The sequence below is a fragment of the Thermoflexibacter ruber genome (assembly GCF_900113045.1).
Classification (GTDB): Bacteria; Bacteroidota; Bacteroidia; order Cytophagales; family Thermoflexibacteraceae; genus Thermoflexibacter; species Thermoflexibacter ruber.
In genome coordinates, this window is sequence record NZ_FONY01000028.1 from 1 (window position 1) to 57,671 (window position 57,671).

A 57,671-nucleotide genomic window follows, 5' to 3' on the forward strand; every position below is an offset into this window, starting at 1 on the left:
GATTTTCTGCGTTTGCCAATGATTTTTTCCATATATTGCCATCGCAGCGGCGAACCGTTGAGAATCGCTTAGGGGAGTAAATTTTGCTCTCATTTGCTTACTGTTGTTGAGTGGTGCTTTCAAATGTATGATAATTTTATGTGTAAAAAAATCCGTTTTCATCGGTACAATCTGTGTCATCAGTGTTCCCAAATAGAACACCGATAATACGGATTTGGCTGATAAACACAGATTTTTATTCAACAAACACTTTTCTCATCAAATTGATAACAGGTAGATAAAATACCATCATACAATTGGAATCATCGCCAAATTGCCCTACATGCTTTGCGCCATCAAGATAAATTACGTCTTTGGCAGCCTGCTTCTCATACTATTATCGCCTTAGAGCAACTTTATGCACTTAGAGATAGATTACTTAAAAGCAAACAAACCTTAGAAGTTCCTCTGCAAGAGCAGAAAAATTTCATGGCTACTACTCACTATGCCCTCATGGAGAAATATGCCCTACCTGCTATACAAAGCATTGAAAAGCAAGTAGCTGAGGTAGAAGCACAAATCAAGCAAATTATCGAGGAGGATAATGATTTCAAAACCCTTATCCAATTATTGGATTCTATCCCTGGCATAGGAGAGAATATTGCTACACCAATCATTGTTAAAACGCAAGCTTTTACCCGCTTTACAGACCCTAAAAAGTTTGCCTGTCATGCAGGTACTGCCCCATTTAGTTATACTTCTGGTACAAGTGTCAGGGCTAAAACCAAAGTATCTGTGTATGCTGATAAAGAACTTAAAAAGTTATTGCACTTGGCTGCTATCTGTATTGTTAGAGGTAAAACCCTCTTAGCAAAATACTACCAACGTAAAATAGCTAAAAAAAGACAAAATGCTTGTTATTAATAATTTACGAAATAAACTTGTCCATATTATTTTTGCTATTGTTAAAAAAACATGAATTTTATCAAGATAATTATACCCCTAAACTTGTTTAAAGCACGAAAATTGGGGTTATTTTTATCTCAAAAATCTATTTCCTACCAATATTTCACTCCTATAGAGTTAATTCAAACAACTTCTAAGATATATTGTTAAATTGATACACCTTCCATACAAGCCCAACAGTATTCCAAAAAGTTTTTCACCACTATTTGACAGTTTTTTTCTGCTTCTATCATGCCCATGTGTCCTACCTCTGCCATAATGCTAACCAAACTATTTTTAGGTAAATAACACTGAGCCATGCTCGCTTCCAAAGGAACAGGTACGTCATCTTTGCCAACAATAAATAAAACAGGAAGATTGATATTTTTCAATATGTCTATGCGGTCTTTTCGGTCGCGCATAGCTTGCAAAGTAGTAATGATATTGGCAGGGGGAATCTGTTTTGCGTTGTTTATCAGTATATCTATATTTTTCTTGATATTTTCTTTTTGCTTCTGCACAGGAGAAAAAAGCGAAGGAATCAAAGTTCTAACGAAAGGCTCTACTCCATTTTCTTTGATGCTTGCGATGGCTTTGTTCCTATTTTCTTTGCGTTCTGGCGTATCCTCAAAGGCAGTAGAGTGGAAAAGTCCTAAGCCAGCTAATTGTTCAGGATAGAGTTCTGCCATAGCCAAAGCTACATAGCCCCCTAAAGAATGTCCTATGACTACGCATTTCTCGATTTGTAAGTGCTTGATAGTATCTATCACTGAATCCGCCATTTGTTCTATACTGATTTCCTGCATGGTAGGACTTTCTCCAAAATTAGGCAAATCCACACAAACAAGTCTGTTAGAGGCACTTAATGGACTAACAAACTTTACCCATAGGCTTTTATCCTCACAAAAACCGTGAATCAGTACGACAGGATTCCCTTGTCCTTTTTCTAAGTAGCTTAAAATAGGCATTTTACAATGGTTTTAGAAATAAAAATAGAACTTATGTTTATTTTGCCTTCTTTTCCTCTAACAGCAACTGCTGCCATTTCCACGCTGAAGCCATCATGTCCTCAATATTCAGTTTGGTTCTCCAGCCTAATTTCTGTTCACTTAAAGTAGTATCCGAATAAATCGCTACCACATCTCCCGGTCTGCGTTCTGCCAACTTATAGTTTAGCTTTACCCCGCTTACTTTTTCAAATGCTTTAATTGCTTCCAAAACTGTAATCCCGTTTCCTGTACCTAAGTTATATACTTCATAGCTTGCTTCGTTTTTGCCTTCTATCAGGTAGTTCATGGCTTTGATATGTGCCTTTGCAATATCTGTTACGTGTATGTAATCGCGAATACACGAGCCATCTCTTGTATCGTAATCATAACCGTACACGCTCATCTCTGGAATAATACCAATCGCAGTTTGCGTAATTACAGGCACAAGATTCGAAGGGCGGTTGATAGGATTTTCCCCATTTAAGCCACTAATGTGCGCCCCCACAGGATTAAAATAACGCAAAGCTACGGCTTTGACTTCGTTATTTTTAACAAAATCCTTAATCATCACTTCACCAATTTGCTTAGTATAAGCATAAGGAGATTCGGCAATACTCAATGGAGTTTGCTCATTAACAGGAAGTTTGCTTACATTTCCATAAACAGAGCAAGAAGAGGAAAAAATAAAATTATTTACTTGGTATTTCTCTACCAATTTTAACAGATTGAGCAAGGAGTTCAAGTTGTTGTGATAGTATAACAAAGGTTTAAAAACAGACTCAGGCACAGATTTCAATGCCGCAAAGTGAATAATGCCTACTAAATCGGTGTTTTCCTTGAAAATTTCTTCTGTTTTTGCCAAATCGCAAAGGTCTATTGCATAGTTTTTTACTCTTTTCCCTGTGATTTTCTCTATTCTATCTAAGGTATCCGCAGAGGAATTCATTAAGTTATCTACTGAAATTACCTCAAAATCAGTTTGTTCTAAAATTTCTATGATTGTATGCGAGCCTATGTAGCCGCAACCTCCCGTAACCAATATTTTGTTTTTGTTCATGATTCAATTTTTTGTTGCTAAATTTGTATGCTTGCAAGTTAGTCAAAAATTTTATCGAATAGAAAATGAATAGCCGAGAGAAAATTTTAAGTGCTATCAAAAAAAATAAGCCTGAGCCTACGCCCTTACCTGAGGTTAAAATCTTTGAGAAAAATGAAATAAATCTCATAGAAGGGTTTAAGACGGTCTTACAAAGTATAGGAGGAGCGGTGGTGGAAACTACCCAAGATGCCTTAGCAGAAGAAATTAGCAACCAGTATGCAGATTGTAAAGTAGTATGTTCCCTTGTTTCAGAAGTCAAGGGGAATTTAGATATTTCCCAAGTTGCTGACCCACACGAGTTAGCCAATGTGGACTTAGCCATAGTCAAAGGAAAATTTGGGGTAGCAGAAAATGGTGCTATCTGGCTCACTGAAAATGATTTAGGGCATAGAGCCATTGCTTTTATTACACAACATTTGGCTATTATTTTGGACAAAAACGAGATAGTAGGGAATATGCACCATGCCTACCAGAGAGTAAGCATAGACGGCATAGGATACGGAGTTTTCTTGGCGGGACCCTCTAAGACCGCAGATATTGAACAATCTTTGGTCATTGGGGCGCATGGGGCGAGGAGTTTGACAGTATATTTGGTATAGTAGCCTTAAAAACTTTCCAGCGCATTATTTATGAAACTGTTAAAATTTTTGCTTTTCCCCTTTGCCTTTATCTATCAAGTCATTACTCAGGTTAGAAATTTATTGTATGATTATCAAATATTTAAAACCACAATAACAAAACCTCTTGTTATTAGTATTGGGAACTTGACAGTGGGAGGAACAGGCAAAACACCTCACGTAGAATATTTGATAGCGTTACTTTTAGAAAAATTTGGTAATCAAAGCCTTGCTACGCTAAGTCGTGGTTATGGCAGAAAAACCAAAGGAATCATTATTGCCAATCAAAAAAAGATAAATCAAGAAATTTCTGCCCAAACTATCGGGGACGAGCCTATGCAGCTATTCAGTAAGTTTGGAAAGGGAATAACCGTTTGTGTGGGAGAGGATAGAGTCAAGGCAGTAGAAGCTATGTTAGCCTACAAGCCAACTATACAAGTGGTTATTTTAGACGATGCCTACCAGCACCGAGCTATCCACAGAAACATAAATATTTTATTAACAGATTATTACCAGCCTTTTTATAGTGATTGCTTGTTGCCTGTGGGAAGGCTAAGGGAAAGCAGGCAAGGCGCAGAAAGGGCTGACGCAGTAATTGTGAGCAAATGCCCTAATAATTTAACGACAGCTGACAAATCAAATATTGCTTTGCAAATAGAGCGATATACTCGCCCACAAACCCCTATTTTTTTCTCTACTTTGGTTTACCAATCTCCCATTCCTTTGTTTGAAAATTATGAAATATCAAACCTTAAAGAAGGAAGCAATATTATTTTATTAACAGGCATAGCTAAAACTTTTGCTTTACTTAATTATCTTAAAACTAAGTACCAGATTGTCAAACATTTTGAATTTGCAGACCATTTTAGCTATCAAGAAACTCACCTCAAAGAAATTATAAGCTACTATCTTGTTGAAAATCAAAAAAATACTTGCTATATACTAACTACGGAAAAAGACAGTGTCAAACTTTTACCTTTTCAAAAGATTTTACAAGCGTACCCGATTTTTTACTTACCTATCGAAGTACAGTTTTTACAAGAGGAAGAAACTTTTAATAACTTTGTGCTATCAAAGTTTTAAAGACCTTATCTTGCAGAATTTCCCCTGCCCACAGAACAAGCCTATCACATTTGATTTTGCTGTAAGCCAGCCAGCGACTTGCCGTAGCACAATAATCTTGGGTTTACTTTTTGTTTTTTTTTGTTATTATCCGAGATTTTAAATCACTATCTTTGTCTTACTACCAAATTACATTCTCAAACGAAACGGATATAAAAAAGAAATTTACTCAAGTTGGGAATGTCTGATGCAGAAGTAAAAGAAAATGCCTACTTGGAAACATATTCAATCTTATCTTATCTGGAAAGGGTTACTTTTGATAGAGCGGATAATACAACAAATAAGGCATCAAAACGGCTGTATTAGAGAATCAAGTCTAACTAAAACAAGATAAAAAATGAAACTTTTAGATGACATTAAACCCAGACCCAATCATCATATTTACTTACAAACATTACGCAATATGACACCTGCTCAAAGACTACAAAAAGCTTTTGAACTATCAGCTATGAGCAAAGAATTATTTTTATTTGGACTTAAAAAACGTTTCCCTCAGTACACTGAAAGTGAAATCAAAGCTCTGTATCTCAAAAGAATTGCTTTATGTTACAACCGAAACTACTAAAGAAGGTCATAGAGGTTTTAGAGGAATGTCAGATTCCTTATTCTGTTACAGGTTCTATAGCATCAAGTTTGCAAGGTGAGCCAAGAGCAACTCATGACATTGATTTGATTGTCATGCTTAAAAAAACAGACGTAGAAAACCTGATGGCTCATTTTAAGGAACAGCGATATTATCTCAACGAGCAGAGCATCAAAGAAGCTATTACTCATCAATCCATGTTCAACCTGATTGATACTGAAGAAGGCGACAAAGTTGATTTCTGGCTCCTAACCAATGAGCCTTTTGATGTATCGAGATTTAAACGCCGTTACCAAGAAGACTTCTTCGGAATCAAAATGTTTGTAACAAGCCCTGAAGATACTATTTTAGCTAAATTGCGTTGGGCAAAAATGTCAGGTGGAAGCCAAAAACAAATGATTGATGTATTAAGGATCTATGAATTGCAGTTTGGACAACTCAATATGGAGTACATAGAGTTTTGGGTAGAAAAACTTGATTTAGAGCCTCTTTGGGCTGAGATTAAAGACAAAGCAAATCCTTTATAGCAGAAATTACCTTTACAGGCATAAGCCAAATGCTTGCCTTGCTTACTTACCTATCGAAGTACAGTTTTTACAAGAGGAAGAAACTTTTAATAACTTTGTGCTATCAAAGTTTTAAAGACCTCACTGTCAATTTCATGCTTGCCTTTGAAGCGAATAATTTGAGGGTTTAGCTTCGCTGAGTTTATTCTTTCAAAAATGGTTTCTTTCATTTCTGGCGTAATCAATTCGTCTTCTGTCCCAAAAATCAAGGTGAGAGGAGTAGTTTTAAAAACCTCATCTTCGACTACGTCTTGCGGAATTTCCCCTGCCCACAGGACAAGCCTATCACATTTGATTTTGCTGTAAGCCAGCCAGCGACTTGCCGTAGCACAACCTTGCGAAAATGCCAAAATGTTGATTTTAAGATGTTGCAAATCAATGCTTTGTAATTCTTTTTGATAAACCTGAGTCAGATAAGTTACATAATTGGCAATTTCATTGAGGCGGTCTTCTTTGGTCATCCAATTTGCCCCTACCCTGCCTCCAAAACCTTCCAAATAAAACTTGTTCAGTCCTTGTGGAGCAATCAAATAGTGAGTTTCTCTATCTACAACATCAAATTTCTTGATAAAAAACTCCGCCAGCTGCCCATAGCCATGCAACAAAAACCAAACTTGCAAGGTCTTGTCTGTGAGTTCGTTGATTGTATGATACTTTGTATTGATAGGTATGGTGATAGATTTTTCCATGAAAAAAATTAGAGATAAGGTATTTTATTCTATTTCTATTGCCTCAAGAATCTCTGCCAACTCATCAAAATCTTTCAATCCTGCACTAATTTCAGGGCTACCGTTCAGGGCAATGCCCGCAGGGGAGATGTAATCTAATACCTCGTGTACATTGGCGGCTGTGATACCAAAACCAATGAGCAAAGGGTATTCGGCACTGAGTTGTTTTAGTAAATCTGCTACTTGTTGGTCTATTTTGAGAAAATAACTCTCTATGAGAAAGTAATTTACACTAAGACGGTAACTTTCTAAGGCTTCTTTGGCAAAAGCAAGAGTTTCTACATTGTCCACCGCAAAGCGGTACAAAAGCGGTGCCCCGCTCCCTACCCATTCATGAAACAAATGAGGAGAATTTATTTCCAACATATCTAAGGGATAGTCCGCAAGGGCAATTTCTGGGCTATGCGTAAGTTCGCCTACGATACTTACTCCCGATAGCCAGCCTGCAATTTCTTGGGCTTTCTTAGCTTCTACAAAGTTGGGGTGATGCTTGTTCAAATCAAAGCCTATCATCTCTACACCCATGCCTGCACAATAGCGAGCATCGCTAAGGTTAGTTACATGGTTAATCTTGACGGTGGTTTTTAAAGCCATAGTGTTGAGTTTTTTTTATCTATAAAACCACTGTTAGGGACTACTATTCCTAACAAAAAATACTTAATTTTCAGGAAGATAGACCAATTTGCTTAATCTATCTTCTGCAAACATTTCATTGGCAATATCCATGAGTTGCGAAGCGGAAAGTGCCTCTATTTCTTCAAAAATAGTATTTAAAGCATCTATTTTTCCCAAATCTAACATACTTTTTCCCAGCATAAGCATCAGGCTGAGGTTGCTTTCCTCTGACATGGCTAACTGCCCCATGATTTGTTGCTTGGCACGATGCAGTTGCAAAGTCCCCAAAGGCTCATTTTTGAGCTTTGATAACTCTTTCATTACAAGCATATTGCATTTTTCTAAATTGCTTTTATCCGTAGCAAAATAAATAGAAAAAATGCCTGAATCGGTAAAAGTATGATAGTTGGCTTCTATGCCATAGACCAAGCCATATTTCTCTCGCAAGGTCATGTTGAGGCGAGAGTTCATACCCGAACCACCTAAGAGATTGACCAATACCCCAAAAGGCAGGCGTTTGTCATCACTAAGCGGATAGGACTCTGTGCCTATGATGCAGTGGGCTTGGGTGATGGGTTTATAAAGCGTAAGTTCTTGTTTTTTAAAGCCTTCAAATTTTTGCCTGTTGTATTGAGCAGATTTTTTGGGCAAGTCCATGAGATATTTTTCTGCCAAGTGTATGACCTTTGCCAAAGGCAAGGCACTGACCGAGGAGAAAATGATGCGTTCATTATTTTGATGCTCCTGAACAAACTCTAAGAAGTTTTGGCGGTTAAATCCGCTGACGCTCACATTTGTTCCTAAAATATTCATTCCCAAGGGGTGATTGGGATAAATAATTTCGTCAAAATGGTCAGCTATCGCATCTGCGGGGTCGTCTAAGTACATAGACATCTCCTCCAAAATTACTCCTTTTTCTTTCTGAATTTCTTTTTCAGGAAAAATGGAGTGAAAGGTTATATCTGTAAGTAAATCAAGGGCTTTCTCAAAATGTTCTTGCAAGACAGAGGCATGAAAGCAAATCTTTTCCTTAGTCGTGTAAGCATTCAAGTCCCCGCCTACAGCGTCTAAGCGAGTCAAGATGTGGTACGCTTTGCGTTTTTCAGTACCTTTGAAAGCCAGATGCTCCCAAAAGTGCGCCATGCCTAACTGATGTGGCTGCTCATCGCGACTTCCTATGTCCAAAATAAAGCCACAATGACTAATTTTTGTGTTTGTTACTTGTTTATGTATGACCCTAATTCCGTTAGGAAGGGTGTGAATGTCATAGTCGTTCATTGTCATTTAAAAAAACTACTTTTAAATCCTAAGCCTCTTCGCTTGCCTCAAAATATACAGTTGGTGGTTCTTCGGCAAAAAATAGTTTAGGTTGCCTTTCAATTAGTTTTACTCTGGGTTTCTTACCTTTATTATTTGTTTACCAATTATACATCTTCTGGTCAATTCATTTTAGTTTCCAATAACCGTTTACAAGTTCAAAAATACCTTTCTTTTTACCATTTTGCAAAGTAGTTCTAACAGCGTGCTTCCACTTTTTTCCATAATGAACTCCATTAATTACCCTATCAACTTCATTATCACACAAATCAGGATGAATTTCTGCAATCAACAAGTTAATATATATCTACGGTGGGCAATTCAATATTTCTTTGAAGTAGATAAACGATTGTTTTTTCAAATACTGTATGTAAAGCACCAGAGTTTATTTTAGACTTTACCAATTCTATCTCTGCTTTTTCAATAACTTTTTGAAATTTTACTTCAATTTCTTTTTTGTAAGCATCTTCCCTTTGCTTATTAAGTTTTTTAATCTCCTCAGAGATGAAGCAGTCTGCTGAAATAGAGAATTAATATTCTTTACTAGGAATTCAGCCCCAACATCAGAAATGTAAGGACTTGAAATAACAAGTTCTTTATCTGCGTATTGAAATAGCTCACTAAGATTCTGCTCCCAACCTCTTTGTAAAGTTTTCATATTTAATTTCAACTATTAGGAATCTTACTCCCTCTGGCTTTGTGAGTTAAATAAATTTTATGTATTCGCTTGTTTTAAGTGAAATCTATTTCCAGTAAAGTGGTTGAGTTTTCTATGTTTTTACTTTTCCATGCAAAATTAGCACAAAAAGGGAAAAACATGACTAAAATCATCTTGGGAGTTGGGAAAAGTCATTAAAAAATTATTTATTTCCTGCTATTTTTGCTTACTTACAAGTGTTAAAACAAATCCAAAAAGGTATTTTTTGTTCAAACACCTAAAAATCAAACCATTAAACTAAATAAACACTATGGGAAAAATACTTGTGCCAATCGATTTCTCTGAATATTCTAAAAATGCCTTAGAGTATGCCATTGTACTTGCTAAAAAACTCAATTCCTCTATTACGGTATTTCATAGCTTTTATTTTTCTACTCCTCCAGAATATGGTACGCTTGCTAACTATATGGCTATGGCAATAGCAGAGGAACAGAAAAGACACGAGGAGCAGATGCAGACTTTGCTGATGCAGTACGAACAGCAAGAATATGATGATAAAAGTGGGAAAGTAGCAATAGATAGCATCGTAAAGTTAGGCTTGCCCAAAGAAGATATTGCCGAACTTGTCAAAGAACGTAAGTTTGATATGGTAGTCATGGGGACAAGAGGGGCAACAGGATTGGACAGGCTTTTATTTGGCTCTGTTACAGCCAGTGTTGTCGAGGACAGCGACATAAAATGTACGGTATTAGCCGTACCCAAAGATGCCAAGTGCAGAGGCATCAAGCATATCTTGTACGGCATGGATTATGAGGAAGACGATGTACCCGTAATAGACGAACTTTTAGAGTTTGCAGGCTACTTCGAAGCCAAAGTAACTTGCTTGCACGTCAATACTGACGAGGAGATGATTGCCTCTGATAAGTTAGAAAAAGAAATCTTGCAAGATACTTATTGGTTTACCCCGTACAACAAGATTCAGTTTGAGTTAGTCAGGAGTGAAAGTATCAAGTCTGGTTTAGAAAACTACATCAAGACTCATCAAGTAGATTTGGTAGCCGTGATACCTCGCAAACGCAGTTTCTTAGAGAGCTTGTTCCACAAAAGCGTAAGCCAAAACTTAGCTACATATTCGGGAGTGCCTGTGTTAGTGATAAAAAGGTAGTTATCAATATATACCTAACGAATGATTCTTTTCTAAGGAATCATTCGTTATTTTATGGTAAAAATATCATTTGCCAGCACATCTTAGCTAAGTGTAGATAAATAATCCTAAAATATTTGATTTCACAAGATTATACGTGTATCTTTATACCTCTACACATCAATTTAAAAATCTAAAAAAATGGAAAGTCTAATTGTATTTTTATTGGTTGGCTTAGTGGCTGGCTGGTTAGCAGGTCAAGTAGTCAAAGGTTATGGTTTCGGGCTGATAGGCAATATCTTAGTAGGGGTAGGTGGGGCATTTTTAGGTGGTTTTCTGCTCCCTAAGATAGGTTTGGCTATAGGAGGAATCATTGGCTCTATTGTTACTGCTTTTATCGGCGCGTTGATTTTATTGGCAATTATTCGTTTTATCAAGAAAGTCTAAGACATCATAATAAGCAAAATACCTGCATTATCTTCCATGTAATAAGATAGTTTTACATGGGTAGGTAGTTTATAATGATTCCATAAGATGTATGTACCTCATAGTTCATTAGCACCTATTGCTTTGTTTGTTTATAACCGTCCTTGGCACGTCAAGCAGACCTTAGAAAGTTTAGAAAAGAATTACTTATCCGACCAATCTATCTTATATATTTTTGCTGACGGGGCAAAATCTACTGCCGACCAAGATAGCTTAACCCGCATTGCAGAAGTAAGAAAAATTATTAGGGAAAAGCAATGGTGCAAGGAAGTTCATATCATTGAAAGTGAGAAAAATAAAGGCTTGGCAAACTCAATCATTAGCGGAGTATCTCAGCTTATCTCTGAGTTTGGGAAAGTGATTGTGTTAGAAGACGATATGCTCACTTCTCCTTTTTTCCTCCAATTCATGAACGAGGCTTTGGACTTTTATGCAAATGAGGAAAAAGTAGCCAGTGTTCATGCTTATATCTTTGACATGGAAGATTTGCCAAGCACTTTTTTCTTAAAAGACCCCGGATGCTGGGGTTGGGCAACTTGGGCAAGAGGGTGGAAACTTTTTGAACATGATGGAGAAAAGTTGATGAAGGAAATCCAAGAGAAGAAGCTAATAGAGCGGTTTAACTACGAAGATAGCTACCCTTATTTTTTGATGTTAGAAAAACAAGTCAAGGGAAAAAACGACTCTTGGGCAATTCGCTGGTACGCTTCTTTGTTTTTGAAAAATAAACTAACCTTGTATCCATACCAGTCTTTGGTCTATAATATTGGTAATGATGCAAGCGGTACTCATGCTACGGGTGAGGAGAATTATTTTGAGGTGAAAGTTGCTCAAAAAGCCATTCCTATAAAGGAAATACCCATAGAAGCCGAGGGAATGGTCTATCAAAAAATGGTCAAATTTTTTCAGACACATTTTCCTAAACCTTCGTTGAGAAGAAGACTAAAAAACAAGATTTTAAGTTGGGTAAAGTAGTTAAAATCAGCCTCATAAGTATTTTGAAGTCTTATAAGGCTGATGATGTGCATATTTTCTAATTAATATCCTTATTTTCAGAAAGTTTCTGAATCATGCTTTGAATATTTTGCTTATTTTGCTCATCTGGATTCAAAGTAAGAGCCTGTTTAGCATACTTTAGCGCAGTTTTGTAATCGCCTACTGCCGAGTAACCTCTTACCAAACCTACCATAGTAGTAACTTGATTAGGGAACTTTTGAGCGTTCATCTTAAAAACTTCTAATGCTTCTGCACTTCTTTTTTGATTGACTAATTGGCGAGCGTAGTTGTGCAAGTCATTCATTTTTCCGTAAGGTAGTGCTTTTTTCATGGTAGCATCTGCTTCCGCACTTCTTCCTAATCTATTCAAAATCATAGCTTTGGTAGAAAGCGTAGTAAAATTTTCTTCTCCGATGAAAGGCATAGAGATAGCACCTTCTGCCCAAGTAAGTGCCTCTTCTAAGTTGGTGTTATTTTGTAGGCAGTAATTTGCCGCTTGATTCCAAGCCTGCCAAGAAAAGCCTCTGTCCGACTTTAACTCTTCGCGAATAGAGGCGATGACTCCATTGACTACATCTACTTCTATCTTAAAAGGGATTCTCCACTTTTCCCAAGCCAAGACTACTGTAGCAGAGTTATCAGTTTGGTCGACAAACTCATATTGTAAAAACTCCTTACTGCTTTCCGTCTTAATTGGTTTGGTAGTGATTCTCAAAGCATCTCGCGAAGGGTCATAAAAGTAGCTTCCCCAAGCCATATAATCTTTAGAAAATATTACGATTACTTCATTCTCAGACATAATTGCCATGAAAAGTCCATATTTCCCTGCGGGAAGATTTTTCCCACCTACTTTTACATCGGTAGAAAAAGTAATCACTGTATTTTCATTTGCTCCAGCTCGCCAAGGTGCCGCTTTACTTGTCCCGAATCCTTGGTCTATAAAGCCAAAGTGAGCAATGTTTGTCCCCCAGATTTTCCCTTCTCTGCCTTTGACTGCGGGGCGGTCATAGTCTATGGTAATTTTAGTTAGCCCAATGTATTCACTTACAGAGGCTTTTTTGCTTCCGCCGCCATGGGGCAGCGTAAGTTGAGCAAAAGCTATCTCCACTTGCCCACAAAGCAAGTAAATAGCAAGAATATAAGCAACTTTTGAAAAATAGGTAACAAAGAAGTTCTTTTTCATTGATTTTTAGAAATTTAAGTTTTTTGGTAACTATTTAGGTACTTACAAAGTTAGGAAAAAGGTTGTAATATTAAGCTATGAAATTACCGAATGGCTTAGAAAGTTTACAAATTCTGCGGCGAGAAGTGCCTTTCACTAAAAAATAAGCTGAAAATGAAAACCGAAGATTTGAATTTACAAAACAAAAACAAAGGGCTGTTCTTTTCAAACAGCCCCTTGTTTTTATTTACAATAGACACTTTCCTAATCCTTTTTTTCTTTAGCTGCTTTTTCTTTTGCTCCTTTGAAATCTCCTGCCTTGACGATGCTGATTTTCTCGGGTTTGATAAATCTTTGCATTGCCGCTTTGATTTGCTCAGGAGTTAGGGCTTGTACTTTCTTTTCTAACTCCTCGTCCCAAGTAATTTCGCGGTTTAGGTAGAGGTTATTATTCAATGTATTTGCCAAAGAAGCGTCTTGAGAGCGACCTACTTGCCTACTTTGTAACCAACCAGACTTTGCAGCAGCTACTTCTTCTGGGGTAAAGCCTTCCTTGATGGCTTTATCTATTTCTTCCTTAAATGCTTTTTCTAAACGTTCTACATTTTCAGGAGCATAAATCGCATAGCTCAAAAAGCTACCTGTTTTATCTAAGGGGCTGGCAGAGAAGTTAGAACCTACCCCGTAGCTGATGCCTTCTTTTTGGCGAATACGCACTGCCAAGCGAGAGTTCAGAAAACCTCCCCCTAACATGAAGTTCCCTAACAACATCGCAGGATAGTCGGGGTCATCATCTCTGACTTCTAAGTTCATCATCGCAACAAAAAATGCGTTTGCCTTATCAGGAGTTTCTATATTTTCGTTGATAGCGGGTGCATCTTTGTAAATACTCACCAATCTCTCGAACTTCTTAGGGCTTTTCCAACTGCCAAAATGTTGCTCTAATACATTGCGTACCTCGTTTTCATCAAAATCTCCTACTACGGTCATAGTAGCATTAGAAGCTCCGTAAAAATCTTTATAAAACTGTTTTACTTGGTCTATGGTAACGGCTTTCATACTTGCCAAACTTTCATCTATGTCCTCAGCATATCTTGGGTCGTCTTTGCCATAAGGGGAAAGATGTTTGCTAATTTTATTGAATGCGATGCTTTGAGGCTCACTCCTTTGCTGTTCTATGCCTGAGATGTCTTCTTCTCGCATCTTGTCCAACTCATCAGCAGGGAAAGAAGGCTCTTTCAATACCTCGGCAAGCAAGTTGATAGCAGGAATCAAATTTTCGCGCGTGGTTTCTATATTGACGCTGGCTTGGGTAGCTCCTCCCAAAATACTTACTCTTACTTTGAGTTTGTCAAACTCATCTTTGATTTGTTGGCGTGTTTTATTTCTTGTTCCCTTGTCCAACATTCTTGCGGTATATGAGGCGGCTGTAGATTTATTTTTAAGGCTTTGCAAATCTCCGAAACGCAAAGTTATGCGGAAAGAAACTACTTCACCTCTTGTTTTTTTAGAAAGCAAAGCTACTTTTGCGCCATTGGCTAAGGTACTTTTCTTGGTACGAGCATTGATATTGGCGGGAGAAGGGTCAAACTCTTCGCCTTGCTTCACTGTTTCTGTTCCTTTGTAGTCTTTGACCAATGCCTCTACGTCAGGCATATCGGGAATTTCTACCCTATCAGGCTTTTCAGTGGGAATAAATATACCTACGGTGCGGTTATCAGGTTTGAGATAGTAAGCTGCCACACGCTTTACATCATCTATGGTTACTTTCTTGAGTCTATCTCTACCTATAAAAAGTAGTCGCCAATCCCCAGCCCCAATCGCCTCGCTTAATCTTAATGCTACTGTTTGAGAAGAGTTAAAAGAAAGCTCTAAGTTTTTGAGAATATCGTTTTTAGCACGTTCTACCTCTTCTGCTGTCGGTGGATTGGTAGTAGCTAACTCATCAAAACTTTTGAGTAAAATATTTCTGGCTTCGTCTAAGGGCTTATCCTTAGCTACCTCCGCAAAACCCATGAGTTGCCCTCCTTCGCGAAAAGCCATAGTAAAAGCATACACACTATTGGCTTTTTTGTTGTCTATAAGGTTTTTATATAACCTTCCATAAGGCTGTCCTCCTAAGATATTGCCTAAGACTTGCACTGCGGGTGCGTCAGCATGAGAACTTGGCGGCGTATGATAGAATACACCTGCCAACTGCACATCGCCAACTCTACGAAGTGTAACAAAACGCTCGCCGTCTTGGGTAGGGTCTTTGGTGTAATAAACAGGAAGTTCACGAGTAGGTTTAGGGATTACACCAAAATACTGGTTTATCATCTCTAATGTTTTGGCTTCGTCAAACTTTCCTGCTACTGTAAGCACTGCATTATCAGGTTGATAATATTTCTTATAAAAAGCCTGCAAGCGTTCTATGGGTACATTCTCAATATCACTTCTTGCGCCTATGGTAGATTTGCCGTAGTTGTGCCAGAGGTAAGCTGTAGAAGTGATGCGCTCCATGAGTACACCAAAAGGGTCGTTTTCTCCAGATTCAAATTCATTCCTTACCACACTCATTTCACTGTCCAAGTCTTTTTTGGCGATGAATGAATTGACCATGCGGTCAGCTTCCAAGTCCAATGCCCATTTTAGGTTCTCTTCAGTGGCGGCAAAAGTTTCAAAATAGTTGGTGCGGTCAAGCCAAGTAGTTCCGTTAGGACTTGCTCCATGTTCGGTTAGTTCTTGGGGGATATTAGGGTGTCTGGGTGTTCCTTTGAAAACCAAATGTTCTAAGAGGTGAGCCATGCCTGTTTCTCCATAGTTTTCGTGCTTTGAGCCAACTAAGTAAGTGATATTCACCGTAATAGTAGGCTTTGAAGGGTCAGGGAAAAGCAACACCCTCAATCCGTTGTCTAAGCGATATTCTGTAATTCCTTCTACCGTAGTTACCTTGACGGGAGGTTTGGGTTTTACAACTAAGTTTGGCTGTTCCGTTGTTGCATTGTTGTTTTTAGGTTTGTTGTCCTTTTTTTGAGAAAAGGTCTGAGTGCTAAATAGGAAGCATACCAGCAGACCTGTAAGCATAATTTGTTTCATGAGTATAAGATTTGTTAGTGTAATACAAATTTATCACTGAATAGTGAAAATACATGCTTTTTAACTTTCTTAACATTTTCACTTTTATTGACGTTTATGAAAAAATTTTTCTTTGACCGTAGCATCGTTCTTCCAAACGGCAGTGAAACTTAAAAAATAATCTATTGAAAATCAAATAGTACAAACTCTAATAATCAAATGTACGCTCTATAAATAAAAAGTACCTTTGCCTAAAAAAGCAAAGGTACTTTTTGAAAAATATGCCGTTTTATTAGTTCAGCGAATTAAGTGTTTGTTTGATTGCCTCGAAATTAGGTAGGTTTCCTGCTGAGTCTAATACTTCTGCATAGCGGATAATGCCTTCTTTGTCCACTACAAAGGCAGAGCGCTTGGCTACTCCTTTCATACCCATAACAAACTCGTCATAGTAAGCATCATAGCTTTTTGAGGTTCCTTTGTTAAAATCTGATAATAAAGGAAAGTTTAGGCGTTGGTCTTCTTTGAACTTCGCCAAAGTAAAAGGAGAATCTACAGAAATAGCCAATACTTCTGCATTAAGACCGCTGTAATATGCGATGTCATCTCTCATCGTGCAAAGTTCGGTAGTACATACGCTTGTAAACGCCATAGGAAAGAAAAGCACCACTACATTTTTGCCTTTGTAATCACTTAGGCTTACTTCCTTTTTCTCTGAGTTAAAAAGTTTAAAATCAGGGGCTTTATCACCAATTTTTAACATAATGTTTTGAGTTTTTGCTTAAAAAAATATAATAACAATAGGATAAACAGTAATTGCTAAGATTTGTTTATCTTTGTTTACTTTTTCAAGGCATTGACCATAGTTTCTCCGATAAGAGCAGGAGATTCTACTACGTGCAGACCACATTCTCTCATAATTTTCATTTTTGCGGCGGCAGTATCTGCGGCGCCCCCAATGATAGCTCCTGCGTGTCCCATTCTTCTACCGGGAGGGGCTGTTTGCCCTGCGATAAATCCAACTACGGGCTTTGTGCCATTTTCTTTAATCCAATAAGCGGCTTCTGCCTCCATGCTTCCGCCGATTTCTCCTATCATAATGATTCCTTCTGTCTCAGGATCAGCCATGAGTAGTTTTACGGCTTCCAAAGTAGTCGTTCCGATAATAGGGTCACCCCCTATGCCTATACAAGTAGATTGCCCTAAACCTGCCTTAGTAATTTGGTCGACAGCTTCGTAAGTGAGCGTTCCAGAACGAGATACAATACCAATAGTCCCTTTTTTGTGGATAAAGCCGGGCATAATACCTACTTTGGCTTCTTCTGGGGTAATCACACCGGGACAGTTAGGTCCTATCAGCGTAACCTCTTTTTTATTTTTGAGGTAAGTTTTTACCATCATCATGTCTTTGACGGGAATACCCTCTGTAATACAGATAATTACTTTGATACCTGCATCTGCCGCTTCCATGATAGCATCTGCGGCAAAGGCTGGAGGCACAAAAATAATAGATACGTCTGCTCCTGTTGCTTTGACTGCATCGAGTACTGTATTAAACACAGGACGCTCTAAGTGCATCTGTCCTCCTTTGCTTGGAGTAACCCCTCCGACTACATTAGTGCCGTATTCTATCATCTGTTGGGCATGAAAAGTTCCCTCAGAACCCGTAAAACCTTGTACGATGACTTTGGAATTTTTATTTACTAAAACGCTCATTGTCTTGTATTTATAATTTTATAGTAAGAAAAGTTAAAATTGCGCCTCTCTATAAGGTTTACAAAAATAGATTTTTCAAATACAATTCCTTAAAACAAGATTGAAAATATTTTCTGTAAGAATTAAATTTTATATGAACTTTTGGAATTGTCGAGGCATGTACCTACAAGCAGTTATTTTTCTATTGCCAAGGCAATTTGTCCAAGTCGACATTGCCTCCTGTCAAAATTATTCCTATCTGCTTGCCTTGGAAAAAGCCCGAGGTATCGTCCATGATGGCTGCTAAGGGAACAGCACAAGAGGGTTCTATGATAATTTTAAGTCTTTCCCAAATCAGTCGCATCGCTTTGACAATACTCTCCTCTTTAGCAAGTATTACGCTGCTCACATATTTTTGCATGATGTCGAGTGTTTTCTCGCCCAGCGAAGTTCGCAAGCCGTCAGCTATGGTAACCGTACTCAATACAGGTTCTACTTTCCCTGATTGGAAGGAGCGAAAGGCATCATCTGCTAAGGCTGGTTCGGCGGCGATTACTTGGCTATGAGGAAGCAAATAATGCGTACTAAGGGCTGTCCCACTGAGCAAGCCACCTCCGCCCACAGGACAAACTATGACATCAAGCAATTTGACTTCTTCTATTAACTCTTTGGCACAACTTGCCTGGCCTGCAATAATCCGATAGTCATTGAAGGGGTGGATAAAAGTAGCTCCTGTTTTGCCAATTACTTCCTCTGCCGTTCTCTCTCTTGCCTCTAAGGTAGGCTCACAAAAGAAAATTTGCCCACCGTATTCTTTTACTCCCTCTATTTTGATTTTTGGGGCATTGGTAGGCATGACGATATAGGCAGGAATACTGTGCTTGCGGGCTGCATAGGCGACTGCTTGGGCATGATTCCCAGAGGAGTGCGTAGCTACTCCTTTTTGAGCAGATTCCTCGTCAAGAGAAAATATAGCATTGCTTGCCCCTCGCAACTTAAATGACCCTGTATGTTGGAAATTTTCGCATTTGAAAAATAAGTGAGTATGAAACATTTTATTGAGCGCATCGGAATGTAAAACAGGGGTGCGGACTATAAATGGGCTGATGCGTTGATGAGCCTCTTGGATATGGGCAAGTGACGGGACAGTATTTAAGTGATTCATTTCAAATGTATTATGTTTTAGAGTAAATGAAAATTTTTAGTAGATTTCTTGCGAAAGTGTTTCTTTATCGCCTCACCTCTGCCCCTTCTCCTTTAGAGAGGGCAAATAGGTACTTTCGCAAGCACTATAGTAAAGATACTGAAAAACTTATTTGAATATTTTTCTATAGATGCCTTTCCGATACCAAAACTGAAAGTAGAGGATAGGATATATCAGCCACCCCAAAAAACTTTTAAACTCTATCTCATCGATAATGATGCTTTGCGTGCCTCTTATCTTGTCTATGTGTTTAATAATGCGATGCTTATGTTTCCAATATTGGAGAAAGAAGGGAAGTTTTGTTCCCTCATCAATAAAATAAATTTGGTCATCAGTTTTTACATTTTCTGTGATGCGACTTATCCAAGTTTGCTTGAAAAGTAAGAAGTTGAGTCTGAGGTGAACCTCGTCCCCTTTTTCGGAGCCATCAAATCGCAACAGCTTGACAGGTGGGAATGGAGGGGCTAACTTTAAAAAAAGAGCCTCATTAAAGCCTTGCCATACAGCCAGAAAAGTCTGATTTACATAAGTTTTGATAACTATCTCCATAGTAGAGAGTTGTTTGTCTTATAGATAGAATAATTTGGATAGAATATGGGGTATAATAATATTGAGCAGCATCAACTTTATGTGTTGTAGATGCTGCTCGGATTTATAATACAGGAAAAAAGCTGTCTAAGCGTTCTACTGTGTTTTTTAACTTTTCAATATTAATTGCTCTCTCTATGGCAGCTATGCCTTTTTGTTTTTCATTTCTTAGGCGATTGATTTGCTCTGTAACCTTGCTTGAACTATCACTTAGCTTTTCTGTAATCGCCAAATTTAGGATTTCTTGCATGGTATCATTATTTTTATCAATCATCGTAATATATTGGCGATAAATAGACTCAAACTCTTTGTAGATGTCTATGACCTCTTGAGTTCGCTTGTTCATATTTATCAAATGTACGTTGCCTTTGATGATAGCCTCATACCGAATACCGCGGCTATCTCTAAAGGTATTCTCCAAGTTGGTAAAATACTTCTCTACCGCTTCTCGGTTGTAAATTTGAAAAAGCCCACTCAAATAATCACCTACGGTGGCATTGGCAGGCTGTTTGGCTACAGTAGTAGAATAACCTCCCTCTTGCAAATTTTTCACCGTAAAATCTCTTACCTTGTTGTGTAAATTGCCAACGCTGATACGATAGCTGGCTAAGTTTCGCTGAAATGTAGCATTGGCTTCGTTGAGCTTGCCGTAGTAAAGTGTATATTTGTCTAATTCATTTTTTACTGTTTGCAAAGCAGAGGAGCTAATCCTGTCATCTTGGACGGCAAAAGAAGAAACTACACTGAAAATAGAGTTACCTACGCTCAAAATCGGGGTAAGTGAAGTTACTCCTTTGAGAATAGGATTATCCAAAACCATTTGAGTTATTTCAAGTAAGCGACTTTTCTTTTTAGTTTGAATATTATTGTTTATCAGGTCAATCACTTTCTTGTTATAGGAAAAGCCCAAGCTTTCATTGGCAGGATTGTTCAAATCTACTAAGATTTGCTGGTAAGTTTCTAACTGATTGAGGGCATCTAAGGTATTCAGGCGTTCATTTAGCATTTCAAAAAGTTCCACTGAATAGACTAAGTTGCTCTTAATCACTCTGTATCGGTTCTCATCGGTTACTTCTAAACGCTTGCCGAATTGTTTTAGCCCTGCATCAGCTTTCTGAAGGTCTAATTCATGGTTTTCTATGCGTTTTTGCATCGTACTGATGATTTGCCCTTTTTGCTTCAAAGAATCCATGAGAGCAACAATGCGAAGACTATCCATGCGTCTTCCTTCCATAAGCATTTTCATCTGTTGAGCAATCTGCTGTGGCGTGGGGTCTTGCGCCTGTAAAGAGGATAAAATTGCTACAAAACAAAAAACAAGCACACTGATTTTTTTCATTTCCTATCAAAATGGTTTAAAAGTTCAAATTCAAAACTTTTGCAATAAACTATTATTTCTATTGCAGGTTTAAAATTACGTCAATCCAAAGCATTGCACAAATTTTTGTTAAAAATCTTACGAAATTATCATTTTTTACAATTCCACATTGTGCAGATTTCCAAATTTTAATCTTTTTTGCCAAATTTGTAAAAATAATCAACGCACATCAGCCGAAGTTTTATTCACCAAATTTCATTTAGTAAAATTCTACCCTATTGAAAAAGCGATTTTTTATTAATAAAGTAGTTTTCTTTGTTAGTTTGCTATGCTATCTAAGTATATTTGTCCCTCCTGATGCTTTTTGGATAGCAGGTTTTTTGGCTTTGATTATTCCTGTCTTATTACTTACGCATCTTTTTTTTATTATCTATTGGTTTTTATTGAAAAAATATAGTTATGCCATTTATTCTTTTATTGCCCTCTTTATAGGCTACTCCTTTATTTTTAAGACCTTTACTTGGAACGAGAATGCAGATATAAAGCCTAATTTTTCGGTATTGAGCTACAATGCAAAAATTTTTAAAGCCTACGACAAAGATGCAGAAGGTCAAGCTTCTCAAAATATTATTCGCTGGCTTACCCAAGAAGAGGCTGAGATTAAATGTTTCCAAGAATTTTATCATTGGCAAGACTCTAAGGTGCTAAATACTATAGAGCAAATAAGCCAAAACAATAGATATTATACTCATTTTCAACGCACCTATACCAATGATGTAGGTGGATTGGTGGGAATGGCTACTTTTTCTAAGTTTCCTATCATCAACAAAGGCTATCTTCACTTAGGGGGGAAGTACAAGTACGGGGTGATTTTTACGGATATTGTTGTAAAAAAGGATACTATTCGCATTTATAATGCGCACTTAAAATCCATGAGTATAGACACCAAATCACTTACTACCACAGAAAACTGGCAAGAAAATTACCTCAAATTATTTAAAAGACTTAAAAATGGCTTCATTGAAAGAGCCAAGCAAGTGAAAAAAATCAATGAGCATATTGCTACTTGCCCTTATCCTGTCATTCTTTGCGGCGATTTGAACGATATTCCCTATAGCTATACCTACACACAGCTTAAAACTCACCTCAACAATGCTTTCGAGGAAGGAGGCAAAGGGTTTGGCTTTACTTTTAACAGTTGGTTATTTTTCTTGAGGATAGACAATCAGTTTTTTTCTAATAGGTTTAAAATCAAAGATTTTCATACTTTTAGAGAAATCACGTACTCTGACCACTTCCCTATCAAGGCAAGCTATTGCATAGAATAATCCAATAGTTTTTTAGTGTGTAGTTCTTTCATCACTTAGCACTGCCCCACCTTTTAAGCGGATAAGTCTTTGTGTTTTTTTGGCAAGTTCTAAATCATGTGTAACCAAAACTAAGGTAGTTCCTGCCTCTTTGTTAAGTTCAAAAAGTAAGTTTTGTATTTTTTCGCTCGTTTCATTGTCCAAGTTGCCCGTAGGCTCGTCGGCAAAAAGAATCTGAGGGCTATTAGAAAATGCACGTGCAATGCAAACTCTTTGTTGCTCTCCCCCAGAGAGCTGGGTAGGATAGTGGTCATGCCTCTCTGCCAAGCCTACCTTCTCCAAGAGTTCCATAGCTATTTTGTGTGTATTTTTCTCGCCTCTGAGTTCCAAAGGCACCATGACATTTTCTAAGGCAGTTAAAGTGGGGAGCAGTTGGAAATTTTGAAAGATGAAGCCCACATACTGATTGCGAATCGCCGCTCTATCGTCTTCACTGAGCGTATCTAAAGCTATGCCGTTGAGTTTAACTGAGCCTGTACTTGCCCTATCCAGACCTGCGCACAAGCCAAGCAAGGTGGTTTTTCCGCTTCCTGATGAGCCTACAATCGCCAAGGTGCTACCTTGCTCTACTGAAAAACTTACGTCATTTAATACTGTAAGTGTGTGATTACCTGTTTGATAGGTCTTGCCTAAGTTAGTTACTTCTAAGATTTTACTCATTTTTAAATATAATGTGCATACTCTAATACAAAGGTGCTAATTTTGCTTTACTATATTAACTTTTTTGAGAATAAAAGTAAAAAACCATACAGTCTATGCCTATACCCGCCTCAGAGTTAGTCTTAAATCCTGATGGAAGTGTGTATCACCTTCATCTCTTACCAGAGCAAGTCGCCCAAGACATCATCGTAGTTGGCGACCCAGAGCGAGTTCCGCAGGTAAGCCGATTTTTTGATAAGGTCGTTTATAAAGTCAAAAAACGTGAATTTATTACACATACAGGTACTTACAAAGGAAAGCCTATTTCTGTTATCTCCTCTGGCATAGGTACAGACAACGTAGAAATTTTGATGACAGAACTGGACGCTTTGGCGAATATTGACCTGAAAAAAAGAGAGTTGAAAGAAAAGCACACCACTCTAAACATCATTCGCATAGGAACATCAGGAAGCCTTCAAGCTGAGATTCCTTTAGGTAGCCATTTGGCTTCAAGCTATGGACTTGGCTTAGATACCCTGATGTGCTTTTACGATTTACTACAAAAACCATTAGAAAAACAGGTGGGGGAACGCTTACAAAACCAACTTTCTCTTCCTTTCCAACCCTATTGCGTTAGTGGTTCTGAAAAGTTGTTAGAAAAATTTGCACCTCATATCTTGCAAGGCGTAACCGTTACTTGTTGCGGCTTTTACGCTCCACAAGGGCGAAGTATCAGAACAGCACTCAAAATTCCTCAACTTATAACAACACTCAATCAATTTCGCTTGGCAGAAAACCCAACTTTCCGACTTACTAACTTTGAAATGGAAACCGCAGGTTACTATGCTATGGGTAGGCTGCTGGGACATGAGGTACTTTCTCTTAATGCCATTTTAGCCAATCGTATTACCCATGAATTTCATCAACAGCCTGAGAAAGTAGTTGGTGAACTTATAGAGCAAACGCTTAGCTTAATGAACAAGTAAAGAATTTCAGACGGTTTGCAAAGCTACTTCCTGCTCCACCTCAAAAGTAGGCAAACTAATATCTGCTAACAACTGTTCTTCTAATAGGTTTGCCCATTCTCGCATATACATTACTACGTGGTCGCGTTTGTTGTGCTGTAAGTACCTAAATTCGGCGGGTAAACGTACTAATATTTCCCTATCCGATAGTTTTTCCAAGTTTTTCAAATCTGTAGTTGTTAAACCTATTTCTGTCATTTGGGTAATGAGCAAGTCCATGGGCTGGTTGCTCACCGGACAGTAAGCATCAGTTTGCTCTGACCAGTCCCCTTGCCTATTCCTCATGGCGTATTCGTGAATCTCAGCCTTAGTAAGTTTGCTAATTTCTTGGGCTAAGTTCCCACAATTGCAGCTACCCATGTGTCCCCACTGATAGGGTGCGCCCTCTTCTAATTTTTTTGCAGTTTTTCTAAGTGCAGCAATAAGTTCTAAGTTAGGAGTTGCCATATACTTCAAAATTAAATGATTGTCATTCTTACCTGGTAGCATAACAATCTGATAAGAAAGGAGGTTTAGAAAAATTAGAAAAAACTTTGAGCTACTCAAAAATGACCGTTTTATTGTCTTTGACGAAAACTCTATCCTCAAAAACTAACTTTAAGGCTTTGGCAAGCACTATTTTTTCTACATCTCTGCCCAGTCGAGCCATGTCCGTAGCATTTTCTGTATGGTCAACTGGTATTACGCTCTGAGCAATGATGGGTCCTTCGTCTAAGTTTTCATTCACAAAGTGTGCCGTTGCCCCTATAATTTTTACCCCACGCTGATAGGCTTGGCGATACGGATTTGCTCCTATAAAAGCAGGTAAAAAAGAATGATGAATATTGACTATTTTATTGGGGAAATAAGAAGCAAAATCCGCTGTCAGCACTCTCATATACTTAGCAAGTACCAAAAAATCAGGGCGATAGGCATTGACAATGTGCAGTACTTCCGATTCATGTTCTTCTCTGCTTTTATTTTCATGGGGAACGAAATGAAAAGGAATATTGAATTTTTCTGTAAGAGAATGTAGCACCTCATGGTTACTTACTACGGCTAAAATATTTGCATTCAATTCGTTAAAATGGTAACGAATCAGTAAATCCCCTAAGCAGTGATGCTCTTTGGTGGCTAAGATGATGATATTTTTTTTGTGGGCTTTGTTCAGAGAGATATTGGAGTTTGACGGCAGTATGCCTATCAATCCAGAGATGATTTTATTTTCGTCTGTGTTCCCTGCAAACTCTATTCGCATGAAAAAATAAGCACTTTCTTTATCTACAAATTCGTCAGTTCTAATGATATTGAGGTCGTTGTGATAAAGTACACCCGTAATTTTATGCACTAAGCCTTTTTCGTCTGGGCAGTCTATTCTCAAAATATATTGGTCTTGCATCGAGACTGTTTTTGATTGTAAAGATGCAAAATTGAGGATTTTATAGTAAAAATCATGGAATAGAGCAATAAAAAAGCAATAAAAGAAAAAAAAATTGGGAAAATAAAACCCCTAAGGAATCTTGAAATCCTTAGAGGTTCTGAGCAGAGGCTTAGTCAAAAAGTTGTTGATGCTTTTCAGTAAAGAGTCGGGTGGTTTTTCTTCTTTTCATCTAAAGTAATCAGAGCGAAAATTACTGTAAAAGCACACAAAATCAGACCAAAACCATAAGTAAAAAACTCAAACAAGGAAGCTACTTGCTCGAAGCTTGTAGTGCTAACTAATTCATTTTCCATGATGTTGAATGTTTTAATTTGTAAAAAACTTGCTTTCCAACAAGGAAAGCATCGGTAAAGTCATGGTAAAGAATAAGTTTATATAAATTTGACTCTTAATATAAGTAAAAAAATATGAAAAAGCAAAAAAATGTGAAAAATTATTCTGTGCGATTAATCATTAACCATAAACTCCTACTGCGGAATAATTTGCAACTCATCAAAAGCTACTTTCTGCTCATCACAAGCCCGAATACCTACTTTTGAAATGAGAAAGTCATTTCTAAGAGAAAAAGCCTCTACGAAAGTTTCATTAATGTAATAGCTTACTTTTCCACTTCTAATTTCCACTTTCATAGTTACCACAGGAAGTTGCTCACTACTCTCAATCTTTGTATTTTTGTAAGCTCCGGTAATAGTATATTTATCCCCTTCGTAGAGCGTATATCTGGCTTTGCCGTTGTTTTGATAGTCCAAACTATAAAAATTTACTTCGTCTTGGATAAGTGTAAGCCCAAAATCACTTGTGATACCTTGCAAGGACTTCATTTTAAGGATAATATCTACATCTTGGCTTGGGGTTATAGTATAATATTGAGCCGCATAAAAGCATTTATCCACCTCATTGGTTTCTAAAATATACTGTCCGTCTTTGATTTCAGAAATCGCCTTGATTTCTTTTTTTAGCGTCCATCTATCGTTGCGTGTTGTTTCAAAATCATCACTAAAAATAGTACTATTTGTATTTAAGTCAATCACTTTGAGGCTTTTGAAGGCAACTCTTTGCACACCACAAGAGCGAAATCCTACTTTGTTCAAAGCAATAGGCAAGAACGTTCCCTCTTTGGCTAAGTGGCTGTTCACAAAATACTTAAATTGATTAGTACTGCGTCTTATTTCTACACGTTGTAGGTTCTCTTTGCCTTCGCTGTTTGCTATCCTACCTGTCCAGTCATTGTCTATGACCCAATTATCGTTTTGATACTGAGCAAAACTTACTTCTCCATCAGGGAAAAGAGAAAAACAAATAGTATTGGCATCATCTTGATACAATCCTATGCCATATTCTGATTTTTTTTCTCCCCTCTCCCATACAGAGGTAAGTTCTACGGCAAAATAATCAGGAAAATTGACATTATTTGCGTCCCAATAGCACCAGCCATCATTTCCAGTCTGAAAAACATAGCTTCCATTCTCTATTTTTCGCTCATACTTTACATCATCATACAAACTCCAATTTTTACTATTGTCATCAAAAGTTTCTATGAATGTATTATTTTGCTTATTTAAAAATCTTATTATCCAAATCCCTGAAATTACGATTAAGATAGCAAAACATAGCACTATCAGCCTCTTACGTCTTGCTTCTTTTGCTTCAAATTCTTTGCGAACTTGGAAGGAGATGCGTAAAATCTCCTCTTGGCTCAGTGAACTCATCTCGTTCAAGGCTTGGATATTAGCCTTACGTAAACTTTCTAAGTCTTCTTTCTCTTGGTTCTGGCTCTCAAAGTCGAGAACTCTTTTTCGGATTTCTTCTAAAATTTTTTCCTCTTTGGACTTGTCTTTCATGTCTGTAATGTTTTAGACGGTTTTTGTATGATAGTAAGGTTAATGAGATTATAACGCAAATTATTCTTACTAAGATACAAAAACTTACTCAAATAAAAAACCATCACAAACAAAATCTGCTTGTAATGGTCTGGATTTGCAAAAAAGTATCTGTTTACAGATAGTTAGCAATGCGAATCATATCGGCAAATACCCCTGCGGCGGTTACTTCTGCCCCAGCCCCCGCTCCTTTGACCAAAAGCGGTCTTTCAGGATAGCGAGCCGTAGTGAAAGCGATGATGTTATCACTTCCTGAGAGTTGGTAAAAAGGATGCTCACGACCTACTGCTTGCAAGGCAATGTCTGCTCTGCCATTTTCAAACTTGGCAATGCACCTGAGTACTTTTCCCTCTTTTTCTGCATTGGCTCGCATTTGCTCAAAGTAAGCATCGGATTTTTCTAACTCCACAAAAAACTCCTCTACCGAAGGGGCTTTCTGGCAGCTCTCGGGAATAAAACCATGAATGACTACATCAGAGCTTTCCATAGGATAGCCACATTCTCTGGTGAGAATCAATATTTTGCGTGCTACATCAGAGCAGCTCAAATCTTCTCTGGGGTCTGGCTCGGTATAGCCTTTGAGTTTGGCATCTTTGACCACCTCACTGAATTTCTTTGTACTATCAAAAGTATTGAAAATATAAGACAGCGTTCCAGAAAGCACTGCTTCAATTTTCAAAATTTTGTCCCCACTATTGACCAAATCTTGTAAGGTACTAATTACAGGCAAAGCCGCTCCCACGTTGGTTTCATAAAGGTAAACTACATCGTGCTTTTTTGCTAAGTCTTTGAGGTTTTGGTATTGGTGATAGCCACCTGAAGAAGCAATTTTGTTAGGAGTAACGATAGAAATACTTGCCTTTAATATCCTTTCATAGAAACTTGACACCAAACTGCTTGCAGTATTGTCTATGAAAACAGAGTTCGGCAAGTTGAGCTGTTCCATTTCTCTAACAAAGCTCTCCATATCCATATTCTCAGGTGAGTTGAACAAGCGTTCTTTCCAAACTGTAAGGTCTATACCATTGGCATCAAAAAGTTTCTTTTTGCTGTTTGCCAAAGCAATGATTTTAAAATCGATGCTGTACTCTTTTAATAAATACTTTTTCTGTTCTTGTATCTGCTTTAAAAGTGTACTTCCTATCAGCCCTACTCCTACTATGAAAACATTGATGACCTTGATGTCCGAAAGGAAAAATGCCTGATGCAATGCCCTAAGTGCTTTTACTTCATCTTCTTTCTTGATAACTACCGAAATATTCAACTCAGAAGAACCTTGTGCAATGGCGGTAATATTAATCCCGTTTTTCCCCAAAGATTGGAACATTTTGCCCGCTACCCCAGAAGTTTTCTTCATATTTTCCCCTACAATCGCTACGATGGAAAGGTCATACTCTGCCACTACTTTGTCAATCTCACTCCTTTGAATCTCAGTGGCAAACTCTTCATTGATAAGTTTTACTGCCAAAGGTGCTTCCTCAGGCTTGACAGCAAAGCAAATAGAATGTTCGGAGGAGGCTTGTGTAATTAAAATAACGCTGATGCTTTCTTTTGCCAATGCCCCAAATAGCCTTGCAGAAACCCCCGCTACGCCTACCATGCCGCTACCTTGTACGCGCAAAAGAGCAATATTGCTAATAGAGGTAATTCCTTTGACCGCTTTACCATCACTGCTCGATTGATTATAAATGATAGACCCTTTAAAATCTGGGTTAAAGGTATTGCGAATAAGAATAGGAATATTTTTTTTCAGCGCAGGCACCATTGTAGGTGGATAAATCACCTTTGCCCCAAAATGAGAAAGTTCCATAGCTTCCTCATAAGTCAGTGTAGGCACAGGAAAAGCCTGTGCTACTTTGCGAGGGTCTGCGGTCATTACCCCATCTACGTCAGTCCAAATCTCGATTTCGGAGGCTTGAAGTGCCGCACCAAAAATAGAAACCGTATAGTCAGAGCCTCCACGACCCAAAGTAGTCGTTACCCCTTCTGCATTAGAGCCGATGAAACCCGTAGCAATTTGGAGTGCTGGATGTTGCGCAATATATTCTTGGATAAGTTTATCCGTAATTTCAAAATCAACTGCGGCATTAGTAAAATTACTATTGGTTCTAATGACCTTTCTGGTATCCAAATATTCAGCTTGCAATCCTGCATCTTTGGCATATTCGCTAATAATGTAGCAAGAAAATCGCTCTCCGAAACTCACAATATTATCTAATGTACGCTTGCTAAGTTCTCTAAGCAGAAAAATCCCTTCTAAAAGTTCCTCTAATTCATTTAAGAGATTTTTTACCTGAGCCACTACGCTACTCTGTCTTTTGATTTCTATGAGTTCTTTAGCCGCCTCAATATGTCTTTTTTCAATTTCTTTAAAAAGGTTTTTGTAGGTCTCATCGCCTTTCTCAGCCATTTTTGCCGTATTGATGAGTTGGTCAGTAATTCCACCGAAGGCAGAGCAAACTACCACCCTTGCTTGTTTGTCAGCTTTGACAATTTTTACTACATTACGGATTCTTTCTGGTGTTTGCACAGAAGAACCACCAAATTTTAGCACTTTCATACGTTAGTGATTAGTGAAAAGTGGAGGTGAAAAGTACAGGAAAATTACGTTTCACGATTAACTGTTTTAATTTTTATCTAAATTGAGGTGCAAAAATAGGTATTGGGAAGCAAAAAATATAAAATAAATGCCTGCTTGTTTAAAATTTTGTAAAGTTTGCCCGTAAATATTCAAATCAAACTCAGAATGATGAATTTTCTAAAAATATTGCTTATCTTACTTGTCCAGGGGGCTAACGAATCTGTCTAAATTTCATTAGTTTTGCAAAAAGATAGAAAAAAGTGTTTGTATAAATAAAAATCATTTTATTTTTGAGAATTAAAATAACAGATACAATATATTTGTTAGTAGATTCGTATAAATGATTTTTAGCTAATTAATAAATTATATGACTTCACCTGCCGTTGATTTAGTGATGTTAGTTGATGATAATGACACTGATAACTTTATCAGTAAGCGTATCATCGAGCTTACCAAGTTTGCCAAGCGTACTGAGATAAAAAATTCAGGGAAAAGTGCCTTGCAATATTTGGAAGCAGAACAAAATAATGATATAAACTTGCCCGATTTGATTTTCTTGGACATCAATATGCCAATTGTGGACGGATTTGTATTTTTGTATGAGTTCGAGAAGTTTCCTGATAATATCAAGAAAAAGTGCAAGGTCATCATCTTGTCAAGTTCTGACAATAAAAGGGACATAGATAAAATTGTGAATAACAACTATGTGATTAAGTTCATCACCAAACCGCTCACCGATGAGGTTTTAAAAGATGTTAGGGTTTTACTTGGACAATAACTATCTATCTGCCAATGGATTATTTGCTTTCTCTACACAACATTTACAAGTCCTTTGGCGTGGTTAAAGCTCTAAAAGGTGTTTCTCTGCACGTAAAAAAAGGAGAAGTCCATGCCTTGATAGGAGAAAATGGTGCGGGTAAGAGTACCTTGATGAAGGTCATTAGTGGGGCGCACCAAGCTGATAGCGGGCAGATGTTTTTTAATGGACAAACCTACCTACCTAAAAACCCTTTGGACAGTCGCAAGTTAGGAATTGCGATGATTTACCAAGAACTCACTTTAGCCCCGCACCTTACCGTAGAAGAAAATATTATGCTTGGTATAGAGCCTACACAATTTGGCTTTGTAAAAAATAATCAAGAAAAAGTAAGACAGGCCCTCAGTCTGTTGGGGCAAGGTTTTTCTCCTACTACCAAAGTAAGAGAGTTGAGCATAGGCAAGCAACAGTTGGTGGAGATAGCGCGTGCCTTAGTTGCCGAAGCCCAAATCATCATCATGGACGAGCCTACGAGTTCGCTTTCCTCAGAAGATACCCAAGCCCTCTTCAAAGTTATACAAACACTTAAAAAACAAGGCATTGCAATTATTTATATAAGCCATTTTTTAGAGGAAGTCAAAGAAATTAGCGATAGTTTTACGGTACTCAGAGATGGGGAAACTATCAGTTCAGGGAGTATGCAAGAAATTACTATTCCCGAAATCATCAAGCAGATGGTAGGGCGTTCAGTGGACGAACTCTACCCCAATATTCTCCATACCATAGGAGAAACTGTCTTAGAGGTCAATCGGTTAGGGAATGGTATTAGTCCTAAAAGTGTAAGTTTTAAGCTTCGCAAAGGTGAAATTTTAGGTTTGGCAGGATTGATAGGAGCGGGGCGTTCAGAAACGATTAGAGCCATTTTTGGTTTAGAAAAAGTAAAAAATGGAGAGGTCAAAATCAAGGAGTATCCCCACATCAAAGCTCACTATCTCTATCCGCAAACAACGTTGGACAAAGGTATCAATCTATTGAGTGAGAACCGCAAAGAAGAAGGTTTGGCATTGAACCTCTCAATTGCTACCAATTTGACGCTTTCTGCTCTAAAAAAATATACAAAATTGGGCTTTTTAAACTTAAAAGAAGAAAGCCAAAATGCTAAAAATTGGGCAGACAAACTGGGCAGTAAGTACCAATCTATTGACCAAGCAATTAGCGGACTCTCAGGCGGGAATCAGCAAAAAATATGCTTGGCACGCTTGCTGCACCATGAGAGCGAGATTCTCTTTTTAGATGAGCCAACCAGAGGCATAGACGTAGGGAGCAAGTCAGAAATTTACCGCCTCATACAGCAGTTAGCTGGTCAAGGTAAGGCGATAGTGATGATAAGTTCCTATCTCCCTGAACTTTTGGGGGTTTGCGATACCTTAGCTGTTATGCACAGAGGCGAAATGTCCCCCATTAGAGAAGTTGAGCAATGGACAGAAGATGCCATTATGCTCTATGCAACTTCTGGTCGTTACAATTTTTGAGAGGTCAAATTTACAATCACAAAATTTACTTCAATTTTACTATCGTAACCCCTACGCCTCCTCTGTCTGCATGTTCGTCTTGCATAGAGGCAACCTCCTTGTAGTTGCGGAGATGCTCGCGAATGAGGTTTCGCAAAATCCCATCTCCCTTGCCATGCACAATATATAACTCATGCTGATTCAAGTATATAGCCTCGTCTATGAGGGTAGCTACTTTGGCAAGAGCTTCCTCTGCCCTATCCCCACGTACATCTAAGCGAGAGGAAAAGTTTTGCATTTTTTCTATCATATCCATAGATGTATAGGCAGGAGCAACGGGTTTTTTCGTTGCCTGCTCATATGTTTTTCGCTTGATTTTCACCAATCTATTCAGTTTGATAGTAGATTTCAAATCCCCAATAGAAACGGTAACATCTTTATTTCTGATGGCTAAAACTTCGCCTACTGCGTTTTGGTCTTTGAGTTTGACAAAATCTCCTACCTCTATGTTTCCTCCTATTTCCTCTACTTCTTCTGTTGGGTTTTCTTCCTCATTGTCAATGACAACTATTTCAGGTTTTAGATTTTCTTTGTACTCGTCAAGTTCTTTTCTTAGTGTCTTAGTTTTTTCCTTTTCTGCTTGGCTATCTTTGATTTCCTTGATGACTCCCTCTATTTTTTGGTTTGCCTCTTTGAGTAGGCTTTTGGCTTGTGCCTTCGCTTCGTTCATGAGTTGCTTACGATTGGTTTCAAGGAAGTTTTTGAGTTTTTCGTACTCTTTCAAGGTCTTATCTAACTGTTTTTGAGTTTCTTGTAACTCCTTGTTTTTTTCTCTGTAAAACTTCTTGTCTAGTTCCAACTCTGTCAGTAACTTTTCCATGTCTATTTTATCTTTGCCTACTTTCTGCCTCGCACTTTGGGTAATGCTTCGCGGCAAGCCTATTTTTTGGGCAATTTCTAAGGCAAAAGAACTTCCCGGCGTACCTATTTCCAACTCAAAAAGCGGTTCTAACTGCTTGACATCGTATCGCATTGCTCCATTGATGACTCCTTCCGTGTTTTCAGCAAAAACTTTGAGGTTAGCATAGTGAGTAGTGATGACTCCATAAGCCTTTTTCTGGTTCAAGTCTTCTAAAATAGCTTCTGCAATAGCTCCCCCAAGTTGTGGCTCTGTTCCCGTTCCAAATTCGTCTATGAGGCAAAGTGTTCTCTCATTGGCAAACAAAGTAAAATGCTTCATGTTTTTCAAATGCGAACTGTACGTACTGAGGTCATTTTCAATAGATTGCTCATCGCCAATGTCAATAAATAAGTTTTCAAAAATGCCGCATTTCGCTCCTTCCATAGCAGAAATAAGCAAGCCACATTGCAACATATATTGGAGCAGTCCTACCGTTTTCAAGCAGACAGATTTCCCCCCCGCGTTAGGTCCCGAAATAAGTAAAATCCTATTTTTTTCATCTAAGCTGATGTTCAGAGGGACTACATTTTTCCCCTGTTTTTGAAAGTTGAGGAAAAGCAAGGGGTGCTTGGCATTGTACCAATTCAATGCAGGTTTTCTATCTAAATCGGGAAAATTCGCTCCAATTTTTAAGGAAAATTGGGCTTTGGCACGGATAAAATCAATAATGCCTAAAAAAGAATAGGCTTTTTTCAAGTCAGGTACATGAGGACGCACTTTGTCGGTCAGTGCCGTCAAAATACGTACAATTTCTCTCCTTTCTTCGTACTCTAACTCCCTGATTTCGTTGTTAATTTCCAATACCTCCTCGGGTTCTATATAGACCGTCTGCCCAGAGGAGGAGGTATCATGCACAAAACCCTTAATCCTGCGCTTGTACTCTACCGCTAAGGGAATGACCATGCGACCTTCGCGAATCGTCAAGGAAGTGTCCTCATTTACCAAGTTTTGCCCTTTGAGCGATTTCAAGATAGCGTCCAACTTTTTTCTTACGCTATTCTGTGCCTCCAACATACTCGACCTAATTCGCTGAAGCTCGGGCGAGGCATTGTTCCTGACCTTGCCTCTGTCATCTATGATTCTTTCTATTTCTTTGAGTAAAGTCTTGTCAATGTGCAGGTTATTACACAGCTCTTTGAGCGTAGGGAAAAACTTTTCGTCTTTTTTTTCTAAAAACTCTATGCACTTGAAGAAAGTCCCCAAAGACATTTTCAAATCTTGGAACTCGTCCTCCAGCAAAAAAGTATTCTCTATTCTTGCCTTGTCTAAGGAAGCATTGACATCTAAAAAATAGCTGTTAGGGAAAGGCTCGCCCGCCTGAATGATTTTGATAAACTCATCAGTTTGGCGCAGCAGTTTTAAAATCACTTCGTAATTATCTGAAAATCTGATTTTATCGACAAAAGACTGCCCTAATGTTCCGCTACATTCCTCTTTGAGCAGTTCTCTAATTTTGTCGAATCCTATTTTTTCTTCAAAATTTTTTGGATAAAGCATTACAAGTATTTTCTGTCTTGGTATTATGTATATGTGCAAAAACAACTGCAACAGCCCTTCCTCAAAGGAGAAAGAAGTTAAAGCACCTCTTTAAGACCCAATTTTATTGATAAACGTTGCAAAGTTAGGTATTTTCTCTGGAGGAAGGTAATGAAACGAGCAGAAAGCAAGTGTTAAGGATAAGGCAATACAAACTGACATTTTTTTTTATAGTCCTGTTTCAAAAACTACTCCTTCGTAAATCTCTGAAAGGCTCAAACTGTACCCAATACTCTCTAAATGTACCTTGCTACTCATAGAGGTCAGATATTCCTGCTCCCACTTGTTTGCACTAATGCGTCTATGAATAGCTACATAAGGTTTGTATTGGTCTATCAAAATATATTCTATCAAAGTTTCTATGCTTTGGTAAGCCTCCATCTTTCGGGTCTGGTCGAGATTTTTGGTAGATTCGGACAGAATCTCTATGATTGCCAAAGGATTTAGCAACTGATGGTATTTATTTCTTTTTTCCCCTGATTTAGAGGTAAGTACAATGTCTGGCAAGGGAGTTTTAGTACTTACTTCTAAGCAAATGTACGTGCCTTGAGAGTACACGCGTACATCTTTGTCTTTGGAAAATACATAAAGCATTCCATGCAAGTTGGAGGTAATAATGTCGTGATTTTGTGTTGGCATTTCAAAAATAAGAGTAATAGGTTGAGTACCAAAATCCTCGCTTAGTACATAGCTTACGAACCACTCAGGGAGAGGCGTTCCGCTATGTGCAGGGATAATTTCTCCATCAAAATACTGAAATTTGTGTTCTATTTGCCCTTCCTCGGCTTTTTCCAGAAAGGTGAGATAGTCTTCGTAGGAGAAGCCTAACTCCAAATTTTTTCTTGGTGTGTCAAGTACAACAGTCATTTTATCCTTAGGAAAATTTTTTAAACACGAATCTAAGAATTTTATTTCAAATTATAAAGATAAACCCCGTAAGAACTTTGCCATGCTAATTTTGCATAGCTACCGAAGATTACCCAAGCCTATTACTTTGATAGTTTAGTCTATGATACTCTGATAAGTAGCATTTTCGAACTTATCATAAATCTCGCTATTATGGGTAGAGGAGAAAATTTGCATCATTAGTACCCCTACTATTTCTTCTTTGGGGTCTATCCAAAAGTGTGTACTCAACGCTCCTCCCCACCCCAATCTGCCTACAGAACCTAACTTTTGAGCAGCAGTTTTTTCTGTGCTAATGGAAAAACCTAAACCAAACTTACTTCCGCCCCAAATAGCTAAATCGCCAATCTGGTTCTTAGTCATTAGTTCTATCGTTTTTCGGCTGAGCAGGCGTTTTCCGTTGTAAGTCCCGCCATTCAGGATAAATTGACAAAATTTCAAGTAATCCAAAGCAGTAGAGGTAAGTCCACTTCCGCCAGAAAAATACTTTTTTGCTCCTTTTACGGGATATTCTACCATTTTTAGCAAATCAGGATTAGTTTCTTTGGCAACTAATCCTTCTTTTTCTGTATAAACCCTCACTAATCTTTTTTCTTCGCTTTCATTCCAAAAATAGTGTGTTTCATTCATTCCCAAAGGCTGGAAAATGCGTTTTTCACAAAAATCGGAAAGTGTCATACCCGATAATACTTCTACCAAGTAGCCACATACGTCTGTGTTCAAACCGTAAGTCCACATCTCGCCTGGGTGATGTACTAAGGGAAGTTTAGCCAACACTTTCATTTTCTCACCGATAGTAATGGGGTAGGCACTCGCAAAATCAGGAACTTTGGCTTTGGCAAAGATAGCCCCCCATTTTTTGGCATCAGTAAACCCATAAGCAATACCCGAAGTATGCGTAAGTATCTGACGAATAGTGATTTCTCTTTTGGCAGGTTCTGTGGTATAGCTACTGTCCTGCTCGTTAAAAGTTTTTAGCACTACAGGGTTCTTAAACTCAGGTATGTACTTAGAAAGAGGCTCATCTAAGAGAAATTTTCCTTCTTCGTAAAGTATCATCAAAGCTACTGAGGTAATAGGCTTTGTCATGGACATAATGCGAAACAAGTCGTCTTTTCGCATTGCTTGGTCGTTGCCTATGCCACTTGTACCAAAACTTTTGTAATAAACTATTTTGCCTTTGCGAGCCACTATTGCCACCGCACCATGAGTCCATTTTTTGTCTATGTATTCTTGTAGTGTTTTGTCTATTTGCATCAATCGCTCCTCAGACATTCCAACTTCCGAAGGTTTGCCCTCTTGGAGTTGGTCTGTGGTGGCTTTAAAACCATTTTGGGCAAAAATTACCCATGCCCATAGAAAGAACGCAAGTAATAATGTTATTTTTTTCATATTTACAGTAAGATTATTGTTTAAAAATCATCATATTTCAGTCGATGCAAAATAGATTATTTTCCTTATAAAATTTATTATATCTAAGCTAATTTTATAAGTTTTATACGATTACTTACCACAAAAATACAAAGCATGCAAGTTTCATGATTTTCCCTTGCGAGGCTTGTGTACTTGCGGTAGAAAAATTAAGACTACCTTTGTATTAGCTATCTTATTAATTGGAATTAAACATGCAAGATATGGAAAGCGATTTTGAAAAATATTTGATAGGGAAAAATATCAACCCGCAACTTTTTAAAGAAAAAGAACCTGCTCGCTTCAAAGAGTTTGAGCAACTTTTTGCACAAATGCACCCTAAAAGTTTTACTGCTCAGAAATTGTATTTGATAAATAAAATTAGGCGAATGTACCAGCTAAAAAAGTAGATGAAAATATGACAAAAATCACCTAAATACCTGCACAAATGTCATTTTTTTTCTTCTTAGTACAAGTTAATTTTGGTGTATAAAACTTGTAAATACTATGTCATATCTTGGAACAACAAAAAATAAGACTTTTGAAAGGTTTAGTACCGATATTGACCGTTTTTTTGAGGAAAATCGGTTTTTAGCACATTCGCCTTTCCGCAAGAGCTGGCTCGCTAAAGATGAAGCGGCAACTAACCTAAGTAGAAATGAGAAAGGGTACAACTTGCAGATTGCTCTTCCGGGCTTTGATAAAGATGCCGTGAGAGTAAATATAGAAAATGGCGTACTGAAGATTTCAGCAGTAAAAAGCAACTATAAAGAGGAGGAAGAGGAGTTCATTGTCAAGGAGTTTCACCAAGAAAACCTCTATCGCTCTTTTACCCTGAATGACACTATAGACGAGGAGGGTATCACAGCTAAAATGGAAAATGGTATTTTACTCATTTTTCTCCCAACCAAGTCCCCTCACGAGCCTACAGTAAGTAAAAATATAGAGATAAAATAAAAAATGAGTAATTGATTTTTTTCTTTTTGCCCTTGCAAGCCCGACTTGCGAGGGTTTTTCTTTGTATATTGCTAAAATCTTTTGTGCTATATTTTTTGGAAATGTTATGCAAGCATACTAATTTTAGCCCAAGAAAAAACAAGATAGAAAATCAGATACGAAACTTAGAGATACAGAACTTCAAATCTATCAAACACATGCAGTTAGCCTGCAATGGGGGCGATATTTTCATAGGTGAACCCAATACGGGCAAGTCCAATATTTTGGAAGCATTGAGTTTGTTGGGGGTAATTGCTATGCCTGATAGTTTAAGTCAAATGATAAGACTTGAAAAAACAAGTAACTTATTTTATGATGAAATTACTGAAAATACAATTTCAGTGATAGCAGATAACATTGAGGCAAGACTTTCATACTCAAAATTTGTTTGAGAATATTCTTGGCAAAACAGATTGGAATGAGTTAAGTGTAAACATTGTATATTTTGAAGACTACCAAACAAAGATAAAAACACTAAGCCAAGAGGATTTACGAGATGCTTTGGATAATTATGTAGATATTTTCTTTAACCTTCATAGATATTTAGACCATGAATAATAAACTACAAGTTGCTGTTTTTAGATAATTATGCGCCTAATTTTCAGAAATATAATTCTTTTATAGATATTATCTACTTCCCGAGATTTGCCAAAATGAAAGAATTTATGGCAAAAAATGATGAGCTAAACGCAGTAATTGGAATATTAGATTCATTATGGAAAAACCTTAAAATAGAAAACGGAAATTTCATTATTACCGATAATTTGAAGGAAATAGAAAAGCAACTTTTGAAAATATACTATCAAAAAATTGATAATCAAAAACGTATGCCTAATAATAGATTAGAAGTTCTTAGAAAATTTAAGGGAATTGCCAAATCAAATATAGAAATTTCAGAAGACGAATGGTATCTCCAATAAAAGTATTTGTTGATTCTTCTTTGTTTATTGAGTATATCAAAGGGAATAAAACAGAATTATTAGAAAAACTTTTTGCTAGTAAATTAGACTTATGTATTAACTCTACTGTACTTAGTGAGTTATTGTACTATTATTTGGGCTACTATGGAGGAAAATCACTGCGAGCTTTGAAAGAAAACAAATCAATTCATTAGGTTTTTACACAAAATAATCCACAAGAATTGATAGATGAATTAACTTTAATAGGACAAAATGATAGTCTGAAAAAGCAAACAATTGAGGCGATGAAAAAATATAATCTTCTTTCTAATGATGTCATCATTTTGGTAGATTGTAAGAATAATCAAATTAATTATGTTGCTTGTTATGACCCTGATTTTAAAGGTTTTTACGAAGATGAAAATATCAATTTGATAAGTGATGGTTTGGTATTTGATAAGTATTTTCCATAAAAAAATTCTTTCTTATTTCGAGCAGAGCCTTTTAAGAGATTGGAAAGTTGGATTAAGGAGTTTTTGTCTATCATGTGTTTTCACATGATAAATTGACTTGCAAGGATTTATGCATGTGCCTATTAATCACAAACCATAAATTGGGTAAGGCTTTGGAAAGTAGTGTTTTAGCATTAGAAAATATAGTAACAGAAATAGAATAGTACAAAAAATAAAACCATTTCAACTATCAAACTATTCAAACAACAAAAAATTAAGCAATTAACAATCAATAAAATAGATGAAAAATCGTAGCATAAAAAAAGTAGCCGTTTTAGGTTCAGGCATTATGGGGTCAAGAATTGCCTGTCATTTTGCCAATATTGGCGTAGAAGTCCTCTTGTTAGACATTGTTCCCTTTGAACTTTCCGAGGCAGAGAAAGCCAAAGGACTGACCTTAGAACACCCTGCCGTCCGCAATCGCATTGTGAATGAGGCATTTGCTAATACTTTGAAAGCAAGCCCTTCTGCGGTTTTTACGCAGTCGGTGGCTTCTTTGGTGAAGTTGGGCAATTTCACTGACGACATGAAAAAAATCGCCGACTGCGATTGGGTCTTAGAAGCAGTCGTAGAGCGTTTGGACATCAAGAAAAAGGTGTTTGAGGACGTAGAAAAGTACAGAAAAAAAGGTACTTTGATTACTTCTAATACCTCAGGGATTCCTATGCACCTGATGATTGAAGGCAGAAGTGAGGACTTCCAAAAGTATTTTTGCGGTACGCACTTCTTCAATCCTCCACGTTATTTGAAACTTTTGGAAATTATCCCCTCTCAAAAAACTTTGCCAGAAGTGGTTGATTTTTTGATGTGGTACGGGGATTTGTACTTAGGGAAAGACACCGTTCTTTGTAAAGACACTCCCGCCTTCATTGCTAACCGAATTGGTGTTTACTCTATGATGTCAGGAATGCACAGCATTACTAAGTTTGGCTTAACGGTAGATGAGGTAGATGCTTTGACGGGACCTGTGATTGGCAGGGCAAAATCAGCAACTTTCCGCACTTCTGACGTAGTAGGTTTGGATACTACTATCAACGTTTCCAATAACTTATACGCTACTTTGACGCATGATGAAAGCAGGGATATGTTCCTTTTGCCCGAAATTGTGAAAGAGTTGCAAAACCGTAAGTGGCTTGGCGACAAAACAGGACAAGGCTTTTTCAAAAAAGTAAAAACTCCCGAAGGTAAAAGCGAAATTTTTACTTTGGACTTGCAAACTTTTGAGTACAAACCTCAACAAAAAAAAGTGAGTTTCAAAGCCTTAGAAGCCACCAAAGAAATTGAAAACCTGAAAGAAAGAATCGTAAAACTTATTAACTTTGACGACAAGGCAGGCGAGTTTTATCGTGCTACTTTCTACGATTTATTCAAATATGTAACGTATAGAATCCCTGAAATAGCTGATGAATTGTATAGAATTGACAAGGCAATTTGTGCGGGTTTTGCTTGGGAATTGGGTCCTTTTGAAACTTGGGATTTACTGGGCGTAAAAGAAACTTTGGGCAAAATGGAAGCGGCAGGGCAGAAACCTGCTCAGTGGGTATATGATATGTTGGCAGGTGGGAATGAATCTTTCTATAAAGTTGAGAATGGAATCCGTAAATACTATGATATTCCAAGCAAGTCGTACAAAACTATCCCCGGCACAGAAGGCTTTATTATTTTGGACAACATTCGCAAAACCAACAAAGTATGGGGCAATGCAGGCGCAACGATTTTTGACTTGGGAGATGGCATTGCAGGTTTAGAGTTTCACTCTAAAATGAATACTTTTGGGCAAGAAGTTTTGGAAGGTCTGAACACAGCTATCACCAAAGCAGAAACAGATTTCAGAGGCTTAGTCATTGGGAATGAAGCACCTCAGTTTTCCGCAGGGGCAAACTTGGCGACCCTTTTCATGTATGCGGGCGACCAAGAGTGGGACGAAATCAATATGATGATTGCTTATTTCCAAAATTCAATAATGAGGGCAAGATTTTCGTCTATCCCTGTCGTAACTGCGCCTGCGGGTTTGGCTTTGGGTGGCGGTTGCGAACTGAACCTACACGCTGACCACATTCAGGCACATTGTGAATTATATATCGGTTTAGTAGAGTTTGGCGTGGGTTTGATTCCTGCGGGGGCGGGAACAAAAGAAATGACGCTGAGAGCCTCAGATAGTTATGCCAAAGGAGATGTAGAACTCAATCGCTTACAAGAGTATTTTATGAATATCGCTACTGCCAAAGTGGCGACCTCTGCTGAGGAAGCAAGAACAATGGGTTATTTGCGTCAAAGTGATGAAGTTACCATGAACCGCACTCGCCTACTTGCAGATGCCAAGCGCAAGGCAATAGAGTTAGCAGAAGCAGGCTATACGCAACCTGCACAGCGCAAGGACATTAAAGTATTAGGACAAACTGCCTTAGCCGCTTTTTATGCAGGGGTAAACGGTATGCTCTACGGCAACTATATCTCCGAACATGATGCCAAAATCGCCCGCAAATTGGCTTGGGTAATGGCAGGGGGCGACCTTTCTGCGCCTACTTTGGTATCAGAGCAGTACCTACTTGACTTAGAAAGAGAAGCCTTCCTATCATTGACAGGAGAGCCTAAGACCTTGGAAAGAATCCATAGTATTTTGTTTAAAGGGAAGCCTTTGAGGAATTAAAGGGGTTCGTTATTAGATATATTAAGAAGAGGCAAACTTGCGAGCATCGCACCGTTTGAAAGTTTGCCTCTATCTGTTTTTATAATTACACCTAATTTTTGCTTAGCAATGAGAGAAAATTTTTGTAATTCCCAAACATACGGTTTACTTTTGAAAAATAACCGAATACCTAATCATGTGCGGAATTACAGGAATTTACGCTTTTAACGAAATCGGGAGGTTTTCTATGATTAATCTCCACTTGGCAAATGAAGCCCTCGCCCACAGAGGTCCCGATGCAGCACGCTTATTTGATGCCAATAGAACAGGACTGGGGCATAGGAGGCTGTCTATCATAGACTTATCTTCTGACGGCAACCAACCCATGAGCGATGCAAGTGGACGGTTTACCATTGTTTTTAATGGAGAAATTTATAACTACAAAACGCTAAGGGAAGATTTAAAAGCAAAAGGCATAGTTTTCCACTCTGCCTCTGATACAGAAGTTTTGCTCTATGCTTACATTCACTACCAAGAAAAATGCTTAGATAAGTTGCATGGCTTTTTTGCCTTTGCCGTTTATGATAAAGAAGAAGATAGTATTTTCATCGCAAGAGATAGGCTGGGAATCAAACCTTTATGGTATTATTTAGACGAAGACAAGTTTTTGTTTGCCTCCGAACCTAACGCTATTTTAGCTTATCGGATTCCTCAGATAATAGACCGCACCTCTATTTTCCAATATTTTCAGCTGCACTATGTTCCTGCCCCCTATACTATTTTCAAAAATATGTATAAACTACTTCAAGGGCATTATTTGACCTTAAAAGGGAAAGACTTGCAAATAAAAAGATATTACAGTCCACCTACAGCTCCCTTGCCTGAGTACAAAAATCTCAGCTACGAAGCCGCTCAGAAAAAGTTAGTACAGTTATTAGAGGAATCGGTGCTGGAAAGATTGATTGCCGATGTGCCTGTGGGAGCATTTTTGAGTGGGGGAGTTGACTCCTCTGCCATCGTCGCCTTAGCCAGTAGGCACACAAAGTATCTGAACACATTTTCAGTTGGTTATGCCGATGAGCCTTTTTTTGATGAAACTAAGTATGCACGCTTGGTCGCTGAAAAATTTGGAACGAATCACACAGTTTTTCGTTTGACCAATGACGACCTCTTTGAGGCTATTTTTAACTTATTGGACTTTTTTGGAGAACCTTTTGCGGATTCTTCTGCGATTCCTGTCTTTGTTTTGAGCCAAAGAACCAAAAAGAAAATCACTGTAGCCCTCTCAGGGGACGGCGGCGATGAACTTTTTGCGGGCTACAACAAATACTTGGGCGAGTACAAGGCAAGAGAAGGCGGATTTTTAGCCAATATCCTGAAAAATTCCCTACCCCTGTTGGAGAAACTTCCTCGCTCCAGAGGAGGCTACTTCCCCAACAAATTCAGGCAGTTACATCGCTTTGCAGAAAGTATGCAGAAATCTCCCCAAGAGCGATATTGGTATTTGAGCAGTTTTATAGAAGAAAATGAACTTTGGAAAATGTTTTCAGAAAACTTAACTGCCCATCAGGAGTTTAGTGGCAGCATCAGTGAGTTTTTGACCTATCAAAATCGCAAAAAAGAATTTTTACAATATATTGAAAATAAGAATTTTAATGAAGTTTTGTATGCAGATGTGCAAACCCTTCTGCCCAACGATATGCTTCACAAGGTCGACAGTATGTCTATGGCACACGCCTTAGAGGTCAGAGTTCCTTTTTTGGCGCATCAGCTCGTCAATTTTGCTTTTTCTTTGCCTGCAAGTTACAAAATAGATGGGAACAGGAAAAAACGCATTGTCCAAGACGCTTTCAAGGATATACTTCCCAAAGAACTCTATCACCGCCCTAAACATGGCTTCGATGTTCCCCTTGCCAAAGGTTTTAAAACAGTCTTGAAATCTTGGATAAACCAACTGCTCGATGAGGATTTCATAGTAGAGCAGAAAGTTTTTAACCCTGAGTACATCAAGCAGTTAAAAAAGACTATTTTTGAGAGCAGTAATTTCGACCAAAATCATATATGGGCAGTTTTGGTGTTCCAACATTGGTGGAAAAGGCTTAGGTTAGATATAGAAGCAAAGGAAGAAGATTAAGTTTTTTGTATTTTTGCTCAGAGATAAAAGGTATAACTAAATAATCAGATTGTCATAGAACAGATAATCATTGCATATACATGATAAAATTAATCCATGAGTTTTTAAACACAGCCAGGCGCATCACAAGTGCTTGTATTGGTGTGGGCATTTTGTATTTTTATATTTGGTTATCAAGTATTTATATATTAAACTTATTATGGTTTCTCTTAGGTATTCCCGTCATATACCTTTTTTCTTGGGCATGTGATTTGCTATTTTCTCATCTAATTTACAAGTTTAATTGGTTGAGAAAGTGGGTTTTAGGAAAACATTTTATCGAGGGTTATTGGATTGAGATTCTATACGACAGAAGCAAAATGGAATCTCTTGCGATTTTGCAGGTAATTCTTGAGAAAGATTTGACTTATCTTATCAAAGGAGAAAGCTATACTTTATCAGGGGAATATAGGGGAAGTTTTACTACACCCAATACCAGCTACCATGAAAAAGAATTTGCCTTGCGATATGCTTACTCAGGGAAATTAAAAGAAGCCTTGATTGCAGGAACGGGGATATTAGAGTTTAAAATAGAACCTAATCAGCCAATAGCTAATTTTTTTGAGGGGCATTTGATTGACAATTTTCATGTTAAAGGAGCAGTCTTTAAAGGAGAAAGAATCAATGATGCTAAGGAGGTAACCTCTCTAAAAGCCAAAAAAGAATTTATGCGAAATTATCTTTCTCAAAAAATGCTTCATGAACAAATCTATGCTGGCACTTAAAAATTAAACCTTTGCTTTAAGGTATTTTAAGTTGAACGTTTTTATTTTTGCATATGTTTTAAAGCAAGTAGGTGAAATTTTTTTAACATAAACTTATCCATACACTTTGAAGAAATTTTTTGCTTTGGTTTTATCTCTTCATTTTTTGGCGATTAGCTTTTTGCCAAACGATGGTGTATTGGAGTTGTTCAAAGTGAGCCATCTTATCAAGCATTTTACTCACCATCAAGTTGTTCACCAAGAAGATATTGATTTTTTAGAGTTTTTAACCCTGCACTATTTAGACCCTGTGCATCAGCAAAAAGATGCTCATGAGCATACAGATTTACCTTTTCAGTCCTCTGTACAACACATTAGTCATGTTCATTTTGTATTTCTTCCGCCTCCTTCTTTTGCTTGGAGTATGGAATGGGAAGATTTCCCAACTATAAAATCTTACAAAACTACTTATCAGGAAAGCTACTTTTCTGCCTTTCACCTCTCTATTTGGCAACCGCCAAGAGTTTAGTTAGTCATGAGTTATAAACTATGAGTTATGAGTTGTAATCGTTGATTATTTTCAACTATTTATCTCTGTAGTTTGCTTTCAAACAAAGTAAATTAATACTCATTTTTTAATGCTCCTAACTCAATCCTGCCAACAAATTCAATCTGTTTAAAATATTCTCAAACAAATTCAAACATTTAATTTCAATGTTAGACAGAATTATTCATTTTTCCATATATCATAAATTTATTATTGGACTTTTTACTTTGGCATTGGTACTTTGGGGCGGGTATGCCCTTACCCAACTGCCTATAGATGCCGTCCCCGATATTACCAACAACCAAGTCCAAGTGGTTACTTACAGCCCTTCTCTGGCGGCACAGGAGGTAGAAAGGCTGATTACTTTTCCTGTAGAGCAAACGATGATGAGCATTCCATACATGGAAGAGATGCGTTCTATTTCTCGTTTTGGCTTGTCGGTGCTGACCATTGTTTTTAAGGAAGACATTGATATTTATTGGGCAAGGCAACAAGTATTTGAAAGAATCCAACAGGCTCAAAATCAGATTCCTGCGGGGGTAGGCGTGCCTGAACTCATGCCTATTACGACGGGTTTAGGAGAAATTTACCAGTATGTCATTCACCCTAAAAAAGGCTATGAGAAAAAATACTCTTTAGCAGATTTACGGACTATCCAAGATTGGATAGTTCGCAGGCAAATGCTTGGCACGGAGGGAGTAGCAGACGTAAGTAGTTTTGGTGGGTACGTAAAGCAATACGAAATCGCTTTCCACCCTGAAAAATTGCGAAGCATGAACTTGACCATAGACGATATTTTTTCTGCTTTAGAAAAAAATAATCAAAATACAGGAGGGGCATACATAGATAAAAGACCTAATGCTTATTTTATTCGCAGCGAAGGGCTGATAAGTACGATAGCAGACATAGAACAAATCATGGTAAGCCAAGCAGAAAATGGTTTGCCTATTTTCATCAAAGACATCGCCAAAGTACAGTTAGGGAGTGCAGTGCGGTACGGTGCCATGACACGCAACAATGATGGGGAAGTAGTGGGGGGAATCGTAATGATGCTCAAAGGGGAAAACTCCTCCAAAGTCATTGCCAAGGTGAAAGAAAGAATGAAACAAATAGAGAAAACCCTGCCCGAAGGCATAGCGATTGAGGCATTTTTAGACAGGACGAAGTTGGTCAATAATGCCATTCAAACGGTGGTCAATAACCTGACAGAAGGGGCTTTAATCGTGATTTTTGTCTTGGTCTTGCTTTTGGGGAATTTGCGGGCAGGCTTAGTCGTGGCTTCTGTCATTCCGCTTTCTTTGCTTTTTGCTATTATTATGATGAATCTTTTTGGTGTGTCGGGGAACTTGATGTCTTTGGGAGCAATAGACTTTGGGCTGATAGTAGATGGAGCAGTGATTATCGTAGAGGCAACTTTGCATCACTTGCACAGTCGTAGCCTCTCCCTTCCCTCCTCAGAGGCAACAAGCCTTACCCAGAGTGAAATGAACGAAGAAGTATATCATTCTGCTTCTAAAATTCGTACTTCTGCTGCTTTTGGGGAAATTATCATTATGATAGTGTATTTACCACTTTTGACTTTGATAGGCATAGAGGGCAAAATGTTTAAACCTATGGCACAGACCGTTTCTTTTGCCATTTTAGGCGCATTTTTACTTTCTTTGACTTACGTACCGATGATGTCGGCTTTGGTGCTAAGTAAAAAAATAAATTTCAAAGTTACCATAGCTGACCGTATTATTCATACTATTTATAGTATTTATAAGCCTTTGATAAACAAGGTATTAAAAATTCCCTTTTTAATTGTGAGCTTGGCTGTAATTTTATTTTCCCTCAGCCTAATGGTGTTTAGTCGCTTAGGAGGCGAGTTTATTCCTTCCTTAGACGAGGGAGATTTTACCTTGGAAGTGCGTTTATTTACAGGGAGTTCCTTAGACGAAACGGTGCATACTTCCTTGACAATCGCTGAGATTTTAAAAAAGAATTTTTCCGAAGTAGAAGAAGTCATTGGGAAAATAGGAGCGGCAGAGATTCCTACCGACCCCATGCCTCTGGAAGCAAGCGATGTCATGGTGATTCTCAAAAATAAAAGCGAGTGGAAAAATGCCCACACCAAAGAAGAATTAGCGGAAAAAATGCAAGCCAAGTTAGAAGAAAATATCGCAGGCGTTTCCATTGGCTTTCAGCAACCTATCCAAATGCGTTTCAATGAGTTAATGACAGGAGCAAGGCAGGACGTAGTTTTGAAAATATATGGCGAAGACCTGAACACACTTGCTCAGGAAGCTGAGAAATTAGCCAAATTAGTACAAAAAGTAGATGGCGTAGCAGACTTGTACGTGGAAAAAGTCATCGGTTTACCTCAAATTATCGTTAATTTTGACAGAGAAAAAATTGCTCAGTTTGGGTTAAGCATTGCCGAAGCCAATGATGTTTTGAGTACTGCCTTTGCAGGGAAAGAAGCTGGGGTAGTGTATGAAGGAGATAGAAGATACCAACTGGTAGTGAGGCTGGCAAAAGAAAATAGAGAAAATATAGATGATGTACGCAACTTATTCATTACCAATAAAAAAGGAGAGCAAATCCCTCTAAGCCAAATTGCAGAGATTAGCTTTAAGGAAGGAGCAAACCAAATTCAAAGAGAAGAAGGCAAAAGGCGTGTGATTGTAGCTTTTAACGTAAGAGGTCGCGATGTAGAGAGCATTGTAAACGAAATTCAGCAAGAAGTCGGGAAAAAACTATCTCTGCCCCCAGGCTATTACATTACTTATGGAGGAAGTTTCAAAAACCTGCAAGAGGCAAAACAACGATTGAGCATTGCTGTTCCCATTGCTTTGGGAATGATTTTTATGCTCTTGTATTTTACTTTTCATTCTATCCGACAGAGTTTATTGATTTTCACCGCTATACCCCTTTCTGCCATTGGTGGGATTTTGATGCTTTGGCTCAGAGATATGCCTTTTAGCATCTCGGCTGGGGTAGGCTTTATCGCTCTTTTTGGCGTAGCAGTATTGAATGGCATCGTCCTCATCGCCGAGTTCAATTTCCTCAAAAAACAAAAAACAATGAGCAATGAGCAATTGACAATTATCAATCAACAATTATCAATCAACAATGAACAATTAACAACCAACAATCAACCACCAACATCTAACCACCAACATCTAATTGAAATCATCATGGAAGGTACAAAAAATCGCCTACGCCCCGTACTGATGACGGCGGCAGTAGCAAGTTTAGGCTTTTTACCTATGGCACTTTCGCAGGGAGCGGGAGCAGAAGTACAGAAACCCTTAGCTACCGTAGTCATTGGAGGTTTGATTTCCGCTACTTTGCTCACTTTGTTTGTCTTACCTGCCCTCTATTATTTGATAGAAAAATGGGCAATGGCTAATTCGCAGAGCCATAAAGGACTCTTATCCCCTTCTTTACTCAAAGGAGAAAAATTAGCTGTTTTTATCTTTTTGATGCTTTCCTTGTTACTGACCTCTTGCGATGGGGTAGAAGAAAAACTAACAGAAACACAAGAAACAATAAGCCAAGCAAGTAACAAAGTGGAACTGACCACAGAGCAGTTTGCCAATGCGGGCATAGAGTTAGGAGAGTTGAGTCAAATGAACGTAAGTAAAACCCTCAAAGTCAATGGAATGATAGACGTACCTCCACAAAATTTGGTGAGTATTTCTATCCCTATGGGTGGTTTTATCAAAAATACAGAAATGTTGCAAGGGCTAAAAGTGAAAAAAGGGCAAGTATTGGCAGTCATAGAAAATCCTGATTTTATCCAACTCCAACAGGATTACTTAGATACGCAAAGTAAACTTGAATATGCTCAGGCAGAGTACGAAAGGCAAGCAGAAATGCAAAAAGAAAAGGTAACTTCTGAGAAATTGGTACAACAAAGCACCGCAGACTATAAAAGCCTACAAATCAAGCTAAAAGCCTTAGAGCAAAGATTGAAACTCGTAGGGTTGGACATAGAAAAGGTCAAAAAAGGAGAAATTACTAACCAAGTAGCTGTAACTGCCCCAATTAGCGGTTATGTCATTACGGTCAATGTCAATATTGGCAAGTACGTTTCTCCCGCAGAGGTACTGTTTGAAATCGTAAATAATGAACACTTACACGCAGAACTCAATGTTTTTGAAAAAGATGTATTGGATTTAAAAATTGGGCAAAAAGTACTTATCATGCTGGGCAATGAAACCCACGAACACGAGGGCGAAATTTACCTTATCAATCACAAAATCAATCCAGACCGCACTGTAAGCGTTCATGTTCACTTTGACGACAAGGGCGAGGACATAATGCCCAAGACCTTTCTCAAAGGCATCATAGAAATAGACAAGCAAAAAGTGTGGGCATTGCCAGAGCAAGCCTTTGTCTTATCCGAAGGGAAGGATTATATTTTTGTATATTTGGGAAAAAATGAAGGCAAGGATACTTTTGAAATGGTCGAGGTAAAAAAAGGAGCGAGTGAAAAAGGCTTCGCAGAAATTATTTTGCCTGAGCAGATAGATTTGAAAGGTAAAAAGATAGCCACCAAAGGCAGTTTTCACCTTTTAGCAAAGATGAAAAATATCGGGGAGGAGGAGTAAAAAAACAGTTCAATCATTTAATATCCCTTTGGATTTTGCCAAATCAATAGCTTCTTGTGCAGTTTTCTCTGGATTGTCCTCGCTAACAGGCAGATAGTAAATACTTGACGGCTTGCGGCGTGAAATATCATAAGTATATGCCTTATCGTAATAGACTAAGGTAATGTCAGCTACTTTGGCAAAATCTCCTATTTCAAGGGCTTTGAGGGCATCTCCTGCCTTATCAAAGCCCAATCGCTTGCGAATTTTCAAAATAGCACTTTCAAGTAAAGCCCTATCGCAGTGGGTATATTCTCTCACTAAGCGTTGTATGCGGAGATTTTTAGGCAACTGTATGTATATCAAATTACTATCTTGCATCTGTTCCCAAAAGGGCTTAGGTAAATATACCTTACCGATATGCGAACTTTCGTCCTCTAACCAAATCTTTGCTAAGGGACAATCTTTCAAAATTTGATATAACAAATATTGTAAGTCATTTTCAAACTGCTCAGTAGTAGGTTGTTCTGCTTGCCCTATACTCCCAAAAGCTGAGCCTTTGTGATGAGCAAGCCCTTCTAAATCAATCCCTTTTTGACCTTTTTTGATAATTTCTTTGAGAATATCTGTTTTCCCACTTCCTGTCATTCCCCCTACTATGAGCATATCAAACTTTTTTTCAAAAAAGCTCAATACATAGCGTCTATAATTCTTGTAGCCTTTTTCTAAGGTAAAAGTTTGCATACCCGCCGTATCAAAGAGCCAAGCCATACTTCCACTTCGCATGCCTCCTCGCCAGCAGTGTACTAATATTTTTTTGTCTTTAGTCAGTTGCTTGGCTGTACGAGCAAAGTCAGCTAATTTAGTCCCTACGATTTCCAAGCCTTTCATGATAGCTTCCTCTCTGCCTTTTTGCTTGTAAAGCGTTCCCACTACCGCTCTTTCTTCGTTGGTAAAAATAGGAATATTAACTGCCGTAGGGATATGCCCTTGTGCGAACTCCTTAGGGGAACGAACGTCAATCACGGGTATCGTTTCTACCTTGTCAATAAAATCAGAAATATTTAAAACCTTTGCCAAGTATGAAGTAGAAAAGTTTAAAGTTTAATTTTTTATATGTACTTTTTGGACTTTTAAAGTAGGTAAAACAATCCTAAAAGTTGTTCCTAAGTCTATTTCAGAGCGAAGTACAAATATTTTACCTTTGTGATAATTCTCTATGATTCTCTTAGCGAGGGTCAATCCTAAGCCCCAACCGCGTTTTTTAGTAGTGAATCCCGGTCTAAATACAGTTTTTAGTTTAGACTTGGGGATACCCTTACCCGTGTCTTTGATGTCTATTACCAAATGCTTATCGTCTTTGGTATGACTTACGTAGATGTCTATATCTCCCACTCCATTCATAGCATCTACCGCATTTTTGCAGATATTTTCTATTACCCACTCAAAGAGCGATTTATTCATTGGTACGGGAAGTTCGTCATCTTTGATATGTAATAAAAAACTTACTTTACTCGATACTCTTTTTTGCAAATAATTTACACACTCCTCTAATACTTCTTTGATATTTTCCGTTTTCAAGGCAGGTACAGAGCCAATACTTGAAAATCGAGCTGTTATGGTTTCAAATCTTTTTACATCTTTTTCCAATTCCTCTACTATCTCCTCTCCAATATTCTCATCTAATCTCATGTACTCTACCCAAGCTATCAAAGAGGAAAGTGGTGTACCTAACTGATGGGCAGTTTCTTTGGCAAGTCCTACCCAAACCCTATTCTGCTCTGCCTTACGCGAGTAGCTAAAAAGAGAATAGACTAAGATAAAAAATATCAAAATGACTGTCAGTTGGACATAGGGAAAATAGCGCAACTGATTGACCAAAGAGGAGTTTTTGTAATAAACATACTGTTTCATATTTGAGGCAGAATCCAAAGTAAGTACGATAGGAGGGTGTTCTTTTTTCATTTTCTCAATCTCCTCCTCCATTAATTTTTTTTTCATTTCTGTTTCTTGGGGAAGGTCAAGATTGCGACTATCTATAGGAACGCCGTCTGCATCTGCCAACACCACAGGAATAGAATTATTAGAAGCAATAATCTCCTCCATTAAAAAATTGAGATTTTCGCTTGGTTCTGCATTAGCCAAAAACTCCTGCCCCTTAGCAAATAGGGCAATTTGTTTTTCTTCTTGGATTAAAAGCCTATTTACCAAAGAGTTGGTATATATAATGGAAGCTATCCCTATCAAGATAGCTATGCTGAGAAGCACCCAGTTGACCAAAGGACTACGCTCATAAATATTTATCATTGCAGCAGTTGATTAATTTGCTCTCTTAGTTTTTGTTTAGTATCCATAATATTTTTTACCTCGTCAGAAATTTGTCCTAATTTTTTAACATCTTTCAAAATAGGCAATTTGAGTTCATAAAATCTTTCACCAACAGTAGAGATTGTACCTTGAATAAAGGTATATTTTTTGATTTGCTTCTGCACTATGGGTAGATTGAGTAAATACAGTAGATAATAAGCATTTATAGAATCATTTTTCAAAACTCTTATTTTAAGTAAATGGCTCTGAATAATAATCTTTTCGTTTTCTTTTGAAACAATAGCACTTCTACCTATCAAAAAAGTGCCGTCTTTTACAAACAAAATATCATTTTCTTTCACATCTTGTTGTTTTTTATACTGCTCATATACCTCTTGGGGTACACACTTAATAGGGTCAATTTTGAGTTCCCAATTTACAATATCACTTGTACGGATAAAAGGAATATCTCCTTTTCCATAAAATTGTGAGCCTATTTCGTTGCCACGTTTGATTTGAATGACTTTTTCATTCACTAAGTCCTGAATTGTTTTTAATTCAAATTCCTTGGTCTTTTCTAAAGCATCTAAATCTTGTTGCAGCTCAGGGTCATAGTAATCGGGAATAAAAACGGAGTTTTTTATTTTTGAAAAAGGTACAACAAAACCTAAATGAGAAAAATCATTTAAGTGAGAATTTTGAAATAATTTGTATTTTTCAAGCACTAAAACCAGTTCATCATCAATGATTTTATTTCCGTTTTCATCTAAGATAAAAGTTCCATCTTGATTGATTTTATAAATTTCTTTACCATTTTTATTATGCCCACAAGTATTGGCAATACCCATAAAAATAGGATAATCTTTTTCAGGTTTTCCTTTTCTAACAACTAAAATACTTGTTTTAAAATGTGTATTGGGCTGAAAAGTCTCAGAAGGTGTACTGATAATAGCCTCAACCGTAGCACATTGTAAAAGATAGTTCCAAACATAACGGTCTGTCGGATTACCAAAAGTTCCTTCGGGTAATACCATTGCCATTCTTCCCCCCTCTTTCAAAAGTTGCATACACCTTTCTATGAACAATATCTGAGGTGGCTGTTCTGTTTTAAGTTTCCCTTTTTCTAATTGATTGTTTCTATTTTTCCACTCGTAAGCCAATTCAAACTGTCTTAATTTTTCCTCACCCTTTACTTTTATCTTTTCTCCAAAAGGCGGATTAGTCAAAAGCACATCAAAAGTTCCTAATTGGATTTTGTTGCGTGTTTCTGCACGCCAATTTTCAGGTAGTTCTAAACTATCTTCACAAAAAATACCTGTTGTGCCGTCCCCTACCAAATTCATATAGGCTTTGGCTACCTTGCTCAAAAAATAATCTTTGTCAATACCCCTAAAGTTTTTGGTAGCAATGTCAATTTTCTTTTTCTCAATATCGGCTTCTCTCCAGCCCAATTTTTTGTATTTCTGTTCGACTTGTTCCCAAACAAATCTTAGGGCATCTATCAAGAAACCACCACTACCACAAGCGGGGTCAATAATTTTATCGGTTTCGGTAGGTTGCAAAATCTCTACTATCATTTTTACCACGTTGCGAGGCGTAAAAAACTGCCCTTGTCCACCCTTCAAGGCGTGTCCAATAAAAGTTTCAAAAGCATCTGCTATTACGTCTCTTTCACTATTCATTAGCGAATAGTTTTGTAATTCACCTACCACATAAACGATAGAGTTAGTATCCAAACTAATACGGTCTTCGTCGTCTATTACTTCGGGAAGGTTTGTTTTTACTTCTTTGAATAAATCCAAAATCCGTCTTTCAACTTCTTTGGGCTTTTCGTCAATACCTGCCCGAAATTTCACGATTTGGTCAGGTGCAGTATATTTTTCGTCATAGAGTTTGCAAAAAATCAAGTTAATAAGTTGTTGGGCTAAAACCTCATCACGAGTTGCCCCTACGGTGTTGGCGGCTAAATGATTGCGAATAGATTTGAAAATGGCTTTGAGGTTGTGTGTAGGTTTCAGGTCTTGGCGTGTGAATTTGCCTATGTCCTCTATGCGTTGCCCAAATTGCGGAATGTTGAGAATTTCCTCAAAAACAATTTCACCATTCTGTTTCACAAACTTGCGAATAAAAATTCGTTCTTCACCATTGAACCAAACGCCAAGATGGGCATTGGATAGAGTGAGATAGTTTTCAAGTTGTGTTCTACCATCTTTACGATTTTTCTTTTTGCACTCTACTACTATGTAAAGTTCGTTTTCGTCTTTTTTGTCATTTTTGAACACAGCAATATCCACAGGATACTCTTTTTTAGTATCCGAAGGACGAGCTTTTACTCTATGTTGTGGGTGTGTTTGCATATGAGTTTTGGGGTATCCGTAGTCCTCTACAAGTTGCCTTGCAAACACTTGTACCGCCTCTATTTCTTCGGGTGTAGATTTGATTTCCAAGCCTGATATAAAGTCTGTGATTGTATTTTCTAAGTTTTTTGCCATATTTATTGATTTACAAGCAAAGATATAAAATAAAAATGAATTTTTATCAACTTTGTTTTGGTGTTGGTTATTCTAAAGTATCAGCTAACCGCAGCTTTGCGAAACCTGTCAGGAGTGAGTATAACAAACAAATGGAAAATAAAATTAAGCAAAAAAACAAATGTGAATAATTCACAAAAAATTAATTTTTGGATTAGAATTTGTTTTCGTAGTTTTGCACCCAAATTAGATTTTAAGCTTTTAATAAATTGATTTTCAAAGCGTATTTTTATGCTTTATTGAACTTTTTTATTAAACACTTTCTTTCTAATCTAAACTAAAGCATTTACAACTAAACTACTTTGATAACAGTGAAAAAGATTTACCTCATTAGGCATGGCGAAACCTACTATAATCAATTGGGCTTGGTGCAGGGCAGCGGTATAGACTCGGACTTGAACGAATTGGGCTGGCAACAGGCTAAGGCTTTCTATCAAGCCTATAAGAATGTTGCTTTTGATAAAATTTATACCTCTACCCTGAAGCGTACGCATCAAACGGTCTGGGATTTTATTGTCAAAGGGACACCTTGGCAACAACTTGCTGGGCTAAACGAAATGGGCTGGGGACACAGAGAAGGCAGGTCTATTACCCCTCATGACGACTATGAGTACCAACAAATTTTGACTGCTTGGCGCAACGGCGAAATGCACATCAGACCAGAAGGTGGAGAAAGCCCTTTAGATGTACTTGAAAGACAGAAAGTTGCTTTGCAACACATCTTAGAGAATGATGACGAAAATACCATACTGATTTGTATGCACGGTAGAGCGATGCGCATTTTCTTGTGCTTACTTTTAGATATTCCTTTGAAAGATATGGACACTTTTCCACATTCTAATACATGTTTGTATATGCTCAATTATACCATAGATGGTAACTTTGTATTAGAATTGGCTAATGATACTTCGCATCTGATAGGAATAAAAAAAGAAATCATGCTAACAGTAGAAAGACCGTAGGCTGTTTGTGTAGGTCGGGAAGCAGTTTTTTTACCTTCTCATTTTTCCATTCTTTGACCTTCTTTGTTTTAATGTATTCATTCTCACAAGTTAAATTGCTTGCTACGCAAAGATAAGTTTCCTCCCAAAGATGTTCTATCAGACTTTCTAACATCGAGTTATTCCTGTATGGAGTTTCTATAAAAATTTGAGTTTGTCTTTTTTGCTTTGACTCCTTTTCTAAGGTTTTAATCACTTTTTCTCTATTATTTTTTTCTATGGGCAAATACCCTTGAAAGGCAAAAGACTGTCCATTCAAGCCAGAAGCCATCAAAGCCAGCAAAATAGAAGAAGGCCCCACCAGAGGAATTACTTGTATATGATGTTTATGTGCATAGTTTACAGCCAAGCTACCAGGGTCAGCTACAGCAGGGCAGCCCGCTTCCGACATTAACCCCACATTTGCCCCTGAAGGAATTTTCTTGAAATTCTCCCCTACTTCTTTTATTTCTGTTTTCTTGTTTAACTCGAAAAAAGTCATTTGAGAAATATCCCTGCCTGTTTTCAGGCTACTAATGAAACGGCGTGCAGTGCGAATCTCCTCTACAAAATAATAATCAGTAACTAAAATTACTTCTTTGATTTGTGGAGAAAGTGTATGTAAACTATTCTCTGACAAAGGAATAGGTATGAGGTACAACTTCATAATAAGTATGTTCTTAAACCAGCATAAAAAAATAGCTTTGCCCAATCAATTAGCAAAGCTATTCATTATTTTTTGATTATCTATACAACAGGAGGCGGAGGTGGTACTGGAGGCGGTACGGAAGCAAAAATACTGGCTAAATGAGGCACTTGACCCGCAGCTGTCCAACTTGCCATGCCTTGCGACCACACCAAAGATTGTTGATTTAACTGTCCTGCTTGGAACATTTGCTGTAACTGAGCAAGATTGAAAGGTCCTGTTTGTTGTCCGTTCACTGCTACATAAAAAGAAGGCATGGGGGGAGGCGGATTCTGATTTCCTCCTTGCCCACCTACCATATTATTTAGCATATTCAAACCTACACCTACACCTACCAAATCACCTAAATTGCCTCCGCTCGTATTATTACCCATATTCCCAAGTGCTTGCCCACCTTGATACTTCATGTATTGGTCTAAATTTCCTAATACCCCCATACTACTGCGTTTATCTAACGCCGCTTCTACTTCTGGTGGCAAAGAAATATTTTCTATCAAGACCTTAGTAATTTCTAAGCCATATTCATTAAAATCATCTTTGATTTGCTCTTTGATGTACTTGGAAAACTCATTGTAGTTTGCAGCCATGTCTAATACAGGGATTTTACTTTCCCCGATGATGTCAGTAAAACGAGTAACTACCAAATTTCTTAATTGGTCGGTAATTTGGTCAGCGGTAAATTCTGCATTTGTACCTACTATTTCTTTCAAAAATTTCTCTCCGTCCGTAATACGAATAGCGTAGCTACCGAATGCCCTCAATCTAATCGGACCGAACTCAGGGTCTCGGAGCATAATGGGATTTTTCGTTCCCCATTTTCTATCTACAAAGTTTTTGGTACTAACAAAATACACTTCTGCCTTAAAAGGGCTATTAAATCCATATTTCCAACCTTTTAAAGTGCTAAGAATAGGAAGGTTTTGTGTAGTGAGGGTATAAGTTCCTGCTTGAAAAGTATCCGCAATTTGTCCTTCATTCACAAAAATAGCTACCTGCGACTCTCGCACTATCAACTGCGCCCCATTTTTTATCTCATTCCCTTTGCGTTCAAACCTATATACCATCGTATCTTGGGTATTATCTAACCACTCGATGATATCTATAAACTGACCAGTCAATTTGTTCCAAATTCCCATAGTGTTTTTAGTTTAAGATGGTTAAAGTGAAATGCTTACCTAAAAAATCTATTTGTAAGATGCTTTACTTTATAAACCTTTGTCAATCAAACTATTGCCAAGTAAAATTATGTAAT

General features: G+C 37.8%; 51 protein-coding genes. 24 read left to right on the forward strand and 27 right to left on the reverse strand.

All coding sequences use genetic code 11. The features are described from left to right. Window positions 1-180: hypothetical protein (locus BM141_RS23445; RefSeq protein WP_221407688.1), on the reverse strand; the 180-nt coding region annotated here is incomplete at its 3' end. Between the two features lie 147 nt (window positions 181-327). Here BM141_RS23445 and BM141_RS14990 point away from each other — a divergent pair. Continuing rightward, window positions 328-903 (forward strand): transposase, encoded by a 576-nt coding sequence (locus BM141_RS14990; RefSeq protein WP_091548083.1) that lies wholly within the window; start codon window positions 328-330, stop codon window positions 901-903. A 188-nt stretch (window positions 904-1,091) separates the two neighbouring features. Here the strand turns inward: BM141_RS14990 and BM141_RS14995 are convergent, their stop codons facing one another. After that, entirely contained in the window at window positions 1,092-1,892 is an 801-nt protein-coding gene (locus tag BM141_RS14995; protein WP_091548085.1) for an alpha/beta fold hydrolase, read from the reverse strand. A gap of 37 nt (window positions 1,893-1,929) precedes the next feature. Beyond that, entirely contained in the window at window positions 1,930-2,970 is a 1,041-nt protein-coding gene (gene galE / locus BM141_RS15000) for a UDP-glucose 4-epimerase GalE (protein WP_091548087.1), read from the reverse strand. Between the two features lie 65 nt (window positions 2,971-3,035). On the opposite strand from galE, the gene BM141_RS15005 reads away from it, so the two are divergent. The 4 genes from BM141_RS15005 to BM141_RS15020 all read left to right on the forward strand — a co-directional run bounded on the left by BM141_RS15005 (window position 3,036) and on the right by BM141_RS15020 (window position 5,861). Beyond that, the gene (locus tag BM141_RS15005) at window positions 3,036-3,611 is read left to right on the forward strand and encodes a LutC/YkgG family protein (protein ID WP_091548089.1); all 576 of its coding nucleotides are present in this window, start codon (window positions 3,036-3,038) and stop codon (window positions 3,609-3,611) included. A gap of 30 nt (window positions 3,612-3,641) precedes the next feature. Further along, a complete protein-coding gene (lpxK, locus tag BM141_RS15010) occupies window positions 3,642-4,712 on the forward strand; it encodes a tetraacyldisaccharide 4'-kinase (RefSeq protein WP_091548091.1) in 1,071 nt (356 codons plus the stop codon). 376 nt (window positions 4,713-5,088) lie between these two features. Next, a complete protein-coding gene (locus tag BM141_RS15015; protein ID WP_091548093.1) occupies window positions 5,089-5,316 on the forward strand; it encodes a hypothetical protein in 228 nt (75 codons plus the stop codon). After that, window positions 5,295-5,861: a nucleotidyltransferase domain-containing protein gene (locus BM141_RS15020; RefSeq protein WP_091548095.1), complete on the forward strand. Its 567-nt coding sequence runs from the start codon at window positions 5,295-5,297 to the stop codon at window positions 5,859-5,861. The genes BM141_RS15015 and BM141_RS15020 overlap by 22 nt, the downstream gene beginning before the upstream one ends. Before the next feature lie 86 nt (window positions 5,862-5,947). Here the strand turns inward: BM141_RS15020 and BM141_RS15025 are convergent, their stop codons facing one another. From BM141_RS15025 to BM141_RS15035, 3 genes are all read right to left on the reverse strand, one after another. Beyond that, a complete protein-coding gene (locus BM141_RS15025) occupies window positions 5,948-6,589 on the reverse strand; it encodes an alpha/beta hydrolase (RefSeq protein ID WP_091548096.1) in 642 nt (213 codons plus the stop codon). 24 nt (window positions 6,590-6,613) lie between these two features. Next, entirely contained in the window at window positions 6,614-7,222 is a 609-nt protein-coding gene (locus BM141_RS15030) for a beta/alpha barrel domain-containing protein (RefSeq protein WP_091548098.1), read from the reverse strand. Window positions 7,223-7,285: 63 nt separating this feature from the next. Then, window positions 7,286-8,521, reverse strand: coding sequence for a M16 family metallopeptidase (locus BM141_RS15035; protein WP_091548100.1), 1,236 nt, complete (start codon window positions 8,519-8,521; stop codon window positions 7,286-7,288). Window positions 8,522-9,528: 1,007 nt separating this feature from the next. Between BM141_RS15035 and BM141_RS15045 the strand changes: the two genes are divergently transcribed. The 3 genes from BM141_RS15045 to BM141_RS15055 all read left to right on the forward strand — a co-directional run bounded on the left by BM141_RS15045 (window position 9,529) and on the right by BM141_RS15055 (window position 11,823). After that, window positions 9,529-10,383 (forward strand): universal stress protein, encoded by an 855-nt coding sequence (locus BM141_RS15045; RefSeq protein WP_091548104.1) that lies wholly within the window; start codon window positions 9,529-9,531, stop codon window positions 10,381-10,383. A gap of 180 nt (window positions 10,384-10,563) precedes the next feature. After that, on the forward strand, window positions 10,564-10,809 hold the full coding sequence (locus BM141_RS15050) for a GlsB/YeaQ/YmgE family stress response membrane protein (RefSeq protein WP_091548106.1): 246 nt from the start codon (window positions 10,564-10,566) through the stop codon (window positions 10,807-10,809). Window positions 10,810-10,896: 87 nt separating this feature from the next. Continuing rightward, window positions 10,897-11,823 carry a glycosyltransferase family 2 protein gene (locus tag BM141_RS15055; protein WP_091548108.1) on the forward strand — a complete coding sequence of 309 codons (927 nt, stop codon included), beginning with the start codon at window positions 10,897-10,899 and terminating at the stop codon, window positions 11,821-11,823. A gap of 58 nt (window positions 11,824-11,881) precedes the next feature. Here BM141_RS15055 and BM141_RS15060 read toward each other — a convergent pair whose 3' ends face one another. The 7 genes from BM141_RS15060 to BM141_RS15090 form a co-directional block, all read right to left on the reverse strand. Further along, window positions 11,882-13,027 carry a DUF2911 domain-containing protein gene (locus tag BM141_RS15060; RefSeq protein WP_091548110.1) on the reverse strand — a complete coding sequence of 382 codons (1,146 nt, stop codon included), beginning with the start codon at window positions 13,025-13,027 and terminating at the stop codon, window positions 11,882-11,884. A gap of 243 nt (window positions 13,028-13,270) precedes the next feature. After that, window positions 13,271-16,084, reverse strand: a complete 2,814-nt coding sequence (locus tag BM141_RS15065; RefSeq protein WP_245764071.1) for a M16 family metallopeptidase — start codon at window positions 16,082-16,084, stop codon at window positions 13,271-13,273. Between the two features lie 271 nt (window positions 16,085-16,355). After that, window positions 16,356-16,823, reverse strand: a complete 468-nt coding sequence (locus BM141_RS15070) for a peroxiredoxin (RefSeq protein WP_091548112.1) — start codon at window positions 16,821-16,823, stop codon at window positions 16,356-16,358. Window positions 16,824-16,900: 77 nt separating this feature from the next. Beyond that, complete coding sequence (gene sucD, locus BM141_RS15075; RefSeq protein WP_091548114.1) at window positions 16,901-17,776, reverse strand: succinate--CoA ligase subunit alpha; 876 nt, start codon at window positions 17,774-17,776, stop codon at window positions 16,901-16,903. 181 nt (window positions 17,777-17,957) lie between these two features. Then, window positions 17,958-18,920, reverse strand: coding sequence for a pyridoxal-phosphate dependent enzyme (locus BM141_RS15080; RefSeq protein ID WP_091548116.1), 963 nt, complete (start codon window positions 18,918-18,920; stop codon window positions 17,958-17,960). Window positions 18,921-19,067: 147 nt separating this feature from the next. Further along, entirely contained in the window at window positions 19,068-19,508 is a 441-nt protein-coding gene (locus BM141_RS15085; protein ID WP_091548118.1) for an SRPBCC family protein, read from the reverse strand. 103 nt (window positions 19,509-19,611) lie between these two features. Continuing rightward, window positions 19,612-20,886: a hypothetical protein gene (locus tag BM141_RS15090; protein WP_091548120.1), complete on the reverse strand. Its 1,275-nt coding sequence runs from the start codon at window positions 20,884-20,886 to the stop codon at window positions 19,612-19,614. A gap of 257 nt (window positions 20,887-21,143) precedes the next feature. Here BM141_RS15090 and BM141_RS15095 point away from each other — a divergent pair, with 257 nt between their 5' ends. Next, window positions 21,144-22,193: an endonuclease/exonuclease/phosphatase family protein gene (locus tag BM141_RS15095; protein WP_091548122.1), complete on the forward strand. Its 1,050-nt coding sequence runs from the start codon at window positions 21,144-21,146 to the stop codon at window positions 22,191-22,193. A gap of 12 nt (window positions 22,194-22,205) precedes the next feature. On the opposite strand, the gene BM141_RS15100 is transcribed toward BM141_RS15095, so the two are convergent. After that, window positions 22,206-22,892 (reverse strand): ABC transporter ATP-binding protein, encoded by a 687-nt coding sequence (locus BM141_RS15100; protein ID WP_091548124.1) that lies wholly within the window; start codon window positions 22,890-22,892, stop codon window positions 22,206-22,208. A gap of 95 nt (window positions 22,893-22,987) precedes the next feature. Between BM141_RS15100 and BM141_RS15105 the strand changes: the two genes are divergently transcribed. Further along, window positions 22,988-23,857 carry a nucleoside phosphorylase gene (locus BM141_RS15105; protein ID WP_091548126.1) on the forward strand — a complete coding sequence of 290 codons (870 nt, stop codon included), beginning with the start codon at window positions 22,988-22,990 and terminating at the stop codon, window positions 23,855-23,857. Between the two features lie 6 nt (window positions 23,858-23,863). On the opposite strand, the gene BM141_RS15110 is transcribed toward BM141_RS15105, so the two are convergent. From BM141_RS15110 to thrA, 5 genes are all read right to left on the reverse strand, one after another. Continuing rightward, window positions 23,864-24,343 carry a hypothetical protein gene (locus BM141_RS15110; protein WP_091548225.1) on the reverse strand — a complete coding sequence of 160 codons (480 nt, stop codon included), beginning with the start codon at window positions 24,341-24,343 and terminating at the stop codon, window positions 23,864-23,866. A 91-nt stretch (window positions 24,344-24,434) separates the two neighbouring features. Next, entirely contained in the window at window positions 24,435-25,274 is an 840-nt protein-coding gene (gene purU, locus BM141_RS15115; RefSeq protein ID WP_091548128.1) for a formyltetrahydrofolate deformylase, read from the reverse strand. Between the two features lie 176 nt (window positions 25,275-25,450). Continuing rightward, window positions 25,451-25,609, reverse strand: coding sequence for a hypothetical protein (locus BM141_RS22995; protein ID WP_177217401.1), 159 nt, complete (start codon window positions 25,607-25,609; stop codon window positions 25,451-25,453). A gap of 174 nt (window positions 25,610-25,783) precedes the next feature. Next, on the reverse strand, window positions 25,784-27,157 hold the full coding sequence (locus BM141_RS15120; RefSeq protein ID WP_091548130.1) for a hypothetical protein: 1,374 nt from the start codon (window positions 27,155-27,157) through the stop codon (window positions 25,784-25,786). 154 nt (window positions 27,158-27,311) lie between these two features. Beyond that, entirely contained in the window at window positions 27,312-29,756 is a 2,445-nt protein-coding gene (thrA, locus tag BM141_RS15125) for a bifunctional aspartate kinase/homoserine dehydrogenase I (protein WP_091548132.1), read from the reverse strand. Between the two features lie 388 nt (window positions 29,757-30,144). Here thrA and BM141_RS15130 point away from each other — a divergent pair, with 388 nt between their 5' ends. Both BM141_RS15130 and BM141_RS15135 read left to right on the forward strand, forming a co-directional pair. Further along, complete coding sequence (locus BM141_RS15130) at window positions 30,145-30,555, forward strand: response regulator (RefSeq protein ID WP_245764072.1); 411 nt, start codon at window positions 30,145-30,147, stop codon at window positions 30,553-30,555. Window positions 30,556-30,569: 14 nt separating this feature from the next. Next, on the forward strand, window positions 30,570-32,066 hold the full coding sequence (locus BM141_RS15135; RefSeq protein WP_091548134.1) for a sugar ABC transporter ATP-binding protein: 1,497 nt from the start codon (window positions 30,570-30,572) through the stop codon (window positions 32,064-32,066). Between the two features lie 25 nt (window positions 32,067-32,091). Here BM141_RS15135 and BM141_RS15140 read toward each other — a convergent pair whose 3' ends face one another. From BM141_RS15140 to BM141_RS15150, 3 genes are all read right to left on the reverse strand, one after another. Then, window positions 32,092-34,503, reverse strand: coding sequence for an endonuclease MutS2 (locus BM141_RS15140; RefSeq protein WP_091548136.1), 2,412 nt, complete (start codon window positions 34,501-34,503; stop codon window positions 32,092-32,094). Between the two features lie 207 nt (window positions 34,504-34,710). Then, window positions 34,711-35,409: a Uma2 family endonuclease gene (locus BM141_RS15145; RefSeq protein ID WP_091548138.1), complete on the reverse strand. Its 699-nt coding sequence runs from the start codon at window positions 35,407-35,409 to the stop codon at window positions 34,711-34,713. Window positions 35,410-35,544: 135 nt separating this feature from the next. Further along, window positions 35,545-36,840 (reverse strand): serine hydrolase domain-containing protein, encoded by a 1,296-nt coding sequence (locus BM141_RS15150; protein ID WP_091548140.1) that lies wholly within the window; start codon window positions 36,838-36,840, stop codon window positions 35,545-35,547. Between the two features lie 242 nt (window positions 36,841-37,082). Here BM141_RS15150 and BM141_RS15155 point away from each other — a divergent pair, with 242 nt between their 5' ends. From BM141_RS15155 to BM141_RS15205, 11 genes are all read left to right on the forward strand, one after another. Beyond that, window positions 37,083-37,268: a hypothetical protein gene (locus BM141_RS15155; RefSeq protein ID WP_091548228.1), complete on the forward strand. Its 186-nt coding sequence runs from the start codon at window positions 37,083-37,085 to the stop codon at window positions 37,266-37,268. Window positions 37,269-37,365: 97 nt separating this feature from the next. Further along, entirely contained in the window at window positions 37,366-37,815 is a 450-nt protein-coding gene (locus tag BM141_RS15160) for an Hsp20/alpha crystallin family protein (protein WP_091548142.1), read from the forward strand. A gap of 101 nt (window positions 37,816-37,916) precedes the next feature. Further along, window positions 37,917-38,246, forward strand: coding sequence for an AAA family ATPase (locus BM141_RS15165; protein ID WP_091548144.1), 330 nt, complete (start codon window positions 37,917-37,919; stop codon window positions 38,244-38,246). Continuing rightward, window positions 38,239-38,412 carry a hypothetical protein gene (locus BM141_RS23000; protein ID WP_177217402.1) on the forward strand — a complete coding sequence of 58 codons (174 nt, stop codon included), beginning with the start codon at window positions 38,239-38,241 and terminating at the stop codon, window positions 38,410-38,412. Before BM141_RS15165 ends, BM141_RS23000 begins: the two co-directional genes overlap by 8 nt. Window positions 38,413-38,519: 107 nt before the next feature. Beyond that, the gene (locus BM141_RS15170; protein WP_143090944.1) at window positions 38,520-38,774 is read left to right on the forward strand and encodes a hypothetical protein; all 255 of its coding nucleotides are present in this window, start codon (window positions 38,520-38,522) and stop codon (window positions 38,772-38,774) included. 284 nt (window positions 38,775-39,058) lie between these two features. Next, on the forward strand, window positions 39,059-39,226 hold the full coding sequence (locus BM141_RS23005) for a PIN domain-containing protein (RefSeq protein ID WP_177217403.1): 168 nt from the start codon (window positions 39,059-39,061) through the stop codon (window positions 39,224-39,226). A gap of 280 nt (window positions 39,227-39,506) precedes the next feature. Continuing rightward, window positions 39,507-41,915 (forward strand): 3-hydroxyacyl-CoA dehydrogenase/enoyl-CoA hydratase family protein, encoded by a 2,409-nt coding sequence (locus BM141_RS15185; RefSeq protein WP_091548151.1) that lies wholly within the window; start codon window positions 39,507-39,509, stop codon window positions 41,913-41,915. A gap of 175 nt (window positions 41,916-42,090) precedes the next feature. Then, complete coding sequence (gene asnB / locus BM141_RS15190) at window positions 42,091-44,028, forward strand: asparagine synthase (glutamine-hydrolyzing) (protein WP_091548153.1); 1,938 nt, start codon at window positions 42,091-42,093, stop codon at window positions 44,026-44,028. A gap of 80 nt (window positions 44,029-44,108) precedes the next feature. Further along, window positions 44,109-44,792: a hypothetical protein gene (locus tag BM141_RS15195; RefSeq protein ID WP_143090945.1), complete on the forward strand. Its 684-nt coding sequence runs from the start codon at window positions 44,109-44,111 to the stop codon at window positions 44,790-44,792. Window positions 44,793-44,898: 106 nt separating this feature from the next. Next, window positions 44,899-45,300 carry a hypothetical protein gene (locus BM141_RS15200; RefSeq protein ID WP_091548157.1) on the forward strand — a complete coding sequence of 134 codons (402 nt, stop codon included), beginning with the start codon at window positions 44,899-44,901 and terminating at the stop codon, window positions 45,298-45,300. Between the two features lie 185 nt (window positions 45,301-45,485). Then, window positions 45,486-49,916, forward strand: a complete 4,431-nt coding sequence (locus tag BM141_RS15205; RefSeq protein WP_091548159.1) for a CusA/CzcA family heavy metal efflux RND transporter — start codon at window positions 45,486-45,488, stop codon at window positions 49,914-49,916. 9 nt (window positions 49,917-49,925) lie between these two features. Here the strand turns inward: BM141_RS15205 and mnmH are convergent, their stop codons facing one another. Genes mnmH through BM141_RS15220 form a run of 3 tightly spaced genes read right to left on the reverse strand, consistent with a single transcriptional unit; the run spans window position 49,926 to window position 54,694 of the window. Continuing rightward, window positions 49,926-50,975 carry a tRNA 2-selenouridine(34) synthase MnmH gene (gene mnmH, locus BM141_RS15210; protein ID WP_091548161.1) on the reverse strand — a complete coding sequence of 350 codons (1,050 nt, stop codon included), beginning with the start codon at window positions 50,973-50,975 and terminating at the stop codon, window positions 49,926-49,928. A gap of 24 nt (window positions 50,976-50,999) precedes the next feature. Then, entirely contained in the window at window positions 51,000-52,202 is a 1,203-nt protein-coding gene (locus BM141_RS15215) for a sensor histidine kinase (protein WP_091548163.1), read from the reverse strand. Beyond that, window positions 52,199-54,694, reverse strand: a complete 2,496-nt coding sequence (locus tag BM141_RS15220; protein ID WP_091548165.1) for an N-6 DNA methylase — start codon at window positions 54,692-54,694, stop codon at window positions 52,199-52,201. The genes BM141_RS15215 and BM141_RS15220 overlap by 4 nt, the downstream gene beginning before the upstream one ends. A gap of 350 nt (window positions 54,695-55,044) precedes the next feature. Here BM141_RS15220 and BM141_RS15225 point away from each other — a divergent pair, with 350 nt between their 5' ends. Continuing rightward, the gene (locus BM141_RS15225) at window positions 55,045-55,695 is read left to right on the forward strand and encodes a histidine phosphatase family protein (RefSeq protein ID WP_317039466.1); all 651 of its coding nucleotides are present in this window, start codon (window positions 55,045-55,047) and stop codon (window positions 55,693-55,695) included. On the opposite strand, the gene BM141_RS15230 is transcribed toward BM141_RS15225, so the two are convergent. After that, complete coding sequence (locus BM141_RS15230) at window positions 55,670-56,380, reverse strand: SAM-dependent methyltransferase (RefSeq protein WP_091548232.1); 711 nt, start codon at window positions 56,378-56,380, stop codon at window positions 55,670-55,672. The two genes, BM141_RS15225 and BM141_RS15230, sit on opposite strands and share 26 nt — an antisense overlap. An 80-nt stretch (window positions 56,381-56,460) precedes the next feature. Beyond that, a complete protein-coding gene (locus BM141_RS15235; protein WP_091548167.1) occupies window positions 56,461-57,555 on the reverse strand; it encodes an SPFH domain-containing protein in 1,095 nt (364 codons plus the stop codon). Window positions 57,556-57,671 lie beyond the last annotated feature (116 nt).

What these genes read in the sequence shown, in the direction of transcription:
- BM141_RS14995 (WP_091548085.1), bottom strand. Translation starts at nt 1,892, where the DNA reads ATGCCTATTTTAAGCTACTTAGAAAAAGGACAAGGGAATCCTGTCGTA.
- galE (WP_091548087.1), bottom strand. Translation starts at nt 2,970, where the DNA reads ATGAACAAAAACAAAATATTGGTTACGGGAGGTTGCGGCTACATAGGC.
- BM141_RS15005 (WP_091548089.1), top strand. Translation starts at nt 3,036, where the DNA reads ATGAATAGCCGAGAGAAAATTTTAAGTGCTATCAAAAAAAATAAGCCT.
- lpxK (WP_091548091.1), top strand. Translation starts at nt 3,642, where the DNA reads ATGAAACTGTTAAAATTTTTGCTTTTCCCCTTTGCCTTTATCTATCAA.
- BM141_RS15015 (WP_091548093.1), top strand. Translation starts at nt 5,089, where the DNA reads ATGAAACTTTTAGATGACATTAAACCCAGACCCAATCATCATATTTAC.
- BM141_RS15020 (WP_091548095.1), top strand. Translation starts at nt 5,295, where the DNA reads ATGTTACAACCGAAACTACTAAAGAAGGTCATAGAGGTTTTAGAGGAA.
- BM141_RS15025 (WP_091548096.1), bottom strand. Translation starts at nt 6,589, where the DNA reads ATGGAAAAATCTATCACCATACCTATCAATACAAAGTATCATACAATC.
- BM141_RS15030 (WP_091548098.1), bottom strand. Translation starts at nt 7,222, where the DNA reads ATGGCTTTAAAAACCACCGTCAAGATTAACCATGTAACTAACCTTAGC.
- BM141_RS15035 (WP_091548100.1), bottom strand. Translation starts at nt 8,521, where the DNA reads ATGAACGACTATGACATTCACACCCTTCCTAACGGAATTAGGGTCATA.
- BM141_RS15045 (WP_091548104.1), top strand. Translation starts at nt 9,529, where the DNA reads ATGGGAAAAATACTTGTGCCAATCGATTTCTCTGAATATTCTAAAAAT.
- BM141_RS15050 (WP_091548106.1), top strand. Translation starts at nt 10,564, where the DNA reads ATGGAAAGTCTAATTGTATTTTTATTGGTTGGCTTAGTGGCTGGCTGG.
- BM141_RS15055 (WP_091548108.1), top strand. Translation starts at nt 10,897, where the DNA reads ATGTATGTACCTCATAGTTCATTAGCACCTATTGCTTTGTTTGTTTAT.
- BM141_RS15060 (WP_091548110.1), bottom strand. Translation starts at nt 13,027, where the DNA reads ATGAAAAAGAACTTCTTTGTTACCTATTTTTCAAAAGTTGCTTATATT.
- BM141_RS15065 (WP_245764071.1), bottom strand. Translation starts at nt 16,084, where the DNA reads ATGAAACAAATTATGCTTACAGGTCTGCTGGTATGCTTCCTATTTAGC.
- BM141_RS15070 (WP_091548112.1), bottom strand. Translation starts at nt 16,823, where the DNA reads ATGTTAAAAATTGGTGATAAAGCCCCTGATTTTAAACTTTTTAACTCA.
- sucD (WP_091548114.1), bottom strand. Translation starts at nt 17,776, where the DNA reads ATGAGCGTTTTAGTAAATAAAAATTCCAAAGTCATCGTACAAGGTTTT.
- BM141_RS15080 (WP_091548116.1), bottom strand. Translation starts at nt 18,920, where the DNA reads ATGAATCACTTAAATACTGTCCCGTCACTTGCCCATATCCAAGAGGCT.
- BM141_RS15085 (WP_091548118.1), bottom strand. Translation starts at nt 19,508, where the DNA reads ATGGAGATAGTTATCAAAACTTATGTAAATCAGACTTTTCTGGCTGTA.
- BM141_RS15090 (WP_091548120.1), bottom strand. Translation starts at nt 20,886, where the DNA reads ATGAAAAAAATCAGTGTGCTTGTTTTTTGTTTTGTAGCAATTTTATCC.
- BM141_RS15100 (WP_091548124.1), bottom strand. Translation starts at nt 22,892, where the DNA reads ATGAGTAAAATCTTAGAAGTAACTAACTTAGGCAAGACCTATCAAACA.
- BM141_RS15105 (WP_091548126.1), top strand. Translation starts at nt 22,988, where the DNA reads ATGCCTATACCCGCCTCAGAGTTAGTCTTAAATCCTGATGGAAGTGTG.
- BM141_RS15110 (WP_091548225.1), bottom strand. Translation starts at nt 24,343, where the DNA reads ATGGCAACTCCTAACTTAGAACTTATTGCTGCACTTAGAAAAACTGCA.
- purU (WP_091548128.1), bottom strand. Translation starts at nt 25,274, where the DNA reads ATGCAAGACCAATATATTTTGAGAATAGACTGCCCAGACGAAAAAGGC.
- BM141_RS22995 (WP_177217401.1), bottom strand. Translation starts at nt 25,609, where the DNA reads ATGGAAAATGAATTAGTTAGCACTACAAGCTTCGAGCAAGTAGCTTCC.
- BM141_RS15120 (WP_091548130.1), bottom strand. Translation starts at nt 27,157, where the DNA reads ATGAAAGACAAGTCCAAAGAGGAAAAAATTTTAGAAGAAATCCGAAAA.
- thrA (WP_091548132.1), bottom strand. Translation starts at nt 29,756, where the DNA reads ATGAAAGTGCTAAAATTTGGTGGTTCTTCTGTGCAAACACCAGAAAGA.
- BM141_RS15130 (WP_245764072.1), top strand. Translation starts at nt 30,145, where the DNA reads ATGACTTCACCTGCCGTTGATTTAGTGATGTTAGTTGATGATAATGAC.
- BM141_RS15135 (WP_091548134.1), top strand. Translation starts at nt 30,570, where the DNA reads ATGGATTATTTGCTTTCTCTACACAACATTTACAAGTCCTTTGGCGTG.
- BM141_RS15140 (WP_091548136.1), bottom strand. Translation starts at nt 34,503, where the DNA reads ATGCTTTATCCAAAAAATTTTGAAGAAAAAATAGGATTCGACAAAATT.
- BM141_RS15145 (WP_091548138.1), bottom strand. Translation starts at nt 35,409, where the DNA reads ATGACTGTTGTACTTGACACACCAAGAAAAAATTTGGAGTTAGGCTTC.
- BM141_RS15150 (WP_091548140.1), bottom strand. Translation starts at nt 36,840, where the DNA reads ATGAAAAAAATAACATTATTACTTGCGTTCTTTCTATGGGCATGGGTA.
- BM141_RS15155 (WP_091548228.1), top strand. Translation starts at nt 37,083, where the DNA reads ATGGAAAGCGATTTTGAAAAATATTTGATAGGGAAAAATATCAACCCG.
- BM141_RS15160 (WP_091548142.1), top strand. Translation starts at nt 37,366, where the DNA reads ATGTCATATCTTGGAACAACAAAAAATAAGACTTTTGAAAGGTTTAGT.
- BM141_RS15165 (WP_091548144.1), top strand. Translation starts at nt 37,917, where the DNA reads ATGTTATGCAAGCATACTAATTTTAGCCCAAGAAAAAACAAGATAGAA.
- BM141_RS15170 (WP_143090944.1), top strand. Translation starts at nt 38,520, where the DNA reads ATGGCAAAAAATGATGAGCTAAACGCAGTAATTGGAATATTAGATTCA.
- BM141_RS23005 (WP_177217403.1), top strand. Translation starts at nt 39,059, where the DNA reads ATGAAAAAATATAATCTTCTTTCTAATGATGTCATCATTTTGGTAGAT.
- BM141_RS15185 (WP_091548151.1), top strand. Translation starts at nt 39,507, where the DNA reads ATGAAAAATCGTAGCATAAAAAAAGTAGCCGTTTTAGGTTCAGGCATT.
- asnB (WP_091548153.1), top strand. Translation starts at nt 42,091, where the DNA reads ATGTGCGGAATTACAGGAATTTACGCTTTTAACGAAATCGGGAGGTTT.
- BM141_RS15195 (WP_143090945.1), top strand. Translation starts at nt 44,109, where the DNA reads ATGATAAAATTAATCCATGAGTTTTTAAACACAGCCAGGCGCATCACA.
- BM141_RS15205 (WP_091548159.1), top strand. Translation starts at nt 45,486, where the DNA reads ATGTTAGACAGAATTATTCATTTTTCCATATATCATAAATTTATTATT.
- BM141_RS15215 (WP_091548163.1), bottom strand. Translation starts at nt 52,202, where the DNA reads ATGATAAATATTTATGAGCGTAGTCCTTTGGTCAACTGGGTGCTTCTC.
- BM141_RS15220 (WP_091548165.1), bottom strand. Translation starts at nt 54,694, where the DNA reads ATGGCAAAAAACTTAGAAAATACAATCACAGACTTTATATCAGGCTTG.
- BM141_RS15230 (WP_091548232.1), bottom strand. Translation starts at nt 56,380, where the DNA reads ATGAAGTTGTACCTCATACCTATTCCTTTGTCAGAGAATAGTTTACAT.
- BM141_RS15235 (WP_091548167.1), bottom strand. Translation starts at nt 57,555, where the DNA reads ATGGGAATTTGGAACAAATTGACTGGTCAGTTTATAGATATCATCGAG.